Source organism: Burkholderia pyrrocinia (assembly GCF_018417535.1).
Classification (GTDB): domain Bacteria; phylum Pseudomonadota; class Gammaproteobacteria; order Burkholderiales; family Burkholderiaceae; genus Burkholderia; species Burkholderia pyrrocinia_E.
The window spans coordinates 342,790-396,650 of the sequence record NZ_CP070978.1 but is presented as its reverse complement, the minus strand read 5'-3'; the positions used below and the strand labels follow the sequence as shown (position 1 = coordinate 396,650).

62 protein-coding genes (2 of these 62 only partly in view) are annotated in these 53,861 nt (G+C 67.1%); 22 read left to right on the top strand and 40 right to left on the bottom strand.

Annotated features, from left to right (window positions below; translation table 11 throughout):
* The 4 genes from JYG32_RS19945 to JYG32_RS19930 form a co-directional block, all read left to right on the top strand.
* Nucleotides 1–554 carry the 3' portion of an SDR family NAD(P)-dependent oxidoreductase gene (locus tag JYG32_RS19945; protein ID WP_213266664.1) on the top strand. The gene continues 304 nt to the left of window position 1, outside the view, so the window shows 554 of its 858 coding nt (coding positions 305–858); the start codon falls outside the window, past its left edge; the stop codon is at nt 552–554.
* 40 nt (nt 555–594) lie between these two features.
* A complete protein-coding gene (locus JYG32_RS19940) occupies nt 595–1,353 on the top strand; it encodes an SDR family oxidoreductase (protein ID WP_047903207.1) in 759 nt (252 codons plus the stop codon).
* Between the two features lie 37 nt (nt 1,354–1,390).
* Nucleotides 1,391–2,227, top strand: a complete 837-nt coding sequence (locus JYG32_RS19935) for an SDR family NAD(P)-dependent oxidoreductase (RefSeq protein ID WP_249744824.1) — start codon at nt 1,391–1,393, stop codon at nt 2,225–2,227.
* Nucleotides 2,228–2,301: 74 nt separating this feature from the next.
* A complete protein-coding gene (locus JYG32_RS19930) occupies nt 2,302–3,210 on the top strand; it encodes an NAD-dependent epimerase/dehydratase family protein (protein WP_213266663.1) in 909 nt (302 codons plus the stop codon).
* A gap of 90 nt (nt 3,211–3,300) precedes the next feature.
* Here JYG32_RS19930 and JYG32_RS19925 read toward each other — a convergent pair whose 3' ends face one another.
* The 5 genes from JYG32_RS19925 to JYG32_RS19905 all read right to left on the bottom strand — a co-directional run bounded on the left by JYG32_RS19925 (nt 3,301) and on the right by JYG32_RS19905 (nt 8,744).
* The gene (locus JYG32_RS19925; RefSeq protein WP_213266662.1) at nt 3,301–5,166 is read right to left on the bottom strand and encodes a phosphoenolpyruvate carboxykinase (GTP); all 1,866 of its coding nucleotides are present in this window, start codon (nt 5,164–5,166) and stop codon (nt 3,301–3,303) included.
* A 527-nt stretch (nt 5,167–5,693) separates the two neighbouring features.
* Nucleotides 5,694–6,470, bottom strand: coding sequence for a glucose 1-dehydrogenase (locus tag JYG32_RS19920; protein ID WP_213266661.1), 777 nt, complete (start codon nt 6,468–6,470; stop codon nt 5,694–5,696).
* 91 nt (nt 6,471–6,561) lie between these two features.
* On the bottom strand, nt 6,562–7,317 hold the full coding sequence (locus JYG32_RS19915) for an SDR family NAD(P)-dependent oxidoreductase (protein WP_213266660.1): 756 nt from the start codon (nt 7,315–7,317) through the stop codon (nt 6,562–6,564).
* Between the two features lie 9 nt (nt 7,318–7,326).
* Entirely contained in the window at nt 7,327–8,193 is an 867-nt protein-coding gene (locus JYG32_RS19910; protein WP_174380410.1) for an SDR family NAD(P)-dependent oxidoreductase, read from the bottom strand.
* Between the two features lie 50 nt (nt 8,194–8,243).
* Nucleotides 8,244–8,744 (bottom strand): nuclear transport factor 2 family protein, encoded by a 501-nt coding sequence (locus JYG32_RS19905; RefSeq protein WP_213266659.1) that lies wholly within the window; start codon nt 8,742–8,744, stop codon nt 8,244–8,246.
* Between the two features lie 212 nt (nt 8,745–8,956).
* On the opposite strand from JYG32_RS19905, the gene JYG32_RS19900 reads away from it, so the two are divergent.
* Complete coding sequence (locus JYG32_RS19900; RefSeq protein WP_213266658.1) at nt 8,957–9,478, top strand: nuclear transport factor 2 family protein; 522 nt, start codon at nt 8,957–8,959, stop codon at nt 9,476–9,478.
* Nucleotides 9,479–9,529: 51 nt separating this feature from the next.
* Nucleotides 9,530–10,246 carry an EthD domain-containing protein gene (locus tag JYG32_RS19895; protein WP_213266657.1) on the top strand — a complete coding sequence of 239 codons (717 nt, stop codon included), beginning with the start codon at nt 9,530–9,532 and terminating at the stop codon, nt 10,244–10,246.
* A gap of 374 nt (nt 10,247–10,620) precedes the next feature.
* On the opposite strand, the gene JYG32_RS19890 is transcribed toward JYG32_RS19895, so the two are convergent.
* The 6 genes from JYG32_RS19890 to JYG32_RS19865 all read right to left on the bottom strand — a co-directional run bounded on the left by JYG32_RS19890 (nt 10,621) and on the right by JYG32_RS19865 (nt 15,034).
* A complete protein-coding gene (locus tag JYG32_RS19890) occupies nt 10,621–10,833 on the bottom strand; it encodes a DUF1059 domain-containing protein (RefSeq protein WP_213266656.1) in 213 nt (70 codons plus the stop codon).
* 402 nt (nt 10,834–11,235) lie between these two features.
* The gene (locus JYG32_RS19885) at nt 11,236–12,681 is read right to left on the bottom strand and encodes a DEAD/DEAH box helicase (protein WP_213266655.1); all 1,446 of its coding nucleotides are present in this window, start codon (nt 12,679–12,681) and stop codon (nt 11,236–11,238) included.
* 588 nt (nt 12,682–13,269) lie between these two features.
* Entirely contained in the window at nt 13,270–13,458 is a 189-nt protein-coding gene (locus JYG32_RS19880) for a hypothetical protein (RefSeq protein ID WP_174380404.1), read from the bottom strand.
* Nucleotides 13,459–13,887: 429 nt separating this feature from the next.
* A complete protein-coding gene (locus JYG32_RS19875) occupies nt 13,888–14,268 on the bottom strand; it encodes a hypothetical protein (RefSeq protein ID WP_174380403.1) in 381 nt (126 codons plus the stop codon).
* 10 nt (nt 14,269–14,278) lie between these two features.
* A complete protein-coding gene (locus tag JYG32_RS19870) occupies nt 14,279–14,680 on the bottom strand; it encodes a DsrE/DsrF/TusD sulfur relay family protein (RefSeq protein ID WP_249744823.1) in 402 nt (133 codons plus the stop codon).
* 27 nt (nt 14,681–14,707) lie between these two features.
* Nucleotides 14,708–15,034, bottom strand: a complete 327-nt coding sequence (locus JYG32_RS19865; RefSeq protein WP_174380401.1) for a DsrE family protein — start codon at nt 15,032–15,034, stop codon at nt 14,708–14,710.
* Between the two features lie 529 nt (nt 15,035–15,563).
* Here JYG32_RS19865 and JYG32_RS19860 point away from each other — a divergent pair.
* From JYG32_RS19860 to JYG32_RS19845, 4 genes are all read left to right on the top strand, one after another.
* Nucleotides 15,564–16,079, top strand: coding sequence for a YbaK/prolyl-tRNA synthetase associated domain-containing protein (locus tag JYG32_RS19860; protein ID WP_213266653.1), 516 nt, complete (start codon nt 15,564–15,566; stop codon nt 16,077–16,079).
* Nucleotides 16,080–16,122: 43 nt separating this feature from the next.
* On the top strand, nt 16,123–16,761 hold the full coding sequence (locus JYG32_RS19855; protein WP_213266652.1) for a helix-turn-helix transcriptional regulator: 639 nt from the start codon (nt 16,123–16,125) through the stop codon (nt 16,759–16,761).
* Between the two features lie 51 nt (nt 16,762–16,812).
* Nucleotides 16,813–17,787 carry a threo-3-hydroxy-L-aspartate ammonia-lyase gene (locus JYG32_RS19850; RefSeq protein WP_213266651.1) on the top strand — a complete coding sequence of 325 codons (975 nt, stop codon included), beginning with the start codon at nt 16,813–16,815 and terminating at the stop codon, nt 17,785–17,787.
* Between the two features lie 117 nt (nt 17,788–17,904).
* The gene (locus JYG32_RS19845) at nt 17,905–18,153 is read left to right on the top strand and encodes a hypothetical protein (protein ID WP_213266650.1); all 249 of its coding nucleotides are present in this window, start codon (nt 17,905–17,907) and stop codon (nt 18,151–18,153) included.
* Between the two features lie 33 nt (nt 18,154–18,186).
* Here JYG32_RS19845 and JYG32_RS19840 read toward each other — a convergent pair whose 3' ends face one another.
* The 5 genes from JYG32_RS19840 to JYG32_RS19820 form a co-directional block, all read right to left on the bottom strand.
* Entirely contained in the window at nt 18,187–19,017 is an 831-nt protein-coding gene (locus tag JYG32_RS19840; RefSeq protein ID WP_213266649.1) for an SDR family NAD(P)-dependent oxidoreductase, read from the bottom strand.
* A gap of 1 nt (nt 19,018) precedes the next feature.
* Nucleotides 19,019–19,894 (bottom strand): SDR family NAD(P)-dependent oxidoreductase, encoded by an 876-nt coding sequence (locus JYG32_RS19835; RefSeq protein ID WP_213266648.1) that lies wholly within the window; start codon nt 19,892–19,894, stop codon nt 19,019–19,021.
* A gap of 30 nt (nt 19,895–19,924) precedes the next feature.
* Nucleotides 19,925–20,917 carry an NADP-dependent oxidoreductase gene (locus JYG32_RS19830; protein WP_213266647.1) on the bottom strand — a complete coding sequence of 331 codons (993 nt, stop codon included), beginning with the start codon at nt 20,915–20,917 and terminating at the stop codon, nt 19,925–19,927.
* A 69-nt stretch (nt 20,918–20,986) separates the two neighbouring features.
* On the bottom strand, nt 20,987–21,619 hold the full coding sequence (locus JYG32_RS19825; protein WP_213266646.1) for a Dabb family protein: 633 nt from the start codon (nt 21,617–21,619) through the stop codon (nt 20,987–20,989).
* Nucleotides 21,609–21,953 (bottom strand): hypothetical protein, encoded by a 345-nt coding sequence (locus JYG32_RS19820; RefSeq protein WP_213266645.1) that lies wholly within the window; start codon nt 21,951–21,953, stop codon nt 21,609–21,611. Before JYG32_RS19820 ends, JYG32_RS19825 begins: the two co-directional genes overlap by 11 nt.
* Nucleotides 21,954–22,121: 168 nt before the next feature.
* Here JYG32_RS19820 and JYG32_RS19815 point away from each other — a divergent pair, with 168 nt between their 5' ends.
* Together JYG32_RS19815 and JYG32_RS19810 are read left to right on the top strand one after the other, a co-directional pair.
* Nucleotides 22,122–23,141 (top strand): helix-turn-helix domain-containing protein, encoded by a 1,020-nt coding sequence (locus JYG32_RS19815; protein ID WP_213266644.1) that lies wholly within the window; start codon nt 22,122–22,124, stop codon nt 23,139–23,141.
* A gap of 4 nt (nt 23,142–23,145) precedes the next feature.
* Nucleotides 23,146–23,304 (top strand): hypothetical protein, encoded by a 159-nt coding sequence (locus tag JYG32_RS19810; RefSeq protein WP_213266643.1) that lies wholly within the window; start codon nt 23,146–23,148, stop codon nt 23,302–23,304.
* 47 nt (nt 23,305–23,351) lie between these two features.
* Here JYG32_RS19810 and JYG32_RS19805 read toward each other — a convergent pair whose 3' ends face one another.
* The 3 genes from JYG32_RS19805 to JYG32_RS19795 form a co-directional block, all read right to left on the bottom strand.
* Nucleotides 23,352–23,690: a type II toxin-antitoxin system PemK/MazF family toxin gene (locus JYG32_RS19805; protein ID WP_213266642.1), complete on the bottom strand. Its 339-nt coding sequence runs from the start codon at nt 23,688–23,690 to the stop codon at nt 23,352–23,354.
* Nucleotides 23,691–23,716: 26 nt separating this feature from the next.
* Nucleotides 23,717–23,989: an AbrB/MazE/SpoVT family DNA-binding domain-containing protein gene (locus tag JYG32_RS19800; RefSeq protein ID WP_174380389.1), complete on the bottom strand. Its 273-nt coding sequence runs from the start codon at nt 23,987–23,989 to the stop codon at nt 23,717–23,719.
* Between the two features lie 253 nt (nt 23,990–24,242).
* Nucleotides 24,243–24,875 carry a LysE family translocator gene (locus JYG32_RS19795; protein ID WP_174380388.1) on the bottom strand — a complete coding sequence of 211 codons (633 nt, stop codon included), beginning with the start codon at nt 24,873–24,875 and terminating at the stop codon, nt 24,243–24,245.
* 115 nt (nt 24,876–24,990) lie between these two features.
* Here JYG32_RS19795 and JYG32_RS19790 point away from each other — a divergent pair, with 115 nt between their 5' ends.
* A complete protein-coding gene (locus tag JYG32_RS19790) occupies nt 24,991–25,452 on the top strand; it encodes an Lrp/AsnC family transcriptional regulator (protein ID WP_174380387.1) in 462 nt (153 codons plus the stop codon).
* 116 nt (nt 25,453–25,568) lie between these two features.
* Here JYG32_RS19790 and JYG32_RS19785 read toward each other — a convergent pair whose 3' ends face one another.
* Complete coding sequence (locus JYG32_RS19785; RefSeq protein WP_213266641.1) at nt 25,569–26,852, bottom strand: collagen-like triple helix repeat-containing protein; 1,284 nt, start codon at nt 26,850–26,852, stop codon at nt 25,569–25,571.
* A gap of 349 nt (nt 26,853–27,201) precedes the next feature.
* On the opposite strand from JYG32_RS19785, the gene JYG32_RS19780 reads away from it, so the two are divergent.
* Nucleotides 27,202–27,687: a cupin domain-containing protein gene (locus JYG32_RS19780; protein ID WP_213266640.1), complete on the top strand. Its 486-nt coding sequence runs from the start codon at nt 27,202–27,204 to the stop codon at nt 27,685–27,687.
* Between the two features lie 6 nt (nt 27,688–27,693).
* On the opposite strand, the gene JYG32_RS19775 is transcribed toward JYG32_RS19780, so the two are convergent.
* The 3 genes from JYG32_RS19775 to JYG32_RS19765 all read right to left on the bottom strand — a co-directional run bounded on the left by JYG32_RS19775 (nt 27,694) and on the right by JYG32_RS19765 (nt 29,639).
* Entirely contained in the window at nt 27,694–28,485 is a 792-nt protein-coding gene (locus JYG32_RS19775; protein WP_213266639.1) for a DUF2182 domain-containing protein, read from the bottom strand.
* Nucleotides 28,482–29,126, bottom strand: coding sequence for a DUF1326 domain-containing protein (locus JYG32_RS19770; protein ID WP_174380383.1), 645 nt, complete (start codon nt 29,124–29,126; stop codon nt 28,482–28,484). Before JYG32_RS19770 ends, JYG32_RS19775 begins: the two co-directional genes overlap by 4 nt.
* A gap of 264 nt (nt 29,127–29,390) precedes the next feature.
* Nucleotides 29,391–29,639 carry a hypothetical protein gene (locus JYG32_RS19765; RefSeq protein ID WP_213266638.1) on the bottom strand — a complete coding sequence of 83 codons (249 nt, stop codon included), beginning with the start codon at nt 29,637–29,639 and terminating at the stop codon, nt 29,391–29,393.
* A 136-nt stretch (nt 29,640–29,775) separates the two neighbouring features.
* Between JYG32_RS19765 and JYG32_RS19760 the strand changes: the two genes are divergently transcribed.
* Nucleotides 29,776–30,183, top strand: coding sequence for a hypothetical protein (locus JYG32_RS19760; protein WP_213266637.1), 408 nt, complete (start codon nt 29,776–29,778; stop codon nt 30,181–30,183).
* A gap of 50 nt (nt 30,184–30,233) precedes the next feature.
* On the opposite strand, the gene JYG32_RS19755 is transcribed toward JYG32_RS19760, so the two are convergent.
* The 5 genes from JYG32_RS19755 to JYG32_RS19735 form a co-directional block, all read right to left on the bottom strand.
* Entirely contained in the window at nt 30,234–30,761 is a 528-nt protein-coding gene (locus JYG32_RS19755) for a transferase hexapeptide repeat family protein (protein ID WP_213266636.1), read from the bottom strand.
* A 2-nt stretch (nt 30,762–30,763) separates the two neighbouring features.
* Nucleotides 30,764–31,708 (bottom strand): electron transfer flavoprotein subunit alpha/FixB family protein, encoded by a 945-nt coding sequence (locus JYG32_RS19750; RefSeq protein ID WP_213266635.1) that lies wholly within the window; start codon nt 31,706–31,708, stop codon nt 30,764–30,766.
* Nucleotides 31,709–31,724: 16 nt separating this feature from the next.
* On the bottom strand, nt 31,725–32,474 hold the full coding sequence (locus JYG32_RS19745) for an electron transfer flavoprotein subunit beta/FixA family protein (protein ID WP_213266634.1): 750 nt from the start codon (nt 32,472–32,474) through the stop codon (nt 31,725–31,727).
* A gap of 38 nt (nt 32,475–32,512) precedes the next feature.
* Nucleotides 32,513–33,301 carry an SDR family NAD(P)-dependent oxidoreductase gene (locus JYG32_RS19740; protein WP_174380377.1) on the bottom strand — a complete coding sequence of 263 codons (789 nt, stop codon included), beginning with the start codon at nt 33,299–33,301 and terminating at the stop codon, nt 32,513–32,515.
* 77 nt (nt 33,302–33,378) lie between these two features.
* On the bottom strand, nt 33,379–34,215 hold the full coding sequence (locus tag JYG32_RS19735) for an alpha/beta fold hydrolase (RefSeq protein WP_213266633.1): 837 nt from the start codon (nt 34,213–34,215) through the stop codon (nt 33,379–33,381).
* Between the two features lie 139 nt (nt 34,216–34,354).
* On the opposite strand from JYG32_RS19735, the gene JYG32_RS19730 reads away from it, so the two are divergent.
* From JYG32_RS19730 to dmpG, 6 genes are all read left to right on the top strand, one after another.
* The gene (locus tag JYG32_RS19730; protein ID WP_213266632.1) at nt 34,355–35,134 is read left to right on the top strand and encodes an SDR family oxidoreductase; all 780 of its coding nucleotides are present in this window, start codon (nt 34,355–34,357) and stop codon (nt 35,132–35,134) included.
* 155 nt (nt 35,135–35,289) lie between these two features.
* A complete protein-coding gene (locus JYG32_RS19725; RefSeq protein ID WP_213266631.1) occupies nt 35,290–36,855 on the top strand; it encodes a DUF1302 domain-containing protein in 1,566 nt (521 codons plus the stop codon).
* A gap of 41 nt (nt 36,856–36,896) precedes the next feature.
* The gene (locus JYG32_RS19720; protein ID WP_213266630.1) at nt 36,897–38,279 is read left to right on the top strand and encodes a DUF1329 domain-containing protein; all 1,383 of its coding nucleotides are present in this window, start codon (nt 36,897–36,899) and stop codon (nt 38,277–38,279) included.
* Nucleotides 38,280–38,373: 94 nt separating this feature from the next.
* Nucleotides 38,374–39,156 (top strand): 2-oxopent-4-enoate hydratase, encoded by a 783-nt coding sequence (gene dmpE, locus JYG32_RS19715; protein WP_213266629.1) that lies wholly within the window; start codon nt 38,374–38,376, stop codon nt 39,154–39,156.
* A 13-nt stretch (nt 39,157–39,169) separates the two neighbouring features.
* Entirely contained in the window at nt 39,170–40,069 is a 900-nt protein-coding gene (locus JYG32_RS19710) for an acetaldehyde dehydrogenase (acetylating) (RefSeq protein ID WP_213266628.1), read from the top strand.
* 16 nt (nt 40,070–40,085) lie between these two features.
* Nucleotides 40,086–41,117, top strand: coding sequence for a 4-hydroxy-2-oxovalerate aldolase (gene dmpG / locus JYG32_RS19705; protein WP_213266627.1), 1,032 nt, complete (start codon nt 40,086–40,088; stop codon nt 41,115–41,117).
* 168 nt (nt 41,118–41,285) lie between these two features.
* On the opposite strand, the gene JYG32_RS19700 is transcribed toward dmpG, so the two are convergent.
* Together JYG32_RS19700 and JYG32_RS19695 are read right to left on the bottom strand one after the other, a co-directional pair.
* Nucleotides 41,286–41,570 (bottom strand): hypothetical protein, encoded by a 285-nt coding sequence (locus JYG32_RS19700; RefSeq protein WP_213266626.1) that lies wholly within the window; start codon nt 41,568–41,570, stop codon nt 41,286–41,288.
* Entirely contained in the window at nt 41,567–42,817 is a 1,251-nt protein-coding gene (locus tag JYG32_RS19695; RefSeq protein ID WP_213266625.1) for an alkaline phosphatase family protein, read from the bottom strand. Before JYG32_RS19695 ends, JYG32_RS19700 begins: the two co-directional genes overlap by 4 nt.
* Nucleotides 42,818–42,889: 72 nt before the next feature.
* Between JYG32_RS19695 and JYG32_RS38960 the strand changes: the two genes are divergently transcribed.
* Nucleotides 42,890–43,441, top strand: a complete 552-nt coding sequence (locus JYG32_RS38960) for a hypothetical protein (protein ID WP_249744822.1) — start codon at nt 42,890–42,892, stop codon at nt 43,439–43,441.
* Between the two features lie 111 nt (nt 43,442–43,552).
* Here the strand turns inward: JYG32_RS38960 and infA are convergent, their stop codons facing one another.
* From infA to JYG32_RS19640, 10 genes are all read right to left on the bottom strand, one after another.
* The gene (infA, locus tag JYG32_RS19685) at nt 43,553–43,816 is read right to left on the bottom strand and encodes a translation initiation factor IF-1 (RefSeq protein ID WP_114179779.1); all 264 of its coding nucleotides are present in this window, start codon (nt 43,814–43,816) and stop codon (nt 43,553–43,555) included.
* A gap of 471 nt (nt 43,817–44,287) precedes the next feature.
* A complete protein-coding gene (locus JYG32_RS19680; RefSeq protein ID WP_006483056.1) occupies nt 44,288–44,491 on the bottom strand; it encodes a cold-shock protein in 204 nt (67 codons plus the stop codon).
* Between the two features lie 283 nt (nt 44,492–44,774).
* On the bottom strand, nt 44,775–45,854 hold the full coding sequence (locus tag JYG32_RS19675; RefSeq protein ID WP_213266624.1) for a Rieske 2Fe-2S domain-containing protein: 1,080 nt from the start codon (nt 45,852–45,854) through the stop codon (nt 44,775–44,777).
* A 68-nt stretch (nt 45,855–45,922) separates the two neighbouring features.
* Nucleotides 45,923–48,379: an efflux RND transporter permease subunit gene (locus tag JYG32_RS19670; RefSeq protein WP_213266623.1), complete on the bottom strand. Its 2,457-nt coding sequence runs from the start codon at nt 48,377–48,379 to the stop codon at nt 45,923–45,925.
* Nucleotides 48,380–48,467: 88 nt separating this feature from the next.
* Complete coding sequence (locus JYG32_RS19665; RefSeq protein WP_213266622.1) at nt 48,468–49,427, bottom strand: WD40/YVTN/BNR-like repeat-containing protein; 960 nt, start codon at nt 49,425–49,427, stop codon at nt 48,468–48,470.
* A gap of 149 nt (nt 49,428–49,576) precedes the next feature.
* On the bottom strand, nt 49,577–50,782 hold the full coding sequence (locus tag JYG32_RS19660) for an acetyl-CoA C-acyltransferase (protein WP_213266621.1): 1,206 nt from the start codon (nt 50,780–50,782) through the stop codon (nt 49,577–49,579).
* A gap of 17 nt (nt 50,783–50,799) precedes the next feature.
* Nucleotides 50,800–51,285 carry a MaoC family dehydratase gene (locus JYG32_RS19655; protein ID WP_174380419.1) on the bottom strand — a complete coding sequence of 162 codons (486 nt, stop codon included), beginning with the start codon at nt 51,283–51,285 and terminating at the stop codon, nt 50,800–50,802.
* Nucleotides 51,285–52,085 (bottom strand): SDR family oxidoreductase, encoded by an 801-nt coding sequence (locus JYG32_RS19650; protein ID WP_213266620.1) that lies wholly within the window; start codon nt 52,083–52,085, stop codon nt 51,285–51,287. The genes JYG32_RS19655 and JYG32_RS19650 overlap by 1 nt, the downstream gene beginning before the upstream one ends.
* The gene (locus JYG32_RS19645) at nt 52,082–53,284 is read right to left on the bottom strand and encodes an acyl-CoA dehydrogenase family protein (RefSeq protein WP_213266619.1); all 1,203 of its coding nucleotides are present in this window, start codon (nt 53,282–53,284) and stop codon (nt 52,082–52,084) included. The genes JYG32_RS19650 and JYG32_RS19645 overlap by 4 nt, the downstream gene beginning before the upstream one ends.
* Nucleotides 53,281–53,861: the end of an acyl-CoA dehydrogenase family protein gene (locus tag JYG32_RS19640; RefSeq protein WP_213266618.1), read on the bottom strand. The gene runs 754 nt beyond the window's last position; the window shows 581 of its 1,335 coding nt (coding positions 755–1,335); its start codon lies off the right edge, out of view; it ends in the stop codon at nt 53,281–53,283. Before JYG32_RS19640 ends, JYG32_RS19645 begins: the two co-directional genes overlap by 4 nt.

Sequence of the window (53,861 nt, the reverse complement as noted above, 5' to 3'; positions counted from 1 at the left end):
GGCCGCTGCTGCTGCACGACGCCGACAGCTTCCGCGCGGAAATCGACCTGAACCTGCACAGCGCGTTCGCCGCGATCCGTCATGCGGCGCCGCGGCTGGCCGACAGCGGCGGCGGCGCGATCGTCTGCATCTCGTCGACCGCCGCGCGGATCAATTTCCGCTGGCTGTCCGCGTACTGCACCGCGAAGGCCGCGCTCGAAGCGCTCGTGCGCGGCGCGGCCGAGGAGCTGGCCGGCGCGAAGATCCGCGTAAACGCGGTACGCCCGGGCCTCACGCGCTCCGAAGCGACCGCGCCGATGTTCGACAACCGCGCGCTCGTCGACGGCTTTCTCGAACAGATCCCGCTCGGCACGCTCGGCGAACCGGAAGCGATCGCGCATGCGGTGCGCTACCTCGCAGGCCCCGAGTCGGGCTGGGTGACCGGCCAGAGCTTCGCGGTCGACGGCGGCCACGAACTGCGCACGAACCCGCGCGTCGACGACACGATCGCGCAGATCTACGGCACGGCCGCGCTCGACGCGGTCAAGGCCGGCCGCGCACCGGGCGCCGCATGAGCGCCCACCTTCTTTCCACCTCACAGGACATCGACCGACCATGAATCGAGTCGCAAACAAGGTCGCGCTGGTCACCGGCGCGGCAAGCGGCGTCGGCCGCGCGGATGCGCTGCTGCTCGCCGCCGAAGGCGCGCGCGTCGTGCTGACCGACATCGACGAGGATGCGGGCCGCGCGCTCGCCCGCGAGATCGGCGACGCGGCGCTGTTCGTGCGCCACGACATTGCCGACGAAGACGGCTGGCGGCACGCGATCGCGTCGACGCTCGACCGCTTCGGCCGTCTCGACGTACTGGTCAACAACGCGGCGATCTGCCCGGTCGGCTCGATCGAGGACACGAGCCTCGACACGTGGCGGCGCGTGATGCGCACCAACGCGGACGGCTATTTCCTCGGCTGCAAGTACGCGATCGGCGCGATGAAGGGCAACGACACGCCAGGCTCGATCGTGATGATGTCGTCGGTCGCCGCGCTCGGCGGGCTGCCGATGATGTGCGCGTACACCGGGTCGAAAGGCGCGGTAACGGCACTCGCACGCAGCGTCGCCGTGCACTGCAAGCGCAGCGGCTACCGGATCCGCTGCAACTCGATCCATCCGGACGGGATCTGGACGCCGATGACGCAGGCGCTGATGCCCGATCTCGATCCGGCCGCGCTCGGCATCGGCAGCGATCCGATGGCGCGCATGTGCGACCCGCAGGACGTCGCGAATCTCGTGCTGTTCCTTGCGTCCGACGAATCGCGCTTCGTGAACGGCGCGGAACTGCGGATCGACAACGCACAACTGGTGTCGTCGCTGTGACGCGGCTTGACGCTCTCCCATCCAAAGGAGTCCATCGATGATTTCATTCACCGGCAAGACCGTGCTGGTCACCGGCGGCGGCGCAGGCATCGGCCGCGCCTGTGCGGAAGCGTTCGGCACGGCGGGCGCTCGCGTGGCCGTGGCGGAAATCGACGCGGCGCGCGCGCAGGACGTGCGACAAGTGCTCGAAGCCGCCGGCGTCGACGCGCTCGTCGGCACCGTCGACGTCACGCGCCGCGACGAGGTCGACGCGTTCGCGCGGACGGTCGACGCACGCTTCGGCGGCCTCGACGTGCTCGTCAACAACGTCGGCGATTTCCTGCAGATCGCGAAGCCGTTCGACGACTGCACCGACGACGACATCGCGCGGCTGTTCGACGTGAACCTGCGCCAGGTGTTCACCGTCACGCGTGCGATGCTGCCGTTGCTGCGCAAGCGCGGCGCGGGCAGCAGCATCGTCGGCGTGTCGTCGATCGAGGGCTTCCGCGCGATTCCGAACTGCACCGTGTACGCGTCGTTCAAGGCCGCGCTGACCGGCTTCACGAAAAGCCTCGCGCTCGAACTCGGGCCGGCCGGCATCCGCGTGAACCAGATCGCGCCCGAAACCACCGAGACGCCGCAGGTGCCCGTCAGCGCGATGGTCGCGGCCGAGCACCACGCGCACATCCCGCGCTGGATTCCGCTCGGACGCTTCGGCGCTGCCGGCGACATCGCGGGCGCCGCGCTGTTCCTTGCGAGCCCGCTCGCCGCATGGGTCACCGGCACGACGCTGCACGTCGACGGCGGCGCACTCGCGGCGGCCGGCTGGTATCGCGACCCGAACGGCTTCTGGACCAACATGCCCGTCGTCACGGGCAACGGCTTCAATTTCTGAACGACGCAGCGCACGCGCTTGCGGCTTCCCCCGTTCATTTCACGCGGCGCGCCAGCGCCGCCATCGGAGACACCATGAAGATCCTGATCATCGGCGGCACCGGCCTCATCGGCGGCCATGCCGCGCTGCACCTGCGCGCGCAGGGCAACCATGTCACGCTCGCCGCGCGCAAGCCGCCCGCGGCCGGCAGCGCGCTCGCGCAGTTCGACGTGCTGCTGCGCGACTACGTGGCCGGCAACTTCACGCGCGACGATCTCGCGCCGTTCGACGCGGTCGTGTTCGCGGCCGGCAACGACATCCGCCACCTGCCGCCCGGCACCGACGAAGCCGCGCACTGGGAACGCGCGAACGTCGACGCGGTGCCGCGCTTCTTCGCGCTCGCGCGCGACGCGGGCGTGAAGCGCGCGGTGCTGGTCGGCAGTTTCTATCCGCAGGTCGCGCCCGCGCTCGTCGATACGGTGCCGTACGTGCGCTCGCGCCATCTCGCCGACGAACGCGTGCGCGCGCTCGCGACGCCGTCGTTCTCGGTGTGCAGCGTCAATGCGCCGTTCGTGGTCGGGTCGGTGCCGGGGCTGCGCAACGAGATGTTCGCCGCGTACACGGGCTATGCGGAGGGCCGGCTCGCGGGGCTGCCCGTGTACGGGCCGGCCGGCGGCAGCAACTTCATCTCGACGCAATCGCTGTCGGAAGCGATCTGGGGCGCACTGCAGCGCGGCGAAGCGGGCAAGGCCTACCTCGTCGGCGACGAGAACCTCAGCTTCGCCGACTACTTCGCAGCGTTCTTCCGCGCGGCCGGCAACCCGCGGGATGTGCCGTCGCTCGACCAGGAGCATCCGCTGCTGCCCGACATCGCGATCTACACGGGGCGCGGCAACGTCGTGTCGTACGAACCCGATCCGGCCGACATCGCGCTGCTGCGCTACCGGCGCGGCGACGTGCAGCGCGCGGTCGACGAAGTCGTCGCGCATTGCAGCGCGCAGTAAGCGGCATCGATGCGAAAACGTCCCGCCGCCGGCGATGGATGCCGGCGGCGGGACGTCGGGGTCGATGCGCCGATGCGCCGATGCGGATCGTCAGGCGCCGAGGCGCTGTTCGATCTTCTTCATCGTGTCGGTCATTTCAGCCGGCAAACGCAGCTTCAGCATGTCGAACAGCGCCGCGTGCAGCTTCAGTTCCTCGCGCCATTCGTCGGCGTTCATCGACGTCACCGCGTCGAACTGTTCGCGCGTGAAATCGAGCCCGTCCCAGTGCAGGTCTTCATACGCGGGCGACACGCCGAACGCATGTTCGCCGCCACCGCCGGTGCCTTCGAGACGGTCGAGCATCCACTTCAGCACCCGCATGTTCTCGCCGAAGCCCGGCCACACGAACTTGCCGTTCGCGTCCTTGCGGAACCAGTTCACGCAGTAGATCTTCGGCAACGTCGCGCCCGCGCCTTCGAGCTGCTTGCCGAGTTTCAGCCAGTGCGCGAAATAATCGCTGACGTTGTAGCCGCAGAACGGCAGCATCGCGAACGGGTCGCGGCGCACGATGCCCTGCTGGCCGACTGCCGCGGCCGTCGTCTCCGAGCCCATCGTCGCGGCCATGTACACGCCTTCGACCCAGTCGCGCGCCTCGGTCACGAGCGGCACGGTCGTCGAGCGGCGGCCGCCGAAGATGAACGCGTCGATCGCCACGCCGGCCGGGTTCTCCCAATCCGCGTCGATCGACGGGCACTGCGCGGCCGGCGCCGTGAAGCGCGAATTCGGGTGCGCGGCCTTGCGGCCCGTTTCCTTGTCAATCTCGGGCGTCCACGGGTTGCCCTGCCAGTCGGTCAGCTTCGCGGGCGGCGTGTCGGTCAGCCCTTCCCACCACACGTCGCCGTCTTCCGTCAGCGCGACGTTCGTGAAGATCACGTTTTCCGTCAGCGTCGAGATCGCGTTCGGGTTGGTCTTCACGCCGGTGCCCGGCGCGACGCCGAAGAAGCCGGCTTCCGGGTTGATCGCGTACAGGCGACCGTCGCGGCCCGGTTTCAGCCACGCGATGTCGTCGCCGATCGTCGTGACCTTCCAGCCGTTGAAGCCCTGCGGCGGAATCAGCATCGCGAAGTTGGTCTTGCCGCACGCGGACGGGAACGCGGCGGCGACGTGATACTTCTTGCCGGCCGGCGACGTCACGCCGAGGATCAGCATGTGTTCGGCGAGCCAGCCCTGGTCGCGGCCCATCGTCGACGCGATGCGCAGCGCGAAGCACTTCTTGCCGAGCAGCGCGTTGCCGCCGTAGCCCGAGCCGAAGCTCCAGATCTCGCGCGTCTCGGGGAAATGCACGATGTACTTGACCGGGTTGCACGGCCACGGCACGTCCTGCTGGCCCGCTTCGAGCGGATGGCCGACGCTGTGCACGCACGGCACGAACTCGCCGTCCTCGCCGAGCACGTCGTACACGTCGCGACCCATGCGCGTCATGATCCGCATGTTCACCGCAACGTACGGGCTGTCGGACAGCTCGACGCCGACGTGCGCGATCGGCGAGCCGAGCGGGCCCATCGAGAACGGCACCACGTACAGCGTGCGGCCGCGCATCGAACCGCGGAACAGGCCGTTGAGCGTCTCGCGCATTTCGGCGGGCTCGACCCAGTTGTTGGTCGGGCCGACGTCGTCGCGCGATGCCGCGCAGATGAACGTGCGATCTTCGACGCGTGCAACGTCGGACGGATCGGATTGCGCGAGATACGAGTTCGGGCGCTTCGCCGGATTCAGGCGCTTGAGCGTGCCCTGGTCGACCATCACCTGGCACAGCGCATCGTTTTCTTCCTGCGAACCGTCGCACCACACGATATGCTCGGGCTCGGTAAGCGCCGCGATACGCGACACCCAGTCGATCAGCTTGCGATGTTTGACGAAGGCCGGGGGAGCGATCAGCGGGCCGTGTGTTGCTTCGGCCAGATTGTTTTGCGACATGGGAATGTCTCCAGATTATTGGGCGGGGATGGGGGTTGCGGGGTGAGCCCGCCAGATGGGGAATGCGATCGGAATGCAGGACGCAGCAACGCGCAACGCGGGGCACGCGAACTGTGCGCGTGTCGATGCCGCGGTGCGGGCGAGAGGATGTGATGTCTCGTTAGAAGATGCGAACGCGAGTTTCGCCATGCATGCAACCTGCCTTACAACTTCCATGCCGGCCAGCATACCATCGCCGTTATTGAGCGGGCGTTGCGTTGCAACAAGAAACAACTGTGACGGCGTGCAGGCACATGCGTTGCCGGCAAGCCAATTTGACTGCGTCGATGCGATCGCTGTCGGGGACGAAACGCGCGGAACGTCCGTCGGACAAGGGTTTGGCGAAACCGCCAAGTTCGGCCCGCCGGCTGCGCGCATGAAAATTGCACATGCGCGCCCGGCGAATTCGCGTTTTCGCTACTCAGGCAAACCCTGAATTAGGTTGCGTACACAAACATCTGGCTAGAACGCGTGATGTACGCCACTGCTCAAAACGGCGCGCCCGGCAATCCGGGGTAATACGCGCCCGCCGCCATCCCGCCGTCGACGGCCAGTTCGGCACCGTTGCAGTACGACGCTTCGTCGCTCGCGAGGAACAGCGTCGCGCGTGCGATCTCGTCGGGCAGGCCGACGCGCTGCAGCGGCACGTTCGCATAGTGCTTGTTGATTTCCTCGAGCGGCGCGCCGGTCGGGTTCGACATCACCGTGTTCACGCCGCCGGGATGGATCGAATTCACGCGCACGCCCTGGTGGCCGAGTTCGAGCGCCGCGACCTTCGTCAGCCCGCGCACGCCCCACTTGCTCGACACGTACGCGGCAAGCGCATTCACGCCGCGCAGCCCGTCCACCGACGAGATGTTGACGATCGATCCGCTCTTCTGCGCGATCATGCGCGTCGCAACCGTGCGGATGCCAACGAACGTGCCGACGAGATTGATCGATACCGCGCGCTCGAAATCGCGTTTCGACAGCTCGGTGATGCCGCCGAACGTCAGCACGGCCGCGTTGTTGACGAGCACGTCGATGCAGCCGAACTGCTCGACCGTCGCTTCGGCCACGCGCGCCCAGTTCGCTTCGTCGGCGACATCGAGCCGCATGAAGCGCGCCGTGTCGCCTAGTTCGCGCGCGAGCGCTTCGCCTTCCGCATCGAGCACGTCGCCGATCACGACGCGCGCGCCCTCTTCGACGAACAGCCTGCATGTCGCCGCGCCCATTCCGCGCGCGCCGCCCGTGACGATCGCTACTTTTCCTTCCAGTCGACCCATGTCGTCCTCTCTTCGATTCCGGTTTGCCGGCCGCCGCGCGCAAGCGTGAATGCCGGACCCATGATTGGTGCGTAGCTCGCGCCGCGCGCCGTCAGCCCCAGTAAGCCTGCCCGCCGTCGAGCGGCAGCGTCGCGCCCGTCAGATACGCGGCGTCGCGGCTCGCGAGAAACACGATCGCGCGCCCGATGTCCTGCTCGCAGTCGCCGACGCGGCCGAGCGGGATCGTGCGGAAGAACGCGGCGGCTTCCTGCGGATTCGCATCGACCCAGCCCTTCAGGCCTGGCGACAACGCATGCGGCGCGACCGCGTTCACGCGGATGCCGTCCGCACCCCATTCGCATGCGGCCGCGCGCGTCAGCGCTCGAATCGCCTCCTTGGTCGCCGCATACGCGCCGTAACCGGACGCATCCCAGCGCACCGCGGCCGACGACGCAAAATTGACGATCACGCCGTCGCCCTTCAAGTGCGGATGACACGCGCGCATCATCCGCAGCGTCGCGATCGGCCCCGATTCGAGCCCCGCCAGAAAATCCGCATCGGTCACGTCGAGCAGGCGGCCGAGCGGCACGACCTGCGCGTTGTTGATCAGGATCTGCACGCCGCCGAACCGCTCGACGACCGCGTCGACGCAAGCCGCGATCTGCGCGGCGGCCATCACGTCGCACACGAACGGCTCCGCGATACCGCCGCGTGCGCGGATCGCGTCGCAGGTGGCTACCAGCTTGTCGCGCGTGCGACCGACCACCGCGACGTGCGCACCTTCGGCCGCGAGCGCATGCGCGACGCCCTGGCCGACGCCCTGCCCCGCGCCCGTCACGAGCGCGACCTTGCCTTTCAGGATGCCCATGCGCACTCCTTAAGCGACGATCGCCGGGTGGGCCTGCACGGGCCCGCCGAGCAGTTCGCGGTACGACGGCGGCTGCTTGCCGTCGAGATCGGCGATGCCGTACTGCAGCGCGGCTTCCGCGCCCACCAGCACCTGCCCCGACAGCGCCATGCGCTGCGGATCGCCGTGGATCGCGTGAATCACGCGGCCCGTGAATTCCGGGCTTTCGGCGACGAGCGAGAATTCCTTGTAGAGATCCGGATGCTCGTCCCACACGCGCGTCGTCCGTTCGGTGCGCAGCGGGCCCATCCAGATCGACACGGCCGCGACGTCGAACGGTTTCAGGTCGACGGCCATGTCCTTCGCGAATTTGTCGACGCCGGATTTCTGCGCGCCGTAGGCCGCACCGTGCATGTAGCAGCTCGCGCCGAACGACGACGTGAACGCGATCAGCCCGCTGCGGCGCTTCGCCATCAGCGGCGCCGCGTGCCAGCTCGCGACGTAGGCCGAGCGCAGCCCGACGTCGAGGATGTTCACGAGGTCGAGCGACTTTTCCCAGAACGGGCCCGGCAGGATCAGCTGGTCGTGCAGGTAGGTCGCGTTGTTGACGAGGATGTCGAGCCGCCCGCTGTCGCGTTCGACGCGCTCGAACAGCGCCTTCACCTGCGCGTCGTCCGCGTGGTCGCAGGCCACCGCGATCCCGCGGCCGCCGAGCGCGTCGATCTCGCGCGCGGTCTCGTGAATCGTGCCGGGCAGCGGCGCATCGCCTTCGTTCTGCGAGCGGCCCGTCACGTAGACGGTCATGCCGGCCGCGCCGAGCGCGCGCGCGATGCCCTTGCCCGCGCCGCGCGATGCGCCCGTCACGACGGCAACCGGCGCATCGTGGTTCTGTGTCATGTTCGATGTCTCCTGTGGAATGTCCGCCACGTGCGTGGCGATGGCGTGCGTCAGGCAGCCGGCGGCGGCGCGCCGGCGAACAGCACGCCCGGCGCATCGCCTTCGTAGCGGGCCGACAGCGTCGACGTGACGACGCAGCGCGTGCCCGCGATCTTCCATTCGCCGTCGACCTTCCGGTATTCGTCGTCGTAGTACGCGCCGAGCTGCGTGAGCGTGCGCGCGTTCGTGTCGATCATCTGGTAGTGCAGGCCCCATGTGCCGCGCGCATGCGTGTCGTCGAGCACGGTGATATCGGGATTCACGCCGTGGTGCATCTCGACGATGTTGGGATGGCAGCCGAGCCGTTCGAACACGTCGACCAGCGCGTCGCGCGTATCGAACGTCCCGATCCGGCCGTAGTCGATGCGCACGCGGCCGGGCGCGAAGCAGTCGCGCATCCCTTGCGGATCCTTGCGGTCGCAACAGGTGAAGTAGCGCGCCTTCAGCCGGCGGATCGCATCGGCATCCTCCAGCCTGCGCACGCGCGTTTCCAGCGATTCGATGAGGGTCATCCCGTCTCCTTGTTCGGTGCCGGCGCGGATCGGATGCCGCGTCGATGCCACGTTACCGCCGCGCGACGCGCCGGCCATCACCCGTTCGGATTAATCCGGCGGTTCATCGCGGCAGCGCCGGCCGCATGCGTAGGCGGCTTTCGTCCGAACAGACGATGTGATGCAGGCGGCTTCGTTCCTACCATCGAACGACACCACCACGAGATACGGCGATGGACGACACGACCCGCACGCTCCATGAATACGAGCAGATCCGACAGTTGAAGTACCGGTATTTCCGCGCGGTCGATACGCACGACTGGCCGCTGCTCGCCGATTGCCTGACCGAGGATTGCGAGGCGCGGCTGTATGGCGGCCGTTATGCGTACGACGGCCGCGACGCGTTCGTGTCGAGCCTGCGCGCGCTGATCGGCAAGCCGACCTTCCTGACGATGCATCATGGCCATCACCCCGAACTCACGCTGGTGTCCGCCGATCACGCGTGCGGCGTGTGGTTTCTCGAGGATCACGCGATCAATCTCGAGGATAACTACCTGCTGCACGGCACCGCGTTCTACGACGACCAGTACGTGAAACGCGACGGCGTGTGGCGCATTCACGCGACGCGCCACGAGCGGCTGTTCGAATCCGTCACGTCGCCGATCCCGACGTCGTTCACGCTGACCGCGAACCGGTTCGCGCCGGGTGCGCATGACGCACATGGCGCACATGGCGCGGCCGTCACCGCTTCCTGAACCCCGGCGACAACGCCGCCGATCCCGTCATTCCCCTCTGGAGCCGAAGCAATGGAGAAAGTCATTTACGTGTTGTGGCGCGACGCGCAGGCCGCGCCCGATCAGTGGCACCGCACGGTGCGCACGCAGCTCGCCGACAAGCTGCTGTCGCTCGGCGCGCACGGCGTGCAGGTGAACGTCGCCGATGCCGATGTCGCGCCGGCCGCGGGCCTGAAGCAGACCAACACGCATCCGTGCATCGACGGGATCGTCGCGATGTGGGTCGACAGCGCGAACGCGATGTTCCGCCAGCCGTTCGACGATGCGGTGCGCGCGATCGTCCCGCACATGGCCGCGTATCTGGTCACCGAGTCGCAGCCGATTCCGAACACGCGCTTCCCGGCGCGGCCGGGCGAACGCACGACCGGCTTTTCGCAACTCGCGTTCCTGAAGCGGCCGCCGCGCCTCACGCACGAAGCGTGGCTCGACGTATGGCACGGCCATCACACGCGCGTCGCGATCGATACGCAGGACAATTTCGTGTATGTGCAGAACGTCGTCGTGCGCGCGCTCACGCATGCGGCGCCCGGTTACGACGCGATCGTCGAGGAATGCTTCCCGGCCGCCGCGATGACCGATCCGCATGCGTTCTTCGATGCGGTCGGCGACGACGAGAAGTTTCAGCGTAATGTGGCCGAGATGATGGATAGCTGTGGGCGCTTCATCGATTTCGACAAGATCGATGTGGTGCCGACGAGTCAGTATGTGGTGAAGGCCGTGCGGGGGTAGATTGACGCGATCGCGGGCCGCGCGGGGGTGGCCGCGCGGCTCGATGAACGTCCGCGAAAGACATTAGGCTTCGATACACCGGCTGAGCGCTTTCATCGATTCGTTGCATCGACGGGTTGAATCCGCAGCGTGGCGCAGCCGTCCGAATGACAGCTTTGTGCGATGGGCCAGCGGCAACTATTGGCCGAACGCGGAAGTACGAGTTCGGCCCGGCAGCAAAGTATTCGCACGATGGCCGAACTTCCGTAGCCGCCCCACTGGACCACACGCAGAAGAAGATTTCGGCAGGATGTGCAGCTACGGTCAACGCAAATACGTTGTTGGCAGATGGCCGTCGCGAGGCGGTCGCTGCTCTTCAGTTTGTCGCGCCAGCGTTACGCGTGACGCGGTGTTTCAACGGGTGGCGTGCCGTCATGAAACAGCGTTTTCAGCTGTGAACGCAGCTCCGGCGAATCGGCATGCTTGTGAACCGCGACCGCATGCTGTACGGCCGCCTCGAGCAACTCGTTTTCGGAATCCGCGGATAGCGCAATGGAACAATTCATTTCGCTCGGGAATTCCCGGCAATCGATGTATTTGCGCGTCATGATGTCTTCCTCTTACGACAGTAGTCATGGGTCTTGCGTGAATGGCCGCGCGGGATGCCGCGCGAAGTACGTCGAGCACGATTGCGCCTCCTTGTCGCGGGCGAAATGATTTTGAAAGTATAGGTCGCGTGCAATGAATTCGCGGTAACGCATCGAAATTCACGGCGTTCCGCGTGCGTCGCCCGCACGGCGTGCCGCAGGTGCCGCCTGCGGCCAGGAATGAAACAGGGATGTAATCAACGGCCGGCTACATGACTGACGAAATCCGCGCACGAAGGTCCATTGCCTGGGCGGAAGCGACGTTTGAATGGCAGTTCGAAAGTGCGGGTCGATGTCGGTAGATGGCCGAACCGAGACAACGCGCCAGCCTGTTCAAGGGCTGGCGTTACACATCCCCACGGATCAGGGTTGACGTTTGCCGCGGCCACCAGCGGGTTTGCCAGCCGGCTTGCGTGACCCCGCCGCCGGCTTGCTGGCCGGTTTGCTGCGTGGCTTTTGTACGCTGAATGGGTTACCGCTGGACAAACTTGAGCCTTTACCCGCGGCCACAGCGCGCTGCGCCCCAGGCTTGCGCTTGCTTTCGCCATTTTGCGCGCGCGGTTTTTTGCCGGGCACCTGCATGACGCCCGACGCAGCTTGCGGCACTTTGGGCTTCTTGGGCTTTTTGGGTTTCTTGATAATCTGGCCCGTTGCGCTGGTTTCCGGCACGCGGTGTTCGGCTTCGAAACCCGGCTCTTCTTCACGGGGCAGCGTTTGCCGGATCAGCGCTTCGATCGCGGCCAGTTGCGGCGCTTCATCGGCACACACAAGGGACACCGCCACGCCGCTGGCGCCCGCGCGGCCGGTACGGCCAATACGGTGCACATAGTCTTGCGCCACGATCGGCAAATCAACGTTGATCACCAGCGGCAGGTCGTCGATATCCAGCCCGCGCGCAGCCACATCGGTGGCTACCAGCATCTGTATTTCGCCCGTCTTGAAGCGCTCCAGCGCACGCAGGCGCGCGGGTTGCGGTTTGTCGCCGTGGATGGTGTCGATCGCATAGCCCGCTTCATCCAGCATGGCCGCCAGGTAATCCACGCCTTTGCGGGTTTTGACGAATACCAGCGCGTGCTCCCAGCTGTTCTCGGCCACAAGGTGCATGAAGAGGTCAGGCTTGTTCCTCTTATCCACCGGCACCACCCACTGCTTGATCTTGCTGGCCGTGGCATTGGGCGGGCTGACGCTGATATTGACCGGGCCGCGCAGAATGCCCGCCGCCATGGCGCGGATATCATCGGTAAACGTGGCCGAGAACAGCAGAGTCTGGCGCCGAGCGGGCAACGCGGCGAAAACGGCGTCGAGTTCGCGCGCGAAGCCCAGATCCAGCATGCGGTCGGCCTCATCCAGCACCAGCGTTTGTACTTGGTCGAACTGCACTGCGTTCTGGCGGTTGAGATCCAGCAAACGGCCCGGCGTGGCAACGAGCACATCCACGCCCTTGCGCAACTTCATCATCTGCGGGTTGATGCTCACACCGCCGTACGCGGCCAGAAATCGCAAGTCGAGGCCTTTGCCGTAATCGATAAAGCTTTGCAGCACCTGTTCAGCCAGTTCACGCGTGGGCACCAGCACCAGAACACGCGCGCGGTTGCTGGACACCGCCGGGCCGTGTTGCACCAGCCGTTGCAACAGCGGAAGCGCAAAACCCGCCGTTTTGCCGGTGCCGGTCTGTGCCGCAGCCATGACGTCCTTGCCACTGAGCACGGCAGGAATCGCCTTGGCCTGCACCGGCGTAGGTGTCTGGTAATTGCGGTCCTGCACATTGCGCAGCAAGGGATCGATCAGGCCAAGCGAGGCAAAAGACATGGGGGGTATTCCGGGCTAAAACCGCAATTCTAGCGGTTGCCGCGCTGATTGCACCGCGCACATCGATGGTCAAAAGGATCGACGTCGATCGCCACTGAAAAACGTAGCGGCGCCGGGCGCCCCACACCGCGCCGGCAAGCTGTACTACGGGACACCGATGAGCAGCACTGCCGCCAGCGCCAGCCCCGATTGCATCAACAGCAAACGCGCCAGTGGCCGCGCAACCCGCCACGCGCGCACCTGCATCGCCGCCAACTGCCCGAAACAAGGCCCGAGTCCTGCCAGGCCATCCATGATCCAGCGCGCGACCAATGGGTCCTGTCGACCCGAAACAATCGCTCGACTTGGTATTTTCGAGTGGCCGCTTCTGGCCGAACCGAGACAACGCCCCACCGTGCTCGCGACGCGCGCGAGGCCGTGACGCCCGCACCGTGGCGGCATTCGGTTGGCCGCATCGTGCGAATCTCGATGCGCGACCTTGCCTGTTCGCAGATGATTTGGGACGCAGCCAACCGGACACCGTATCGCATGGACCGAGCAAAATTGCGAGTACCCTCCGTCACCGAGCGCCCGGCAACGAACGCCGCGTCAGCGGCCGGTGATGTTGACGGCCACGATTTCGTATCCGGGGTCGGCGTTCTCGTTCGCGGCTTTTTTCGCTTCCTCATACGACAGAAAGGACATGGCGTCTTCAATCACCGGTGCCATGCCGATGTCGCCATCCTCACCGGTGCAGAGGAACTGCTCACCGGTCTTCACGACATAGATGGTCGTCATGTCTCCCTCCATGGTATGCATGGGGAATTTCCAGTCTAGCTTCCACGATTTCGTATGCAACCCCGGCAGTCGAATCGATCCGCCGTCAAGCCTGCGACGAACGTCAGGCAACTGCCGAGTAAACCGTATTGGCGAATCCGGCTCTCGACGATTCGTCATCCTCCGTGATCGCAGTTGCGCCAAAGGTCATTCGGCGCGCGCCAAAGGACACGCTCGGCGATAGCCGCTTGACAACCCATTGGAGCCGCTCGGTCAAAGCTCGCGACCGTTCGCTCCCCGGCCTGCACGCGACTATCGGGAATCGCTGCAACGCTCCGCTCGGCGACCGTTGCGTATGGCCGGGGCGCCCCCTGACGGCATGCCGCAACGGTTGCGAGCGAAACGCAAGCGTTCCCTCCGGTCAGCAGAATGCGGTGCAGCCTCGAGCCGTTACCAGTGCCAGACCTGATCGAAGCGGTCGAACAGGGCGGGGATCTCGGCACGCGCGAGCAGCGTCAGGCCGCCGATGACATCTTCCTGTGCCAGTCCACAGTCACGCATGTCCTCGTCGACCGCATACACGGCAACGCCGACGCCGATCATTTTGTCGAGATCCTTGTCGAGCGCCGGCGGATGGACCTGCCGGCGCGTGCCGAAGGCAAGGCCGGTGGCGTCCTGCCCGCGCGCTGCATAGTTCACGGCGCTTCCGCACAGCAGCAGGCTGATGTCCGCGCCGGCGTTTTTCAGCACATGGTTCAGCCACAGGATGGTGTCGTCCTGTTCTTCCAGGGTAGCCCGGTACGCTGTCTCGACAATGCTCAGGATTTTCATGGCGCGACTCCTATTTCGTCGGGATTACCAGCACAGCGTTGCTCTGGATCGTGGAGTCGAGAAAATCCTTCGGACTGCCTCGGCGGGGACCCTCGATCCAGTCGCCTGCGCCGCGTTCGTCCACACACAGGCCGCAGTTGATCCAATCGAGCTTGACACCCTGCTGGGCAGCGAGTTGAAACAAGGCTGCCACCCAGTCCCTGGTTGTCGGGTGATCCTCCTCCTCCACGGATGTGCCCTTGACCGGATTGGCATGCGGGGCTTGCGCCTTCATGGTCAGATTGACGGCACCTTCGTAGGCGAACACCGTTACGTCGTGCCCCCGTCGCAGTGCGGCATCCACAATGCGCAGCGCCGTCGTGCTCGCTGCCTTCTCATATGGAGGATCCATCAGTGCCAGGGTCAGTTTCATACCAATAGCCATCACGTTCTCCTTGATTCAGTGCCAAATGGCCTTGGTCCCAGCCACAAAGAGAAGATCCACGAGTTGCCCGATGTCCGCCTTCTGGACACCTTCCGCCAGCCGTTCGATCGCCCGCTCGCGCAGGGAGAATTCATCGGCAAGAACGGTGACGCCGCTGCGCGTCAGCGCCGCATATCGCTCGCTGAATTTTGCGCCCGGGCGAGTGGAAAGCACGCCGTTCTGAACCAGGAACAGTGTGACCGTGTTGCCCCTCTGGCGTACGCCCCTGACCAGTTCCTCGACGTGCTCGGGATCCCCCGCACCATATGGACCGCGCGATTCTACGAACAGGTAATTTGCCATGTCAGCCTCCTGCCAGCCTCCAGCCCGAAGAAGCAGTTCCCACCGACGTGTTGCCCATGTGTCGCGCCAGTCGCAACGGGCACTCGACTCGCCGTGCGGCGCGTGGGCCGCGCACAGCTCATGAATTGGGTATAGCAGAACGGACAGATAGTCCAAGCAACTCTACGTGTCACAGCTCGGGAAGGCTTATGCGTGTGGTCACGCCGTTGTTGAAGCACGGCGCAAGCAGACAGCTTCTCCGGAGAGTGACGGCCGGTACGGGCCGAGCAGCGGACCTTCCCCGGCAGGCGCGAACGTCCCTTCCTGGCCGAACGCCGACAGTTCTCTCCATGTTCCGCACCATTCCGCGAGGAGTCATTCTTTCGCCCCCCCCCCGTTTCCCATGACAACGGCCGCCGCTCCGCGGCGACACACGTTTTTGCCATGCTCACGACAAAACGTCTACAATTGGACAATCCATCGACCAGCCCGCAGCCACCCTTCATTGCGTGCACGCCGCGATTCCTCGGCCCAACCCACCCGGAGCGACATGAACGACTACCCCGTTTTCGACACGCTTTGCGAACTGCTGAACACATCCGGCGCCCGTTTCCGCGTGCTGGAGCATCCGGCGGAAGGTAAATCCGACGTAATCGCCGCGATCCGCGGCACGCGCCCCGAACAAGGCGCGAAGGCGATGCTGTGCACGTTCAAGGACGGCGGCGACACAACCGCGCTCGCCGTGATTCCCGGCCACCTGAAGATCGATTTCCGCAAAGTCGCCGATGCCGTCGGCCGCCGCAAGGCGACGCTCGCGCCGCCCGAGCTCGCGGCCGCCGTCACCCGCTGCGTGATGGGCGCCGTGCCGCCGTTCGTGTTCGACGGCAACGTGACGCTCGTCGTCGATCCCGCGCTGGTCGAACGCAACGACGAGATCGCGTTCAACGCGGGCCGCCTCGACCGTTCGGTCGTGCTCGATGCGGCCGACTACGTACGGATCGCGCGCCCGTTGCTGGCCGACATCACGCGGCCGGAAACGACCGACGGCCCCGAATACACCGGTTGACCGAAACCATCGCATCGATCCGCAACCCGAACGTGAACACACCATGACCACCACCCGGAACAAAGCGCTATCGGAGCAGGCATCGCTGATCGAGCAGGTGCGGCGCATCGCCGAAGGGCTCGGCGAGATGTTCGCGCCGTTCACCGAGGTCGTGGTCCATGACCTGCGCACGCCGAAGCACGCGATCCTCGCGATCCACAACAACCTGTCCGGACGCGCGGTCGGCGATCCCGCGACCGAGCTCGGCCTTGCCCGCATCGCGGACGACGATTTCCCGCAAGTGCTCGCGAACTACCCGAACCGCTTCGCCGACGGCCGCACCGCGAAAAGCACGTCGATCGGCGTCAAGGATTCGACCGGCCGCTATGTGGCCGCGCTGTGCCTGAATGCCGACGTCACGCTGTTTCGCGGCTTCCAGGGCATGCTGAACCAGTTCTGCAGCACCGACGGCGAAACCATCGCCGAAACGCTCGACCCGGCCGGCGCGGACGCGATCCGGCAACGCATCGACGCGTTCGCGACGCGCCTCGCGACGACGCCGCGCGAACTGAAGACCGACCAGCGCCGCGAGCTGATGCAGACGCTGAAGGCCGACGGCTTCCTCGAGGTGCGCCGCGCGATGGAGATCGTGTCGCAGCATCTCGGCGTATCGCGCGCGACCGTGTACAACGATGCGAAATGACGCAAGCGCTCTGCTTTCATGTTGACTGAACTTTCCGACCCTCGAGCAACCATGAACTCTCCGACTCTCCCCACGTACGACGACGTTGCCGCCGCGGCGGCGCGGCTCGAAGGCCACGCGCACCGCACGCCGGTGATGACGTCGCGGACGATCGACGAAGCGCTCGGCGCGCAGGTGTTCTTCAAGTGCGAGAACCTGCAGCGCATGGGCGCATTCAAGTTCCGCGGCGCCTTCAACGCGCTGTCGCGCTTCGATGCCGAGCAGCGCCGCCACGGCGGCGTCGCGTTCTCGTCCGGCAACCATGCGCAGGCGATCGCGCTGGCGGCGCGCATCCTCGGCATCCCGGCGACGATCGTGATGCCGCAGGATGCGCCGGCCGCGAAGATGGCCGCGACGCGCGGCTACGGCGGCAACGTGGTGACCTACGACCGCTACACCGAGGATCGCGAGCAGATCGGGCGCGATCTCGCGGAGAAGCACGGGCTCACGCTGATCCCGCCCTACGACCATCCGGACGTGATCGCCGGCCAGGGCACGGCGGCGAAGGAACTGTTCGACGAAGTCGGGCCGCTCGACGCGGTCTTCACGCCGCTCGGCGGCGGCGGGCTGCTGTCGGGCACCGCGCTGGCCACCCGTGCGCTGGCGCCGCACGCGCAGTTGTACGGCGTCGAGCCTGAAGCCGGCAACGACGGTCAGCAATCGTTCCAGTCCGGCGCGATCGTGCATATCGATACGCCGCGCACGATCGCCGACGGCGCGCAGACGCAGCACCTCGGCAACCTGACGTTCCCGATCATCCGCCGCGACGTCGACGACATCCTGACCGCGACGGACGCGGAACTCGTCGACTGCATGCGCTTCTTCGCGACTCGTATGAAGATTGTCGTCGAGCCGACCGGCTGCCTGTCGTTCGCCGCGGTGCGACGGATGAAGGACGCATTGCAGGGCAAGCGCGTCGGCGTCGTGATCAGCGGCGGCAACGTCGACCTGGAGAACTTCTGCGCGCTGGTGTCGGCGTCGGCCTGACCATCGCGGCGCGCGGAAAGATTCCGTCATCCGCGCGCCGCCGCTCCTTCACGCCGCGTTAAGTTTCGCGCCCTAGACTGATTACGTTGTCCCGAAGTCAGTCGTGAAGGAGCCACCATGAACACGCACGCGATCGTCGCCGCCGCCCTGGCGGCCGCTTCCCTTTCGGCGTTCGCTCAACCGGGCGTTACGTCATCCGGTTTCCCCGCCGCATCGCCGCACGACGCCGTCGCGCAGGCGACCCACCGTTCGCCCGGCGCGTTGCCACCTGCCGGCTTCGTGCTCGCGAAGATCGATCAGAACAATACGCCGCCCGACCGCGGCGGCGACCCGAGCGGTCGCACGCACACCGGCACCCGCATGTAACGGCGCGCCGGTCGCCGCTGCCGCGCCCGGTCGTCATTGTCGGAACGACGGCAGCGACGGATCGCGTGCGGCGAGGATGTCGTCGGTGCGCCGCTGCAGCGCGCCGTCGATCATCTCCGGTTGCGGAATCAACCAGTAGCGCCCTGCGCGGATGCCGTCGAACGCCCGCTCGGCGAATGCGTCGGGCGTGAGCCCGTGCGCGTTCAGCATCGCGCGCATCGTGTCGACGAAGCCGCGCACCTCGGGCCGGTCGTGCGCGGCGCCGAACGGATCGTTGAAGATGCCCGACTGCACGGGGCCCGGCGCGAGCAGCGACACGCCGACCGGCGCGCCGAGCATCTTCAGTTCTCCGTACAGCGATTCGGTCAGCGCAACCACCGCGAATTTCGTCGCCGAATAAGGCGACATCAACGGGCTCGGCAGGAAGCCGCCGATCGACGCGGTGTTCACGACCCGCGCCGGCACGTTGCGTTCCAGCATCCGCGGCACGAAGCTGCGGATCCCGTTCAGCACGCCGTGCACGTTGATCGCGAAGCTGCGCTCGAAGCGTTCCGGCGTGATTTCCCAGCTAAAGCCGGTCGCCATCACGCCCGCGTTGTTGAACAGCAGGTCGACGCCGCCGAAGCGCCGCCATGCGGCTTCCGCGAGCGCGTCGACGGCTTCGGGGCGGCTGACGTCGGTCGGCACGCACAGCACGTCAGTGTCGAGCGTCGCGGCGAACGCGTCGAGCTTCGCCGGATCGAGATCGGCCAGCACGACGCGCATGCCGAGCGCGGCCGCGTGGCGCGCGAGCCCGCTGCCGATGCCGCTGGCCGCGCCGGTGATCACGGCGGTACCGCCGTCGAAGCGAATCGAATTCGTCATGTCAGCGTCCTGTCGGGTCGATGTGGGGATGCGCGTACGCGGGAATCGCCGGCGGCGGCAGCAGCGTGCGGCCGTCGAGCGAACGCACCGCAAGGTGCTGCGCGAGCGGGAAATGCAGGCTGTGCGTGACGAGCCCCGTGCGTTCGCGCGCCGGCAGGCTGCACAGCGCGAGCGCGGTTTCGGCGAGATACGCAACATCTTCGGTCGGATAGCCTTCGGGGATGTAGCGCGCCGCGCCCGGCGTGCGGATCGCCGTGCTCGGCGCGACGAGATTCACCGCGATGCCGTCGGCTTCCAGTTCGGCCGCGAGCCCCTGCGTGAAGCGCGACAGCGCGGCCTTCACCGCCGCGTAGACGGTCGCGCCGCCCGCGCGCGCGAAATCGTCGAACGGCCGCAGCGGCGGCAGCGCCGTCACCGAGCCGACGTTCACGATCCAGCCCGCGCCGCGCGCGCGCATCAGCGGAATCGCGGCCTGCGCGAGCGCGAACGGAATCCTCAGATAGTGTTCGATCGTCGTGTCGAACATCGCCATCGGCATCGCGTCGACGCACGCGTAGTCGGCCACGCCCGCGTTGTTGACGAGGATGTCGAGGCCGCCGGCCGCGTCGGCCGCACGCGCGACGAGCGCGTCGCGCTCGGCCGCGTTCGACAGGTCGGCCGCGAGTGCGATCGCACGGCCGCCGGCCTGTTCGATCAGCGCGACGGTTTCGGCCAGCGTGCCGGCGGTCGTGGCCGATTGCGTGAGGCTGCGCGCCGTCACGACGACGGTCGCGCCTTCGGATGCGAGGCGCTGCGCGATCGCGCGGCCGATGCCGCGGCTCGCGCCGGTCACGAGTGCGCACTTGCCCGCGAGGATCGCGGTTCGGGTGTCGGTCATGATGTCTCCAGTGATTTGAGTGCGAGCCGTTCAGGCCACGATATCCGCAACGTGCAGCACGAGCTTGGTTTTCGCCTCGCCCGTTTGAACGAGATCGAGCGCCCGCGCGGCCTGTTCGAGCGGGAAACTGTCGAAGCGCGGCACCCGCAACGCACGTCGGCCGAGCCGTTCGGCGATCGATGCGAGCGTGTTGCCGCTCGGCATCCGGCTGTACGTCATCGCGGTGCGCAGCCCGCGCTGCGCGGCGTCGGCACCCGTCGCGGCCAGCCGCTCGGCGTCGCCGGCCGCGAGCGTCATGATGTTCACGAGCGTGCCGCCCGGCGCAAGCAGGTCGAGCGCGGCGGGCAGCGAGTCGCCGCCGACCGCGTCGAGCACGAGGTCGACGCCGCCCGGCGCCCATGCGCGCACCGCTGCGGCGATGTCCTGCGCGCGATAGTCGATGCCGACCTCCGCGCCCAACGATTCGACCGTGTCGCGGTTGCGCGCCGAACACGTCGCCGCAACGCGCGCGCCGGCCTGTGCCGCGAGCTGGATCGCGAACGTGCCGACCGCGCCCGCGCCGCCGTGCACCAGCACGGTCTGCCCCGAGCACAGCCCGCCGTCGTCGAACAGGCCGGCCCATGCGGCCAGCGCGGGCGTCGGCGTCGCGGCCGCTTCCGCGAAGCCCACCGCGTCGGGCAGGCGCACGACCGAGTCGTGGCGCACCGCGACGAATTCCGCATACGCGCCCCAGCGCCCCGCGCCGACGTCGGTCTGCGCGAACACGCGCATGCCGGGCGCGAAACCCGCGACGCCGTCGCCGACCGCTTCGACAACGCCCGCCGCATCGAAACCGATCACGAACGGAAACGTGTATTGCATGAACGCGCCGAGATAGCCTTCGCGGCATTTCCAGTCGGCGGGATTGACGCCCGCGTATGCGACGCGGATCAGCACGTCGCCGGGGCCCGGTTTCGGTACGGGAACGTCGGCCAGCCGTAACGCGTCGGAATGCCCGACGCGGTCGATCAAAAGGGCTCGCATCTTCGTGTCTCCAGGGTTTTTGTAGGCTTGGTGTGCGGTGCGCTGCGCTGCGGTGCGGTGCGCTACGTGTCACGCCGCCGTATCGGCCAGCAGGCTCGACGCGAGCGGACAGAACGCATGCGAAATCGCATCGACCGTCCAGTCGGGGCTTTCGGCGTCGAACCGGCGGTCGACCCAGCCCCAGTGATACGGATGCATCAGGTATTCGCCGAGCAGATCGCCGACTTGCGCGAACTCCTGTTGCCATACGTGCGTCCAGGCGCCCGGCGCCTCGATCCGGCTCAGGCGCCAGTTGCGGATGCCTGGCATGAACGCGGGCATGTGCAGCAACTCGCGCTCCAGCGCGACAACCTGTGCTTCGCTTGCCTGCGGCCGTACGCGCAGCATCAACGTGCGCCACACGCCATCGCGCAACTTCGGCTCGCGCAGGCCGCCTCCGATCGCGCGGCACGCGGCGCCGTCGATGCGTGTGATTCCCGGCAGTTGCGCCAGCGCCGCGAAATCCGTTGCGCGATCAGCCGATCGTTCGTCGCGCAGCACGTCGAGCGTGTAGTCGCCGGCGCCCCAGCAACCTTCATGATTGCGGGCCAGCGCGACACGGGTTGCACCTGGCAGCGCGTGCGCGGCCTCGCGCAATGCACGCTCGATTGCGTCTGCGCCGCGATCTGCCGAAACGAACACCTGGGCCGTGTCATGCCGCATGGTCGACCTCCGTCAGTGCGGGTAGCGGCGTGTCGGCGTCCGTCATCACATGACGACTACGCGCGTCGCACATTCCGTCGACTGCCCTCCAGAGCGCGACCACGTCGCCATCGGTCAGCCCACGCATCCGGTAGTAGGCCGGCGCATCGGCGACGTGCCACGTCAGCCACAGCGTGCTCGGCTGCCCCGGCACCGCGACGGGCGGCGACACCCAGCGGCCGGCCACCGTCAGCCCGCGCGCCGCGTGGCCCGGCAGGTAACGGTCGTGCAGCAGCGCCAGCACGTCGGGAATGCGCTCGGGCGCGAGCGTGATTTCGTCTACGATCTGGATCATTCGCGTGTCGTCCGTGGTCGTTCGTGGCGGGATGCGTTGTGCCGGCCTACGCCGTTCCGGCGAGGCCGAAGGCGGCCGGCGTGGATAGCATTCTTGCGTGGCGACGGTTCGCGAACCCCTACCGGCGCGCTCACCGCCCCCTGTCGCAACGATCAGAACGGGAGACATATGAAACAGCGCGCCATGCCGACGAGCGGCCGCATCCTGCCGGGCTTCGGTGCGCGTCTGCTGAGCGAACTCGCGCGCAGCGGCGCGCCGCCGGCCAATCGCGACGTACAGCCGCCGCAAGACGCGACGACGGCGGGCGATTTCGTCGCGCTGTACCGCGACGCGATCGAGCGGCTCGAGGCGCAGGTCGCACGCGGCGACGGCCATCCGCCGATGCGCAAGCAGGAAGTCGACCTGATGTGCCGCTGCCTGCTGAGCTGCGCGACGCTCGCCGACGCGATCCGCTGCGCGCGCGACTTCTGCGAGATGCTGACGCCGCGCGCCGGCGCGCTGTCGCTTGCGGTGCGCGACGCTCGCGCGATGTTCCGGATGGACTCGCTGCGCCGCACGCGCAGCCCGGCCGCGTGCCTCGTCGACCTGACGGGGCTGTTCTGCTATCTGCAACTGTTCGGCTGGCTGATCGGTCAGCCGCTGCGGCCGACCGACGTGTGGCTGGGCCATCCGCGCCGCGACGACGCGGTGCCGCTGCTCGGGCTGTTCAACGCGCCGGTCGACATCGACCGGAAGACTTACGGCTTCGCGTTCGATGCGGCACGGCTCGATTGCCGCGTGATCCGGCAGCCGGGCGAACTCGACGCATTCCTCGTCGATTTCCCGTTTCGTCTGATCGATGCGGCATCGGTCGTCGTGTCATGGGCGCAGCAGGTGCGCGGCTTTCTCGATGCGGCGCTCGCGCACGAACAGACGCTGCCGGCGCTCGCGGAGCTGGCCGCGTGGCTTGGCGTCAGCGAGGCGACATTGCGGCGGCGGCTCGCTACCGAAGGCAGCGGATATCACGCGCTGCGCGAGCAATGCCTGGCCGACGCCGCGCGGCGATGCCTGCACGAGACGGACTGGCCGGTCGCGCGGGTAGCCGCGTATCTCGGGTTCGGCGGCGAGGAGGCGTTCCGGCGCGCGTTCGTGCGCTGGACGGGCGTGGCGCCGAGCCGGTTCAGGCGAACGGCCAGCATCGACGCGTGACGCGATGTGGAACGCCCGCAGCACGCGGGAAATTGAGCGCGAAGCGTGGCTCTTGCGCGAGCGCCGGCAAAATCTCGACCAGCAGCCGTACGCGGTCGGTGTAGCGCCGATGTCCATCATCGACGCCGCGCAGCACTCCCCCAAACATTGCAACAACTTCTGATACACAAACCACAAAGAAAAACGGTGCCACCTGGCACCGTTGTTATGTTACAGATCCAGGTACATCCGGACCGCGTATTTGATCGCCTCCATCTCCTCGTCCGTTGCGCGCTCACCCTTGAATTGAAACTGACGCGCCTTGAACGAAAGATTCACGATCTGATCGACGAGCGCCACACCCGGCCGCGCGAGACTCGAAATCGGAATCTCCGATTCCCAGCCCCGCACTGTCGATGTGACCGGTAGCCCGACGAACCGCCCAGTCAGTTCGTTGATATCTGCTGGCGTGATCACCACGACTGCGCGATATCCGTCCTGCTCGTTACCCTTGCTCGGCCCGATATACGGCCGAACTACATCCCCTGCTTCCGGAATCCCGTTGAGCATCTTTTTCCCGTCCTTCTGGTTCCGCGTCAGGCTTGCTCGTCCGGTCCCCCGAACTCACTGCCCTGCGGTTCGCCGAAGTCGATGATCGGATGCGGCTCAAGCTTCGCTTCGCGAAGCTGTTGCAAATAGCGTTCGCGAGAAAAGCGCTTGATCGCGCCGTGGGGACGAATCTCCACCTTGCCATCAACCACATGAACATCAACTTCTTGCCCCTCGGCAAACGCCACCTCTTGCGCAACGTTCGCCGGGATGCGCACCGCAAGGCTATTTCCCCAACGCTTGAGCGTTTGAATAGCCATCGTTGTTTCCCCAATTTTGTTGTTTGAGGTCTATCAACCTCCGGGTAGCTACCCCGTAGTATCAACGTCGTTGATACGTAGATTCATAATAGTCGACGGCTCCATACGTGTCAACTCCGTTGATACATATGGACAAGGCGTTAGGAAAACAATTTATATTTGATATCTTTCGGGCAGCCGTGATGCTCGAACTGCTGGCCCATCTGCGGACGGTTGTCGACGACATCCGGTCGAACGGTGCCGCCTTGCGCGCCTAGATGACGCCGCGCAGGCCCGCGACCAACTGGATCGCGCCGAAGGCCGCGATAACGACTGCCGACACGCGCGACAGCCCGTGCATGAACGCGAACGACATCTTCGTGCGCAGCGCGGCGGTCGCGCTGCTCAGGCACAGCCACCAGGTCGCGGAACCGATGAACACGCCGGCGACCATCAGCGCCACGGCCGGCCACATCGCCCCTTCCCGCGCGCCGGATAGCGGGCCGAGCGCAGCAAAAATCCCGACGAACGACAGGATCGTCATCGGGTTCGACAGCGTCAGGCCGAACGTCGTCAGGAAATCGCGCAGGACCGTCGTGCGCGGCAGGTCACGTTGCATCGCCGATGCGGCCGGCGCCTGGCGCACGATCGTCCACGCGAGCCACACGAGGAACGCACCGCCGCCGATCTTCAGGCCGACGGTCAGCATCGGGAATGCGGTGACGATGCCCGCGATGCCCAACGCGCCGAGCAGGCCGTAGATCGCATCGGCGCACGCGGCACCGACACCCGTCGCGAACCCTGCCTGAAAACCGCGGCTCAGGCTGCGCTGAATGCACAGCATGCCGATCGGGCCGACCGGCACCGCGATCGACAGCCCCATCACGACGGACTTGATGAACAGCATCGCCTGCTCCTTGCACATGCAACGGGTTGAACAGGCATCGTAGGGAAAATCCGGCCACCGCTGAATGCGGTTTTTAAGGAAAAATGGCCATTCTTCCTTAAAAAATCCCGCCGCGATGGACGATCTGGACTGGAAGGTACTGGCGCTGCTGCAGGCCAACGCCCGCATCAGCTATACGGAGCTGGCCCGTCAGGTTCACCTGTCGGTGCCGGCGGTGACGGAACGCGTGAAGCGTCTTGAAACGGCCGGCGTCGTCGAGGGCTACACGGCCCGGATCAATCCGGCCGCGGCCGGTTATCCGGTGAGCGCGCTGATCGGCATCACGGTGCCGCAGCCGGCGAAAGCGAAATTCCTCAAGTTGCTGGAGACGATTCCCGAAGTCGTCGAATGCCATCACGTGACGGGCGCCGACTCGTATGTCATGCGGTTCGTCGCCACCAGCATGACCCATCTCGAACAGTTGATCGAACGCATCAACCTGTACGGCGAAACGCGCACGTCGATCGTGATGTCGACGCCGCTGCCGGCGCGCGGGCTGGCGCGGCCGCCGTCGAAGTTCGATGACGGCCGCAAGTAGCGGGCCGGGTTTTCATGGCCGGCCGACACATCCCGGCCTGAACCTCGGGCGGCCGTACCTGCCGGCCGCCCAAGGCCATTCGGCCGTTTGCCTGTGTGACGTTCGGCGCCGATCGGCTATTTGCCGACCGCGCCGCCGAGCAGGCCGCCCACCAGCGACGTAACCGGCGCGAGCGGATTGGCGAGACCGCCCGCCGGCGTGCCTCCGCCCGTGCCGGCAGCGGAACCGTCGTGCACGACCCACGGCATGCCGCCGACCACGCTCGTCACCAGACCGGCTATCGGCACTGCGCCGTTCGCGCCGCTCGGGTTCACGAGCCCGCCCACATTGGTCACCGTATTGCCGACCGCACGGACGAGGTCACCGGCACCACCGACGACCGGCTGCGGCGACGTAGACGTCACCTTCCATCCGGCGGATGTGATTGCCCCGCCGACTTGCCCGAGCAGGCCGGCGACCGGCTGACCGAGGCCGGTCGCCGTGCCGACCTGCTGCGTGAGCTGGCCGGCCGTCGTCACGAGCGGCGTGATCGCCGTGCTGAGTGCCTGCGTCGCCTGCTGGACCGGGCCCGACGACAGGGCCGAGCCGAGCATGGTGCCGCCCGATGTCAGACCGCCGGCCACCGTGTCGAGCAGGCCGCCGACCGGCGTCGTGATCGGCGCCAGCGGCGACAGCGGGCCGGAGCCGAGCGCCTTCACCGTTTCGCCGAGACCGGTAACCGGGTTGCTGGTCGAGCCGACGATGGTGCCGAGGCCGGCGACCGTCGTGCCGACCGGGTTCGCCGTGAAGCCGATCTGGCCGATGCCGCTGCTCACGGCGTTCGACGTATCGCGGACGATCGTGCCGACGCCGGTGACCGTGTCGGCCGACCCGGCGGTCACGCCCTTGCTGACGCCGCCTGGCAGGCTTGCGCCGCCGACCGTGACGCCCGCGTCCGTGACGACCGCGCCGACGGAGCTGATGATGCCGTTCGTGCCGGGCGTACCGCTGGTTCCGCTCGTGCCGCCGATTCCGCTGGTGCCGCTGGTGCCGCTTGTGCCGCTTGTGCCGCTTGTGCCGCTTGTGCCGCTTGTGCCGCTTGTGCCGCTTGTCCCGCTTGTCCCGCTTGTCCCGCTTGTCCCGCTTGTCCCGCTTGTCCCGCTTGTCCCGCTTGTCCCGCTTGTCCCGCTTGTCCCGCTGGTGCCACTAGTGCCACTGGTCCCGCTGCTGGTCCCGCTCGTACCACTGGTTCCACTCGTCCCGCTGGTTCCACTCGTACCACTGGTTCCACTCGTACTCGTTCCGATCTTGTTACCGGCCAGCGGCGGTGCCGTAACGTCACCGCCGCCGCACGCTGCCAGCGCACACGCCGCGGCAATGGCGGCGAGCGCAACGTTCGCCTTGATGAAACGATTTTGCATGGAAGCCCCCGTTAGTTATTCAGCGCGATCATTCCAGCAAGCATCTATCGTGCCATCGTCGTCGATATCGACGACGCCCCCGCAATCGCCTCTGATCGTGCCGTGCCGACAGGCATCGCCGGCCCGACGCGCGGCATCCGGGTTCAACCCCGAGGTGCAATCCGGCCCGACGTCCCGGTAACACCTGCGTAACGTCGCCCCTGCGTTACGTAGCATCGCGCAACGAGACGCGAAGTCCTGCCGCGTATTGCCGTTCGGGAGCGTGCAACGATGCTATCGTCGGTACCAGCCCGCGGAATTCGCCCTCCTCGCGCGCCGCCGGCGCCCCGATCCTCGGAAACGACAGACGATGACGACCCTGAGCAACCCGCGTGAAATCCTGAAAGCCGCCGACATCGCGGCGATGGAACCGGAGCGATCCGTCCATCCGTTGAACGAGAACGCAATCCGCCAGAAAAGGTCGCTTGGCGACGCAACGGGGCTCACGCAACTCGGCTTTCACCTGATGACGTTGATGCCGGGACACGAATCAACGGAATATCACCGGCACCTCTACGCGGAAGAATGCGTCTACATCCTCTCCGGCATCGGCGAGGCAATCATCGATGGCCACGCCTATCCGGTCAGTGCGGGCGACTTCATGGGATTCGCGCGTGGCGGCAGCGCGCATACGATGCTCAATACGGGCAACCGGCCCCTGGTTTATCTCGTTGCCGGCGATCGTCCGGAACACGACGTGTGCGACTATCCGAAGCTCGGCAAGCGACTGTACAAGGCGGGCGCCGACAAAGTCATCGTGGATCACGACTCGGGGGCGGCCGCCGGACGCGAGTGATCCGGGTCACACGATCAACGTCACACCGGCCCAGACGATCAGCACAACACCCAGCACGCGCCCGACAAGATCGCCGCCGGGCAGGATTTTTTCCGCGAACACGAACAGCGACAGCGCGGCAATCCAGACGACATTCATCACGCCGCCGACGAACAGCAGCGTCATCAGCAACCAGCAGCAGCCCACGCAAACCATGCCGTGGCGTGCGCCGAGCAGGAAACTGCCGACGACGCCCGGACGCCAGTGCGCGACAAGAAAACCGGCCGGCGCGCGGCATTGCCGAAGGCACGCGCGTTTCAGCGGCGAGAATTGATAGAGCCCGGCCAGCGCGAGAACGACCGCGGAAAGCACAGCGCTCTTCGACCACAGCATCATCGCGGAGATCAGCCCGGCCGGCTGCAGCAGCACCTGAAGCAACGCCGCGCCGATCGAGAACGCGAGCCATGCGGCCAGATAACCGGCCAGCAGCGACATCGACGTGAATGCGGCACCCGAACCGTCCGCGCCGCGATGCCGCAGCACGCGCCGGTACAGCATCACGAGCGGCGCCGCGCTGGGCGTCATCATCGCGATCATCATCACCCACCACATCACGATCACGGTCGGCAGCGACGGATCCATACTGCCCATGTCGGCCGCCAGTCGATGCGGAAAGAGCGCGACCGTCGTCATCTCCAGCGCCGACATGCCGGTTCCCGCGCCCGTCCACAGATAGAACCAGCACACGCCGACGAGCGCGGCCATGCCGAGCAGCGTGATGACGCGCTCGCGCCCGAGCCAGGTGTCGAACGGCGTCATGCCGCGGCGCGATGCCGGATCAGCCCGTGGTTGTTCAGGTGCAGCCGCGCGAACTGCACATAGGTTCCGTCGAACTTCAACGCGATGTTGCCTTGCGAGCGCCCCGTGCCCGAACCGATCTCGGCCAGCTCGTATTCGAAGCCGTACGGCAGGTCGATCCGCACGCGATGCTCGGCGCCCGTCACCGGGTTGCGAATCGGCTCGCCCGCGACGTCAAACACGCCGTCGACGTGAATCCGGCCGCGCCGCGCATCGACATCGACGTCGAAATCGATCTTCGTGAAGATCGGCTCGAACGCCTGCTCGAGCGTCGACGCGAATACCGAGAACATCGTCGCAAACGGATCGGTATCCTGACCGGTCATGATCTTCAGCACCGCTTCGCGCTGTGCCGGACTGGCGCGCTCGTCGACGATCGGCTGGCACTTGCCCTTGCCTTCGTGGATCGGCCCCGGCCACTGGAACACGACCGCGATCCTGACGCCGTCGAGCACCACGTCGCCGTAGTGGCCGCTGTCGATCGAAATCGCGCCCATCGCTTCGCAATTGCCGTTGGTCGGCAGCGCATTGAACTGGCAAGGGCAACCGTATGAGCAATTGCAATTGATCATTTCGGTGCCCTGAATCTCCCACGGAGTCATGGCTCTACCTCGCGCTCTGTGACACATGAACGCTTCGAATCTAGTGCACGGCATCGGCGAAATCAAAGCCGGCTCACCGGCTTTTGCCGCCGAGGATCGTCATGATCGCTTCCGCCGACAGCCGCTCGCGAGTTCATTCCCCGTTCGAATGGATTCGGAACAGCTTCGCTGCCAACCAGCGAATACGCGTTGTCACCGATTGACAGCGTCGATTCGATCGAGCGCGATGTCGCGGCCGTTTCGTCGAACCCGGGCGTCGCCCCGCTAACCCGGCTTCCTCGCCGCCTGTGCGACGGACACCCAGCCCACCACGGCGGCGGCGACCCAGCAACACGTGATCATCAGGTCGAGATCCATCCAGCCTTCGAAATTCGCGCTGTTTTCGAAACTGCAGCGGTGATGGCCCCTGACCCATACGCAGCCGCTGATGAACTGCTGAATGTGCATGTAGACGTTGAAGACCGCAAAGGCGGAGGTAATGACGGCGACCCGCAGGCGTATGCTCGTTTTCATTGTCGCTGAAGGCGTGGGATGAATTCCCGCCGATCTTAAGCCAACGGCGATGTGTGACGCAATCGATCCGGTATCGTCCCGATCGACCGGCGGGCGCAATCGACTCGCAACCTCGCAAGAACAACGGAGAACGCCCATGAAGAAGCAGGACACCATCGCACTGATCGTCGATCCCGGAAGTGGCGAGCGGATTCGCGATATCGCCGCCATCGCATCGCATACGTGGGTCGTGACGAGTCCCGTGAACGATGCCGTGGTCACACGGATCCGGAATGCGTCACCGGCCCTGCCCGGGCAAGTCGTCGAAGGTGGCGTGACCACATTCCTGCGATATGGCAGCGATCGCGAAAGCTGGTGTGCCGGAATACTGGACGCGGTGGACGATCACCACAACAAGGAGATGCATCGAGACGGCTATTCGATTCTGGACGTCTACGGCACGCCGTTTTCGGATCACCTCCAGCAAGCATTGTCCGCACTCGGATTTGCAGGCTTTACGTCGACGGCGGAAGGTTTTCGCGCGATCAAGCACGAGCCGACATGAGTGACGGGCGGCCCGCGCGTTCGTCGAAACCCCGTCCGCCGGCACTCCGCTCACCCGTCAATCCGCCTGATCGTCTTCAAACAATCCGCCGCCAACTGCTGATAAATCCGCGTGCCGTTCGCCTTCGCGTCGATCTCCGCGTCGCTCAGCCGCCGCACGACGCGCGCCGGCACGCCCGCGAGCAGCACGCCGCGCGGCACGTCGTACCCGGCCTTCACGAACGCGCACGCGGCGACGATCGTCGTCTTGCCGATCGTCGCGCCGTCCATCACGACCGCGTTCATCCCGATCATCGTGTCCGGTTCGAGCGTCGCGCCATGCACGATCGCACCATGGCCGATGTGGCTGTTGACGCCGAGCCGGCACGTCTCGCCGATCCCGACATGCAGCACGCAACCGTCCTGCACGTTGCTGCCGTCGTCGACGACGATCGCGCCGAAGTCGCCGCGCAGGCTCGCATGCGGGCCGATATAGCAGCGCGCGCCGATCGTCACGTCGCCGATCACGACCGCGCTCGGGTCGACATACGTGGACGGATCGACGCGCGGCCGCATCCCGTTGAATTCGAACAGCGGCATCGTCAGAGCGCCGCGACCGCTTCCGGCACGAGCGCGAACAGATCGCCGACGAGGCCGTAGTCGGCCACGCTGAAGATCGGCGCTTCCGGATCCTTGTTGATCGCGACGATCACCTTCGAATCCTTCATGCCGGCGAGATGCTGGATCGCCCCGGAGATACCGACCGCGATGTACAACTGCGGCGCAACGATCTTGCCGGTCTGGCCGACCTGGTAATCGTTCGGCACGTAGCCCGCGTCGACCGCCGCGCGCGATGCGCCGAGCGCGGCCTGCAGCTTGTCGGCCAACGGCTCCAGCACCAACGCGAAGTTCTCGCCGCTGCCCAGACCGCGGCCGCCCGACACGATGATCTTCGCGCTGGTAAGTTCCGGACGGTCCAGCTTCGTCACTTCACGGCTCACGAACTGCGACATGCCTGCGTCGGCCGCCGCTTCGATCTTCTCGACCGCTGCCGTGCCGCCTTCGGCCGCAACCGGGTCGAAACCCGTCGCACGCACCGTGATGACCTTGACCGGATCGCCCGACTGCACCGTCGCGATCGCGTTGCCGGCGTAGATTGGCCGCTCGAACGTATCGGCCGAAACGACCGCCGTGATGTCCGAAATCTGCGCGACGTCCAGCTTCGCGGCGATACGCGGCGCGATGTTCTTGCCGTACGCGGTGGCCGGCGCGAGGATGTGCGAGTAGTCCTTCGCGATGTTCAGCGCGGTCGCTTCGACGTTCTCGGCCAGACCATCGGCCAAGTGCGGCGCGTCGGCCAGCAGCACCTTCGAAACACCGGCGATCTTTGCCGCGGCATCGGCTGCCGCCTGCGCGCCGTGTCCCGCGATCAACACGTGAATATCGCCACCACCGGCCGCGCCGAGCGCCTGCGCTGCTGCCACGGCATTCAACGTCGCGGCCTTGACCGACGCATTGTCGTGTTCCGCAATTACCAGAATCGTCATTTCGTTGCGTTCCCTGTTACAGCACCCTGGCTTCGGTCTTCAGCTTCCCGACCAGCGTCTGCACGTCCGGCACCTTCACGCCGGCCGCGCGCTTCGGCGGCTCGTTCACCTTGAGCACCTTCACGCGCGGCATCACATCCACGCCAAGGTCATCGGGTTTCACGACTTCCAGCGGCTTCTTCTTCGCCTTCATGATGTTCGGCAGCGTCACGTAGCGCGGCTCGTTCAAACGCAGGTCCGTGGTCACCACGGCCGGCAGTTGAAGCGACAGCGTTTCCGCGCCGCCGTCGACTTCGCGCGCAACCGTCGCGCGGCCGTCGGCGATCACCACCTTCGATGCGAACGTCGCCTGCGGCAGGCCCGCGAGCGCAGCCAGCATCTGGCCGGTCTGGTTCGAATCGTCGTCGATCGCCTGCTTGCCGAGGATCACGAGCGAAGGCTGCTCCCGGTCGACCAGCGCCTTCAGCACCTTCGCGACACCAAGCGGCTCGACGCCTTCATTCGATTCGACGAGGATCGCGCGATCCGCGCCGATCGCGAGCGCCGTACGCAGCGTTTCCTGCGCCTGCGCGACGCCCACCGACACGGCGATCACTTCGGTCGCGACACCGGCCTCCTTCAACCGCACGGCCTCTTCCACCGCGATCTCGTCGAACGGGTTCATCGACATCTTCACGTTCGCGATGTCGACGCCGGTCCGGTCGGATTTCACGCCGACCTTCACGTTCGCGTCGACCACGCGTTTCACTGCCACGAGCACTTTCAACTGCCTGTCTCCTGTTCCGTTGCGTGTATCGCGTTGCGTCAGCGCGCGGTGTAGCCGCCGTCGATCACGAGCTCCGCGCCGGTCACGTAACGGCCCGCCGGCGACACGAGATACAGGATGCCGGCCGCGATGTCGCGCGGGCTGCCGATCTTCGCCATCGGCACGTTTGTCTGCATGTACTCGAATGCGCGATCGGGGTCCTGCCCCATCTGGCGGAACGCCTCCTCGAGCATCGGCGTGCGGATATAGCCGGGGTGTACCGAGTTCGCGCGGATGTTCTTCGTCGCGTACAGCATCGCGTCGACCTTCGCCATCATCCGCACCGCGGCCTTCGACGCGTGATACGCGGGCACGTCGGGGCCGCCGACGATCCCGTACATCGACGACAGGTTCACGATCGACCCGCCGCCGGCCGCGTCGATATGCGGAATCGCCGCGCGCGTGCACAGGAACACGCCGTTGACGTTCACGTCCTGCACGCGCTGCCAGTGCGCGAGCGTGAGTTCGTGCGTCGGCACGTTGTGCCCTTCGATGCCCGCGTTGTTCACGAGCACGTCGAGGCGCCCGAAGCGCGCGACGATCTCGCCGAACACGCGCGCCACGTCGGCCTCGTGCGTCACGTCGAGCGACCAGAACGCGGCCTGCCCGCCCTGCGCGCGGATTTCCTCGACCAGCGCTTCCGCCGGCTGCGACAGCACGTCGAGGATCGCGACGCTCGCGCCGGCCGCCGCCAGCGTGCGCGCCGTCTCCGCGCCGATGCCGCGCGCGCCGCCGGTGATCGCGGCCACCTTGCCGCGCAGGTCGAACAGTTCTTCGATGAGTTTCATGGTGTCTCCGTGTATTCAGATGAGCGGCCCATGCCGGGGCCGCCCGCGTGCGGGGCGGCCTTCAAGGGGATCCGGCGTTATCGCGCAATCCGCGTCGCAAGAAAATCGAGGCATTCCCGATTGAAATAATCGGCGTGTTCCACCATCACCCAGTGGCCGCACCGGTTCATCAGCACGAAGCGCGCGTCGCGGCAGCGTTCGAGGAACTTCAGCGCGCCGCCGACCGGATTGAAGCGGTCGTCCGTGCCCCAGAAACCGAGCACGGGGCTGCGCAAGTCGCCGAGCGCATCGGTCAGGTTCGGCACGCTCATCGTCGACAGCACTTCGGTCGGCTGTTCGACGCACACCTTCATCCGCTCGGCCACCAGCGCGTCGGTGACGATCGCCGGGTCGTGCACGAGCAGCGTCAGCAGCTCGCGCATCGTGTCGTCATTCATCTGGCGATTGGTGAACAGCTTCACCATCCGCTGAATCCCTTCCATCCGGAAATAGGTGTCGCGATCCTCGACGCCGCCCGGCGCCATCATGATCAGCCCGTCGACCTCATCGGGATAGTCGAGTGCATATTTCAGCGCGATCGCGCCGCCGAGCGAGTTGCCGAGCAGCACGGCCGGCCCGATGCCGAGCGCGGCCAACTGCGCATGCAGCGCGCCGACGAAGAAATCGAGCGTGTAGGCGACGTCGGACGGTTTCGACGACTGCCCGTAGCCGGGCAGGTCGACGACGATCGCGCGATAGCCGGCCGCCGCGAACGCCGGGACGTTGTGCTTGAAGTTGCTGAAACCGCTGGCGCCCGGGCCGCTGCCGTGGATGAACACCACCGGCCGGCCCTCGCCCGCCTCGTAATGGTGCAGGCGCAAGCCGCCCGGTACGTCGGTGAAGATGCCGGCCGGCGGCGTCGTGGGGATCGTCATCGCGGGTTGTCTCCTTCGTCGTTCGATGGATGCCTGGCCACGATGATTGCGCCGCCGGCGCCGGCCGGCATCATCCTTTCAGACTACGAAGCCGCGCGCGCTTCTTCCTATCATCGGCCCACCGAAACGGAGGCTGACGATGAACGGATTCGACTACAGCGGCAAGACGGTGCTCGTGACGGGCGGCACCAAGGGCATCGGGCGGCGCATCGCCGAGCGGTTTCTCGCGGCAGGGGCACGCGTGTTCGTCTGCGGACGCAGCGCGCCCGACACGCCGCCTTCGGCCGGCGGCCGCACGGCGGCGTTCGTCGCGGCCGACCTGCGCGACATCGAGCAGGTCGACGCGATGCTCGCGGCGATCCGCGACGCGGCGGGCGGCCTCGACGTGCTCGTCAACAACGCGGGCGGCTCGCCGTTCGCGCTCGCGGCCGACGCGTCGCCGCGCTTCACCGAATCGATCGTGCGGCTGAACCTGATCGCGCCGCTGCAGCTCGCGCAGCGCGTGAACGCGATCATGCAGCCGCAGCCGGAAGGCGGCGTGATGCTGTTCATCGCGAGCGTCAGCGCATCGCGGCCGTCGCCCGGCACGGCCGCGTACGGCGCCGCGAAAGCAGGCCTCGTCAATGCCGTCACGTCGCTCGCGGTCGAGTGGGCGCCGCGCGTGCGCGTGTGCGCGATCAGCCCGAGCCTCGTGCAGACGGAATCGGCCACCGAAGGCCACTATGGCGACGACGAAGCGCTCGACGCGATCCGCACGACGATTCCCGCCGGACGGCTCGCGACGCCCGACGACGTCGCATCCGCATGCCTGTTCCTCGCGTCGCCCGACGCGTCGTACACATCGGGCGCGAATCTGCGGCTCGACGGCGGCGGCGAGCGGCCGGCGTTCCTGACCGCCGCGCAGGCGGCCGCACGTTGATGCACGCAATGCATGCGGTGCGGGCCAATCGTTTCCAGTCCTAGGGAAGTCATCTAGTTCATTTCGACGATTCCCTGCTACCGCGATCTCCCTACTCTGCCTCTCACGACAACACACAAAGTCGACCGTCGTCGATACCCCCAAGAGGAGACACCATGCATCAACGGATTTCGCGCCGTACCGACAAGCGGGCAACCGCCACGCTGTCGACGCTGGCCGCCGCGCTGCTGACGTGCGCCGTTCCGAACGCGCACGCAGGCAGCACGATCGAGCTTGGCGCCGACACGACGCTGGACTATACGTTCACGCTCAGTTACGGCCTCGGCATGCGCACGCGCGCACCGAGCGGCAATCTGCTGACGCCGGCGAACATCAACGGCGACGACGGCGACCGCAACTTCGCGAAGAACAAGCTGATCGAGAACCAGGTCAGCCTGCTCGGCGAAGTGAACCTGAAGCACGACGACTGGGGTGTGTTCGTCCGCGCGGACACGTTCTACGACCAGGCGTACCACCGCCCGAACTACAACGACGCGCCGGGCACCGTGAACCACTCGGGCCAGTACAACAACTTCACGAGCGACGCGCGCTACTGGTCGGGCGGCCACACGACGCTGCTGGCCGCGTATGCATACAACACGTTCCACATCGGCTCGACGAGCCTGAACGTGAAGGTCGGCGACCAGGTCGTCGCGTGGGGCGAAAGCCTGTTCTTCCCGAACATCGCGGGTGCGCAGGGGCCCGCCGACGCAACCAAGTCGTATATGGCAGGCGCGGAGGTGAAGGACATCCTGCTGCCGGTGCCGCAGATCTCGACGCAGTGGCAGATCACGCCGAACTTCAGCCTGCTCGCGTATTACCAGTTCGCGTTCAAGGAGAACCGCCTCACCGCGCCGGGCACCTACTGGAGCTATTCGGACGTGGTTGGCCCCGGCGCGCAGTACATCATCGGCCCGGGCGGGATGCTGATTCCGCGCGGCCCCGACGACAAGCCGAGCGCACGCAACCAGTGGGGGATCGGCGCGCGCTTCCGCGTGCTCGGCGACACCGAGCTCGGCCTGTACTACCTGCACTACAACGACATGAACCCGAGCGTCGTCACGACGTTCTTCCCGACGCTCCAGTACCAGCAGACCTACTTCAACAACATCAAGCTGACCGGCGCGAGCTTCTCGACGCAGGTCGGCCCCGTGAACGTCGCGGGCGAAGTGTCGTACCGCCAGGGCGCGGCCGTGCTCGTCAATACGGCGACGGGCCCGCAGTCGACGCGCGCGAACGTGCTGCAGACCAACCTGTCCGGCATCTACTCGATCGGGCCGAGCTTCCTCGCGAACTCGCAGTCGCTGGTCGGCGAACTCACGTACGTGCACGCGGGCAGCATCTCGGCGCTCGGCGGCTCGACGACGCTCGCGAACACGCGCAACGCGCTCGCGCTGGAAATCGCCTGGACGCTCAGCTACAAGAACGTGTTCAACGGCTGGGATCTCGACGTGCCGCTGACCTATACGCACGACCTGGCGGGCACGTCGCCGCTGGCCGGCGCGCTCGGCTCGCTGACGGGCCAGGGCGACCACCGCGTGACCGCCGGCGTGACCTTCACGCGCCTGAGCAACCTGTCGCTGTCGCTCGTCTACGCAAAGTTCCTCGGTTCGCCGAACCCGGTCACGCGGCCGCTCGCCGATCGCGACTACGTGCTGGCGACGGCAACCTACCACTTCTGAGCGGCCCGGCCGCTCGTCACTCAGCAAGAAGAGGATTAGTCATGAAGCGAATTCGTCTCCCCCTCATGCGCGCGTCGGTGATGGCCGCGTGCGCGCTCGTCGCGACGGCGTCGTACCCGAAGGTCACGCCGGACGACCTGAAGGCGCTCGACGGCCAGTTGACCCCGATGGGCGCGATGCGCGCCGCGAGCAAGGACAGCAGTGTGCCCGAGTGGTCGGGCAAGTGGCTCGGCACGCCGGCGGACGTGCAATACAAGCGCGGCAGCCGTTACCCCGATCCGTTCGCGAACGAGAAGCCGGTCGCGACGATCACCGCGGAAAACATGGCGCAGTACGCCGAGCACCTGACCGACGGCCAGAAGGCGATGTTCAAGCGCTATCCGGCCAGCTTCAAGATCATCGTCTACCCGAGCCACCGCGACTTCCGCTACCCGGATGCCGTCTACAAGGACATCCGCGCGTATGCGCCGGATTCGACGATGACGTCCGACGCGAACGGCCTCACGAATGCGCCGCCGACGGTGCCCTACCCGATCCCGAAGACCGCCGCCGAACTGCTGTGGAACCAGCGTTTCTCGTCGTCGATCGGCACCGAGCAGGCCACCTATGACCAGGCGGTCGTGTACTCCGACGGCAACATCGCGTGGGGCAAGGTGCGCTACGACATCTACTCGCCGCGCAACGTCGGCAAGTACGACGTGAAGAGCGACCTGAACAACCGCACGTACTACCGCAACGCGACGGAGCTGCCGCTGTCCGACCGCGGCTCGCTGATCGTCGGCTTCACGAACTGGGACAAGGCCGGCGCGGACAACTCGTCGCGCACGTGGATGTACAACCCCGGCACGCGGCGCGTGCGCCAGGCGCCCGAATACGGCTATGACCAGCCGCAGGGCCCGGGCGGCTTCCGCACGGTCGATGATGATCGCCTGTACAACGGCCCCGGCGACCGCTACGACTGGAAGATCGTCGGCAAGCGCGAGATCTACGTGCCCTACGACAACTACAAGGTGATGGACAGCTCGCTGAAGTACGGCGACCTGCTGACCAAGGGCCACGAGAACCCGGCGTATATCCGCTACGAGCTGCATCGCGTGTGGGTGCTGCAGGCGACGCTGAAGAGCGGCTATCGCCACCAGTACGCGAAGCGCGTGCTGTACATCGACGAGGATTCGTGGCAATCGCTGCTCGCGGACAATTACGACGCGCGCGGCCAGCTCTGGCGCACCAACGTCGCGACGTCGCTGTACGCGTATGACGCGAAGGTGTTCTACCCGAGCGCGGTGTTCTTCCACGACCTGATCTCGGGCGCGTACATGGCCGACCGCCTGACGAACGAAGGCCCGATGCCGAAGCTCGACAACAGCCCGCAGTTCAACGAGGCGTACTTCTCGCCGGACGCGATCCGCAGTTCGGGTAACTGACCGACGCGGCATGCCCGCGCCCCACGCGCCGGAGCCCCGCTCCGGCGCACGACGCCGCCCGCGACGGCGGCCTGTTCCATTCGAGGGCCCTTTCATGTCTTCCAGCCTGCATACGACGCTCGGCGACGAGCTGTACGCCGCGTGGCACGCGCGCGTACCGGTCGCGCCGCTGTCGAGCCGCCCGCGCCGGTTGTCGCTCCACGACGCCTACCGCATCCAGCAGCGCTTCATCGAACGCCGCGTCGAACAGGGCGAAACGGTCGTCGGCAAGAAGATCGGCGTGACGAGCCAGGCCGTGCAGGACATGCTGAACGTACGCCAGCCCGATTTCGGCATCCTGCTGTCCGGCATGCATTACGCGGCCGGCGAGGCGATTGCCGCCGACTCGCTGATCGCGCCGCGCGCCGAAGGCGAGATCGCGTTCATCCTGTCGCACGACCTGCACGGCCCCGGCATCGACCGCACCGACGTGATCGCCGCAACGGCCGCCGTCGCGCCCTGCTTCGAGATCGTCGATTCGCGCATCCGCGACTGGGCGATCCGCATCGAGGACACCGTCGCCGACAACGCGTCGTGCGGCGTGTACGTGCTCGGCGAAGCGCGCGTCGACCCGCGCACGCTCGATCTCGCCGCGTGCGAGATGACGATCGAGAAAAACGGCGAGCCGGTCGCGCAAGGGCGCGGCGACGCGGCGCTCGGCCATCCCGCCGACGCGGTCGCGTGGCTCGCGAACACGCTCGCCGCGTACGACGTGCCGCTGCTGGCCGGCGAGATCGTGCTGTCCGGCTCGCTCGCGAAACTGATTCCGGTCACGGCGGGCGACGCACTGTCGATGCATATCTCCGGCATCGGTAGCTGTGACGTCCGCTTTATCTAAAGGAACAATCCCGATGAAGAAAATCAAATGCGCAGTGATCGGTCCCGGCAACATCGGCACCGACCTGCTGGTCAAGCTGCGCCGCTCGCCGGTGCTCGAACCCGTGTGGATGGTCGGCGTCGATCCGGCGTCCGACGGCCTCGCGCGAGCCCGCGAATTCGGCCTGAAGACCACCGACAAGGGCGTCGACGGGCTGCTGCCGCACGTGGCCGCCGACGACATCCGCATCGCGTTCGACGCGACGTCGGCGTACGTGCACCGCGACAACTCCGACAAGCTCACCGCGCTCGGCGTGAAGATGATCGACCTGACGCCCGCCGCGATCGGGCCATACTGCGTGCCGCCGGTGAACCTCGACGCGCATCTCGACAGCGCACAGATGAACGTGAACATGGTGACCTGCGGCGGCCAGGCGACGATCCCGATGGTGTACGCGGTGTCGCGCGTGCAGCCGGTCGCGTACGGCGAGATCGTCGCGACGGTGTCGTCGAAGTCGGTCGGCCCCGGCACGCGCAAGAACATCGACGAATTCACGCGCACGACGTCCGGCGCGATCGAACAGGTCGGCGGCGCGCGCCAGGGCAAGGCGATCATCGTGATCAACCCGGCCGAGCCGCCGCTGATCATGCGCGACACGATCCACTGCCTGACCGACGGGCCGCCCGACGTCGACGCGATCACCGCGTCCGTGCATGCGATGGTCAAGGAAGTGCAGCGCTACGTGCCCGGCTACACGCTGAAGAACGGCCCGGTATTCGACGGCAATCGCGTGTCGGTGTTCATGGAAGTCGAAGGGCTCGGCGACTACCTGCCGAAGTACGCGGGCAACCTCGACATCATGACCGCCGCCGCGGCCGCCACGGCCGAGCGTTTCGCCGAACAGATGCTGGCCGCGACGGCCGCCACCGCTTGAGTTGAGGAGCCACGCGATGTCACTTGCAGGCAAGAAGATCACCGTCCACGACATGTCGCTGCGCGACGGGATGCACCCGAAGCGCCACCAGATCACGCTGGACCAGATGCGCAACATCGCGCGCGGGCTCGATGCGGCCGGCGTACCGCTGATCGAGGTCACGCACGGCGACGGGCTCGGCGGCGCGTCGGTCAACTACGGTTTCCCCGCGCACACCGACGAGGCGTACCTGAGCGCCGTGATTCCGGAACTGAAGCAGGCCAAGGTGTCGGCGCTGCTGCTGCCCGGCATCGGCACCGTCGAGCACCTGCGGATGGCGCACGAACTCGGCGTCGGCACGATCCGCGTCGCGACGCACTGTACCGAGGCCGACGTGTCGGAGCAGCACATCGGCCTCGCGCGCACGCTCGGGCTCGACACCGTCGGCTTCCTGATGATGGCGCACATGTCGTCGCCCGAGCAGCTCGTCGTGCAGGCAAAGCTGATGGAGTCGTACGGCGCGAACTGCATCTACATCACCGATTCGGCCGGCCACATGCTGCCCGACGACGTGACCGCGCGGATCGGCCAGGTGCGCGCCGCGCTGAAGCCGGAGACGGAGCTCGGCTTCCACGGCCACCACAATCTCGCGATGGGCGTCGCGAACTCGGTCGCGGCGGTCGCCGCCGGCGCGAACCGGATCGACGCGGCCGCGGCCGGCCTCGGCGCCGGCGCGGGCAACACGCCGATGGAAGTGTTCGTCGCGGTATGCGACCGGATGGGGATCGAGACGGGCGTCGACGTGTTCGCGATCTCGGACGTCGCCGAGGATCTCGTCGTGCCGATCATGGATGCGCCGATCCGGCTCGACCGCGATGCGCTGACGCTCGGTTATGCGGGCGTCTACTCGTCGTTCCTGCTGTTCGCGAAGCGCGCGGAAGCGAAGTACGGGATTCCCGCGCGCGACATCCTCGTCGAACTGGGCCGGCAGCGGCTTGTAGGCGGCCAGGAGGACATGATCGAGGACGCGGCGCTGACGATGGTCCGGGCGCGGGCGGTGGCGGCGTAATCGAATACGGCCGTCATCCATCCGGAAGCGGTGCGGACGGGGCGCAAGCCCCGTTTTCTTTTGACGGGAGGAAACGTGCAGCGCGCACGGCAGCCCGCGTGACGCGTCGCGGCCTCTCTCACCAAGGCACCGCCTTCAAAACGCCCCAACCTCGCGCCGCCATATCCGTCAACGATGCTTCCCGCCATGCCGGCGCCGCCGATGCTCCGCACGCGCCTGCAGCAGCGCCGGCATCAGTTCCTCGATGTATTGCCGCGCCTGCCCGCGCGTGACGATCTCGGTGAAGCGCTGGTGGGCCTTGTCGTAGCCGACCAGCGCCGCATGCGCTTTCTTCAGGATGTGCAGATAGGCGATCAGGCTCGTGCCGTCGCGCACCGGTAGCGCATCGCGCGGGTCCGGGGTCGAGGTCGAGGTCGAGGTCGAGGTCGAGGTCGAGGTCGAGGTTGTACTCATGATGATCCGATCCTTTGCGGACAATCGGTGCGGCAGGTCGCCGTCACGAGCGCCAGCAGGTCGTTGGCGAGGCGGTCGCGGTCGGTCAGCGGCGCGAGTCCGAACAGCCGCTCGAGCGTCGCGGCGACCGACGCATGATCGTACGGCGTGTGGTCGACCTGTCCGGCCGCGATCCACGGCGAAATCACGATTGCCGGCACGCGCACGCCGTACACGTCGAAGCCGAACCCGCTCGCGTTCAGCGTCGCGGCCGCGCCGTCGTTCGGCGGCGGTGCGGCGCCCGGCCTGACCGAATCGTAGAAGCCGCCGTGCTCGTCGTAGACGATCACGAACAGGCTGCTGTTCCATACCGGTGAATTACGAATCGCGTTGTACACGCGCGCGGCGAGCTGGTCGCCGCCGGCCAGCCCGTCCATCGGGTGTTGCGAGCTGCCGTTCCGGTAGGTGCCGTGCACGATGTCGCCGTAGCCGGGCTCGATGAACGTGTAGCGCGCCGTATAGCCGGCCGCGAGATCGGCTTCGAAGTGCGCGAGATCCTCGACGTCGAAGAAGCTGATGCCCTTCAGCGACGCGACCTGCGGCACGTGGCCGAGCGGATCGCCGGTCTGGTCCTGGTAGATGCGCCAGTTGCCGTCGCCGAGCGCGCCGAAGATCGAACCCTTCGGATAAGGGAAGCCGTCGAACGCATCCCACCCGCCCATTTCTTCCTTGGTCGGCGAATGATCGAGCCCGGCCGACGACGCGCCGTGCAGGAAGAAACGGTTCGGCCAGGTCGGCCCCGGCATCGACGCATGCCACGCGTCGCACAACACGAACGCGTTCGCGAGCGCGTACAGCGACGGCGCGTGCGTCTGCACGTCGGCGCCCTGCATGATCCTGCCCGCGTCGGCCGGCGGCGGCGGCGTGCCTTCGGAATGCGACGTCGCGTAGTTCGACACGAACCCCGAATTATTGACTGGCGGATAGGCCTGCCCTTTCGCGAATGGCACGCCCGCGCCGCAGAGCTGTTCGAGCACGTCGGTGAATTCGTGGCATGGATCGGTCGGCATCCGGTCCGGCGCGCCGCCGCCGAACGGATAGACCGCGCCGCCGTACGCGTTGCTGTCGCCCGGCGACGCGGCGACGATATCGGCGACGCCCGACAGCGCGAACAGGTGATCGAACGAGCGGTTCTCGAGCATCAGCACGAACACGTGCCGGATGCGGTCCTGAACCGGCGGGGCTGCGGGGGCTGCGTCTGCACTCATGGCGCCTCCTGGCGTCGCGCGACGAATGTCCGGCTGGCACGGTCGTCGGCCCGCTGAAAGCGACTGAAGGGATTGAAAGCCACGCGCGCGCGGGCTGCGGCGAATTGCCGACGAGTGTACGACCGCGCCGGCCCGCGCGTAAAGCCGCATGCAAACCGCGACGACGCGCGTGCGTTCTTCGCAAGCACGACCGTCGATGACGATGCGTATCGCAGGCTCGTGCGGCTCGCGCGATTCGTAACTGGGGGATTGCCGGCGCGATGGGCCAACGTGAAGCTGCGGCAGAACCGCGCGCGCGTGGCGCCGGATTGCCGGCTCGCGTATATCGACATGCCGACCGGAACGGATTTCGTCGACGACATCCGCGGGATCGATACACGCTACCTGGTGATCGTCGGCGACAAGGATCCGGGGCTCAACGCCGCGGCGATGCAGGCAGCGTTCCTGGCCTGGCACCCGAGCGCGCGGGCTCGTGACGATGCCGAATTGCGGGCATTACCCCATGCAGGAATGTCCGCCGTATTTCACGACGATCGTCGAGGCTTTCCTGCGAGACGCGGCCGACTGAGCGTTACGCACGCGTGCCGGCCGGAGAAAGCGGTGCTGGCCGCCGCGGCGCGATGACGCCGCCGGCGACCAACGAACGGCACGACATGTGCCGTCTATCAGGTTCGTCCGGCCGCGTGGCCGGACGGGAGTCGATCGGCGCCGTACTGCACGCCCGATCGCGGCCGCTCAGCGGCGCGGCCCGCCGTTGCGCTGCGGACGCGGGGAATTCGCGTCCTTGTGCCGGAAGTTGATGCGGCCCTTGGTCAGGTCGTACATCGACAGTTCCAGCGTCACGCGGTCACCCGCGAGAATGCGGATGTGGTTCTTGCGCATGCGGCCCGACGCGTACGCGCCCACCACGACGCCGTTTTCCAGCGTGACACGGTATTTGCTGTCCGGCAGCACTTCGTCGACGATTCCGTCCAGTTCCAGCAGTTCTTCTTTTGCCAAACCAATTCCTCCAGACAAGGTGATTGACCGCGGCCGCGGCGATCTGCCCGGCGCCGTTTCCCGCAACGGGACGGCGGCCGGCAGGCTGCCGGGTATCGGTTCGTTCAGACGGGCCACGGGCCTGTCTTGTGATCGGAGCCCGGCACGTTGCGGCGTTCGGGCGGTCAGTGGCGGCGGCGCGATGAGCGCCGCGCAAGTCGGGACCGCGCCGGCTACTACGGCATGGCGGCGGTCTGCTCGGGTTGATGCGTTAAAGCGGTGATGCGCTGGCGAAGCGGCGGGCGCTTCGCGAGGGCGTTGTGTCGCACGCGGGTCACGCATGCGATGAGGGAGGCGTCACGACCGATGCATCGTGAATGTCGCGATGCATCGGTCGTGCGCATCGGAACGCGCAGGCCGCCGCAATAGCGGCGCCCCGCGCGAAACTCCGTCCGGCACCTGCCGCCGATTGGCGGCCGATGCCGATGCGGCTTACTGCGGCGTGATGTTCGACGCTTGCAGACCCTTCGGGCCGCGCTTCACTTCGAAGCTGACCTTCTGGCCTTCGGCCAGGGTCTTGAAGCCCGTGCCGCGAATTTCCGAGAAATGGGCGAACAGATCGTCGCCGCCGTTGTCCGGGGAGATGAAACCAAAGCCCTTGGTTTCGTTGAACCACTTGACGGTACCGGTATCCACAAATACTTCCTTAATACGAATAAATTGAACATGCGCCCGCGACGGGCACAGAAAGAATCAAAGAGGGAGAGACCAACGACCGCCGCACGGAGTGCGGCCAATGATGAGCAATCGAACTTCTTGAAGACTTCGGTCATGGACACTACGCGACAGCGGCCGCTCCGTCAAGCCCTTTCAGTGCGACGCGGGCGCACGGGCGCCACGCGCGCCTTATGCGGCGGGTGTTACCGGCCGACGGGACGCATTTCGATGTTCCCCCTATTTTCGGCCGGCCCGCCCGTTTTTACCGCGGCTCGAACACGTGATGCAGCGCCGGCGGTGCGTCGCCTTCGCGAATCCGTATTTCAAATTCCTTACGCGCGACGCTCGTCGGCCGCACGTCGGCCACGTCCAGATAGAACTGCGAATACCAGTCGCGCATCTGGTACAGCGGCCCGTCGCCTTCGCACAGCAGCGGGTTGTCGATCCGTGTCTTGCTGTGCCAGATGTCGACGTCCTCGTAGAACGCGCGCTGCGCTTCCTTCACGTACGCATTCGCGATCTCCAGGTTTTGCTCGTCGCTGAGCGCGGCCACCTTCTTCACGATCACGCCGTAACGCAGCTCGAAGCTGTTCATGTCGATCGGCACGTGGCAGTTCAGCAGCACCGAATGGATCGGCTGCCCGTTGCTCTGCCCCGTCATCTGCGTGATGTGCACGGCCGGCCCGAAATACGTCGACAGCGCGGTCAGGCTGTCGCCGCCGAGCTTCTCGCTGCGGCCGACCATCAGCTGCGTCGCCTTGTGATCCTCGAACAGGTTCGCGAAATAGTCGATCGGCGCGCGGTGCACGGTCGCGAAGTGCGCGACGTCCGAGATGTTGTCGACCAGCTCGCGGCAGTTGGCCTGGATCACCATCTTGTCGACGACCCAGTCCGACCACTCGTCGGAGAAGCACACGTCGAGGCGCGGAATCGCAACGTCCGCCGGCGGCGCGTTGCCTTCCGGGTCGTTCCACACGAACAGCAGGTTGTTTTCCTCGCAGGTCGGCCACGCGCCGATGCGCGCCTTCGGCGGAATCCGCTTGCAGTACGGGATCGATGCGCACTGCCCTTCGCCGCTCCAGGCCCAGCCGTGGAACGGGCACACGAGGTTGTCGCCCTGGACCGTGCCGAGGCTCAGGTCGGCGCCCATGTGCGGGCAGTACGCGTCGACGACGTTGACCTTGCCGGTCGAATCGGCGAACGCGGCAAGCTTGCGGCCGAACACGTTCAGCGTATGCGGCTTGCCGTCCTTGTAGTCGCGGGCGAGCCCGAGGCAGTGCCAACCGCGCGCATAGCGCTGCGCGAGCGGCTGGGCTTCGATCTTGTAAGGGCGTGCGGACATGTGGGTTGACTCCTCTTGTGGAGAGCGCGCGGCGGCCGGCCGCACGCGGGGGAAAGGGGGAGCGCCGTTCAGCGCATCGGATTGCCGGGTTCGAGCGCGCGCGCCGGCTTCAGCGACGGCGCGGCCACCGGCGAAGACTGCTGCTGCATGCGGCGCTCGGCACGCTCGACGCCGAGCCACGCGGCGAGCGCGGGCAGCAGGAACACCGCGCCGAACAGGTTCACGAGGAACATGAACGCGAGCAGCACGCCCATGTCGACCTGGAACTTCAGTGCGGAGAACGCCCACGTGCCGACGCCGATGAACATCGTGACGGCCGTGAACAGCGCCGCCGTGCCGCGCTGGCGCATCGCGTCGGCAAACGCGTCCGGCAGCGTCGCGCCGTGGCGGAGGTCGTGCTGCAGGCGCTCGTACAGGTAGATCCCGTAGTCGACGCCCACGCCGACGCCGAGCGTGATCACCGGCAGCGTCGCGACCTTCAGCCCGATGCCGAGGCGCGCCATCACCGCATTGCACAGGATCGACACGAGCGTGAGCGGCACGACGATGCACAGCACCGCGCGCCACGAGCGGAACGTGACCGCGCACAGCAGCGCGATCGCACCGAAGATCGACAGCAGCATCGCGATCTCCGCGTCGCCGACGGCCTCGTTGGTCGCGGCCATCACGCCGACGTTGCCGCCCGCGAGCCGGAACGCGACGTTCGGCGTCGGGTTCTCGGCCGCGAAACGCTTGATCTCGTCGACGATGTGCGCGATGGTCGTGCCTTCGTGGTTCTTCGTGTAGATCAGCACCTGGATCGCCTTGCAGTTCGCGGTGTTCATCCCGTTGTCGGGGTCGAACGCGTTGGCACCCTGCGTGAGCCCGTCGCCGGAACGCGGCAGCGCGGCCCAGCGCGGGTTGCCTTCGTTGAACGCGGCGATGAACACCTTGCCCTGCGACGACACGCTCGTCACCGACTGCACGCCGGCCACGCCGCGCATGTTCATCTCGAACTTCTCGATCGCGCTCATCACCGGGTAATGCAGGCACGCGTCGTCGAAGCCGGTCGCCTCGACGATCACCGACAGCACGTCCACGCCGATGTTGTACTGGTGCGTGATCGCCGCGTTGTCGATGTTGTAGCGCGAGTTCGTGCGCAGCTCCGGCGCGCCGGTGCCGATGTCGCCGATCTCCAGCTTGCGCGATTCGAGCGTGCCGTACGCGAGCAGCGCGAGCGCCACCGCGAACACGCCGAGCGCGGGCGCCGGCCGCGCGAATACCGCGAAGCGCGACCACATCCGGCTGCCGCCGGCCGCCGCCGTGCGCTGCGCACGCGCCAGCGTGCCGCGTTCGAGGCGCGTGTACGAAAGCAGGATCGGCAGGAACACCTTGTTCGTCACGATCATCAGCAGCACGCCGAGGCACGCGGTGATGCCGAGCTCGCGCACGATGTCGATCCTGATCCGCATGATCACCATGAAGCCGAGCGCGTTGGTCAGCAGCGCGACGGTGCCCGGCACGAACAGCTTGCGGAATGCGTCGCGCGCGGCGTCGACCGACGACGCGCCGCGCACCAGCGCCTGCTTCCATGCGTTGGTCATCTGCACCGCGTGCGACACGCCGATCGAGAAGATCAGGAACGGCACGAGGATCGACATCGGGTCGATGCCGAGCCCGAGCAGCGGCAGCGCGCCGAGCAGCCACACGACCGGCAGCAGCGCGACGACGAGCGCCAGCACCGTGGTCTTCAGCGAGCGCGTATAGGCGAACAGCAGCGCGGCCGTGACGAGGAACGCGAGCGCGAAGAACGCCATCACGCCCGCGATGCCGCTCTCGACGTCGCCCACCAGCTTCGCGAAGCCGATGATGTTCACGTCGATGCCCTGCTTCGCGTACCTCGCGCGGATCTCCTCGAGCTGACGCGCGACCGCGCTGTAGTCGAGCCGCTTGCCGGTCGCGGGATCGGTCTCGCGCAGCTCGGCGCGGATCAACGCGGACTTCAGGTCGTTGCCGACGAGGCGGCCGATCTGCCCGGAGCGCGCGACGTTGCGGCGCACCTTCGCGAGATCGTCCGGGTTCGCACTCGAGAACCGGCCCGGCACGACCACGTCGCCGCGAAAGCCGGCCTCGGTCACCTCGGAGTAGTGGACGTTCGGCGTGAACAGCGAGAACACACGCGAACGGTTCACGCCGGGGATGAAGAACACGTCGTCGGTCGCATGGCGCAGCGCATCCATGAACGTCTGGTTGTAGATGTCGCCGTCGCCCTTCCAGCGCAGGCTCACGAGGATCGTGTTCGCGCCCGGGAACGCGCCCGCATAGCGCTCGAACACCTGCATGTACGGGTGCTGCATCGGGATCATCTTGTTGAAGCCCGGATCGAGCTTCAGGCGCGTCGCGGAAAGCCCGAGCGCGAGCGTCACCGCGACGCAGAGCAGCATCAGCAGCCGGCGCCGGCGAATGATCGTGCTGGCGCAGCGCTCGACGAACGCCGCGAGGCGCGACGCGGGAACGGCTTCAGGGGGACGTGACAGGTCGTTCATGGATTTCTCGTGTCGGTACGGACTGGCGATGCGAAACGAACCAAAGCGGACGGAAACCGGCGGCTGCAGAAGCCGCCGTGGCCGCGCGTCAGGACGGCGACGCGGCGAGCGGCGCGACGCCGGCCTCGCCGCCGAGCAGCAGCGCGCCGTGGCCCATGTCGAGCACGGCCGCGAGGCTCTGCACGCCGCCGAGCTTGCGCACGTCGAAGGTCAGCCCGCCGTCGCGCGACGCGACGATCGCGCCGCCCTGGCCGACCAGCACGAGTTCGCCGTCGGCAAGCTGGGTCGCGCCGAAGTACGACACCGGCACGTGACTGTCGACATGCGTCCACGTCGCGCCGCGATCGGTGCTGCGCACCACGTTGCCGCGCATCCCGTATGCGACCCAGTCGCCGTTCGCGAGCATCAGCGCGCCGAACAGCGAGCCTGCGTACGGCGACGGCAGCTTGTCCCACGTGGCGCCGTTGTCGGTCGAGCGCAGCAGCGTGCCGCTCTCGCCCGCGATCAGCAGGTTGCCGTGACCGTCGCCGACGATCGCGTTCAGGTGACGGTCGCCGGCCGGCGTCTTCACGGTCTGCCAGTTGATGCCGGCATCGTCCGAGCGCAGCAACTGGCCGAAGCTGCCGGCCGCGAACAGCGGGCCGTCCGCGGTGCCCCACACGGACAGCAGCGGATCGGAATGCGCGTGGTCCATGTGCACCTCGCGCCAGTGCCCGCCCGCGTCGTCGCTACGGACGATCCGGCCGTCGTGGCCGACCGCGATCCCGAGCGTCGGCGTGACGAAGCGCACCTGCGTGAGCGTCGACGCGTCGTCGGGCGTGGCGGACGCCGGCCGCCAGTGGGCGCCCGCGTCGTCGCTCAGCAGGATCACGCCGCGTTCGCCGACCGCGACGATGCGCGTGCCGGCCCTCGCGAGCCCGTTGATCTGCAGCCGGTCCGCATGGATCGCGGTGACCGGGAACGCCGGCAGCGGGCGCGGCGAAAACGCGAACAGCGCGGCGCCGAGCACCAGCCCCGACATCGCGAGTCCGGGCAAAGTTCGTTTCATCGCTTGTCTCCTGTGTCTGCATTCGACGGCGCTTCGCGTTGAAGCGCCAGCAACCGTCGCCTGCGAGTCTCCGGGCCGTCGGTCATTGCCGCGGCCTCGAATCGTCCTGAATGGTGGCCGGCCGTTTCCGGCCGCCCATTCGCGTGCCGCTACGCGCCGACTTCGAACAGCGCGGCGGCACCCATCCCGCCGCCGATGCACATCGTCACGACAGCGTGCCGCACGCCGCGCCGCGCGCCCTCGAGCAGCGCGTGCATCGTCATCCGCGTGCCCGACATCCCGAACGGATGGCCGAGCGCGATCGCGCCGCCGTCCACGTTCAGCCGGTCGTCGGGGATGCCGAGCGTGTCGCGGCAGTACAGCGCCTGGCACGCGAACGCCTCGTTCAACTCCCACAGCCCGATGTCGGCCACGGTCATCCCGAAGCGCGCCAGCAGCTTCGGGATCGCGAACACCGGGCCGATGCCCATTTCGTCCGGCTCGCAGCCGGCCACCGAAAGGCCGCGGAATGCGCCGAGCGGCGTCAGCCCGCGGCGCTTCGCCTCGCTGCGCGACATCACGAGCACGGCGGCCGCGCCATCCGACAACTGCGACGCGTTGCCGGCCGTCACGAACTCGCCCTGCTCGACGACCTTGCCGCCGCTCCACGACGGCTTCAGCCCCGCGAGCCGTTCGGCCGTCGTGTCGGCGCGCACGCCTTCGTCGCGTGCCGCGCGAACGTCCTCGTGGCCGGCCGGGTTGCCTTCCTTGTCGACCAGCGCACGCCGCACGTCGAGCGGCGCGATCTCCGCATCGAAGCGGCCTGCTGCCTGCGCGTCGGCCGTGCGCTGGTGGCTCTGCAGCGCGAATGTGTCCTGCGCCGCGCGCGAGATGCCGTAGCGGCGCGACACGATCTCGGCCGTTTCCATCATCGCGATGTACGCGGCCGGCTGGTGGTCGAGCACGGCTTGCGAGCGAGCGCGATACGAGTTCTTGTGCTTGTTCTGCGTGAGCGAGATCGACTCGACGCCGCCCGCGACGACGATCCGCGCATCGCCCGCGCCGATGCTGCGTGCGGCGCTCGCGATCGACATCAGGCCCGACGAGCACATGCGGTCGATCGCCATGCCCGGCACCGACGCCGGCAGCCCGGCCGCCGCGGCCGACAGGCGGCCGATGTTGTAGCCCTGCGTGCCCTGCTGCGCGGCGCAGCCGATCAGCACGTCGTCGACGTCGGCCGGCGCGACGCCCGCGCGTTCGAGCGCCGCGCGCACGACGTGGCCGCCCAGCGCGGGCGCCTCGGTGTCGTTGAACATGCCGCGAAACGCCTTGCCGATCGGCGTGCGTGCGACGGAAACGATGACTGCGTCTTCCATGGGCTGGCTCTCTGGAACTAGAAGTAGTAACGGCTGATGGTGTCGGCGACGCAGCCGGGCTTGCCTTCGCCTTCGATCTCGACGGTCACGCGTATCCACGCCTGCACGCCGCCTTCGAGCGGCTCGACGCGCAGCAGCTCGCCGACGCCGCGCACGCGCGCGCCGACCTTCACCGGCGCCGGGAAACGGATCCTGTCGCAGCCGTAGTTGACGCCGAGCCGCGCACCGTCGATACGCACGATCTGCGGCAGGAAATGGTTGACGAGCGACAGCGTCAGGTAGCCGTGCGCGATGCACGCACCGAACGGGCCGTCCTTCGCGCGCACCGGATCGACGTGCACCCACTGGTGATCGCCCGTCGCGTCGGCGAAACCGTCGATGCGGATCTGGTCGATCGCGAGCCAGGCGCTCGCGCCGAGCGTCTCGCCGACGGCCGCGGCGAGTTCGCCGGGATGCGCGAACACGCGGGGCGTCGCGCGCACGGGGTCGAGGGTTGTGTCCATCATGCGTGCTGGCTGCTGACCGACAACACTTCGCCCGTCATGTACGACGCGTAATCGCTTGCAAGAAACACCATCACGTTCGCGACCTCCCAGACTTCGGCGGCGCGCCCGAAGGCTTCGCGCGACGCCAGTTGATTCAGCAAGTCGGCCGGGGCCGACTTCTTCAGAAAATCGTGCATCGCGATGCTCGGCGCGACCGCGTTGATGCGCACGCCGTACGGCGACGCTTCGAGCGCCGCGCAGCGCGTGAGCGCCATCACGCCCGCTTTCGCCGCCGCGTAGTGCGCCTGTTCCGCCTGCGCGCGCCAGCCGAGCACCGATGCGTTGTTGACGATCGCGCCGCGGCCTCGGGCCTGCATGTGCGGCAGCATCGCGCGCGTCATCCGGAACGTCCCGGTCAGGCTAATGTCGATCACGCGCGACCATTCGGCATCGTCCATATCGACGATGCGGGTCGACCCGCCGAGCCCGGCGTTGTTGATCAGCACGTCGACGCCGTCGAGCTTGTCCTGCGCTTCGGCGACGAGCGCCTGCACGTCCGCCTCGACCGCGACGTTGCACAGGCGGCCGTAGACCTGTTGCAGCCCCGTTTCGGCGCGCAGCGTCTGAACCGCCTGTTCGAGGCGCTTTTCGTGGATGTCGGAGATGAACAGCGCGCGGCAGCCTTCCTCCGCGCAGCGGCGCGCGGCCGCGAAGCCGATGCCGGCACCGGCGGCGGCCGTGATCAGCACCGACTTGCCGGCGAGCAGCTGGTGGCCCGGCACGTAGGGCGGCGCTTTTGCAATCTGGAGTTCGGTCATGCGTTACCTCGCGGTTCCCTGGGCATGCCGAGCCCGCGCTCGGCCATGATGTTGAGCTGGATTTCGTTGGTGCCGGCGTAGATCGTGTCCGCACGGGAGAACAGGAATACGCGCTGCAGATGGGTGAGCTTTTCGTCGGCCGGATCGATCACGTTCGCGCGCGGCCCCAGCGCGTCCATCGCGAGCTGGCCGAGGTCGCGGTGCCAGTTCGACCAGTAGTACTTGTAGATCAGCGCGTCGCGCCGCAACGGCGCGCCGGCGCCGCCGTCGGCGTCGTCCGCGCCGGACAGCATCCGCAGCGCGTTGAAGCGCATCACGCGCAGCCCGGCCCATGCGCGGCCGATCCGCTGGCGCAGCACGGGGTCGCGGTCCGCGCCCGATTCGCGCGCGGCGTCGATCACCCATTCGAGCTCGCGGACGAACTGCATCTGCTGGCCGAGCGTCGACATCCCGCGCTCGAAGCCGAGCAGCGTCATCGCGATCCGCCAGCCGTCGCCCGGCGCGCCGACGAGGTCGCGCGCTTGCGCACGCGCGCCGTCGAAGAACACTTCGTTGAATTCCGCGCCGCCGTTGAGCTGCCTGATCGGGCGGATCTCGATGCCTGGCTGGTCGAGCGGCATCAGCAGGAACGACAGCCCCTTGTTGCCCTTCGACGCGGGATCGGTACGCGCGAGCACGAAGATCCAGTCGGAATCGTGCGCGAGCGACGTCCATACCTTCTGGCCGGACACCCGCCACGTGCCGTCCGCATCCGGTTCGGCACGCGTGCGTACGTTCGCGAGATCGGAACCCGCGCCCGGCTCCGAATACCCCTGGCACCAGAACTGCGTGCCGGCCAGGATGCCGGGCAGGAAGCGCGCGCGCTGGTCGTCGGTGCCGCACGCGACGAGCGTCGGACCGAGCAGCCCTTCGCCGATATGGCCCATCCGCCCGGGGCCACCCGCACGCGCGTATTCTTCGTGGAAGATCACCTGCTCGGCGACCGAGAAGCCGCGCCCGCCGGCGCCGGTCGGCCAGCCGAGCCCGGTCCAGCCGCCCTGCGCCAGTTCCCGTTCCCACGCCTTGCGCAGCTCGGGCCACGCTTCCTCGTCGCCGGGGCCGCCGCGGTATTTCAGGCAGGCGAATTCGCCGCTCAGGTGCGACTGCACCCAGTCGGCCACTTCGTGCCGCAATTGCTGTTCGCGCGTTTCGCTGTTCATTGAAGTGCTCCTGAGCGCGCGGCCGACGGGCGGGCCGCCGCCACCGGCACAAGCGCGGCTGCGGGCGCATCGTCGCGGTCCGCCGCGCCGCCGTCGATCGCATGGGATGCGATCCATTCGAGCAGTTGCGGCGTGCTGCCGAACTGCGCGCCCGACGCCTGCGCGCGCTTGAAGTAGAGATGCGGGTCGTATTCCCACGTAAAACCGACGCCGCCGTGCAACTGGATCGCTTCCTGTGCGCAGAACGCATACGCGTCGTTCGCGGCGGCCTTTGCGGCTGCGATGTCCGCGCGCAGCGCGGCGCCCGGTGTCGCGCCGGCTTGCGCATCCCACGCATGCGCGGCGCCGAGCACGGCCGAGCGCGCCGATTCGATCAGCACCATCATCTGCGCGCAGCGGTGCTTGACAGCCTGGAACGACGCGATCGCGCGGCCGAACTGCACACGCTGGCTCGTGTAGTCGAGCGTCAGGTCGAGGCATTGCTGTGCGCCGCCGAGCTGTTCGGCGGCCAGCGCGAGCGCCGCGAACCATGCGGTGCGTTCGAGCACCCGGGCGGCGTCGCGGCCGGCCAGCAGCG

Coding starts and splice junctions, on each gene's coding strand:
- JYG32_RS19940 (WP_047903207.1), top strand. CDS start 595: ATGAATCGAGTCGCAAACAAGGTCGCGCTGGTCACCGGCGCGGCAAGC.
- JYG32_RS19935 (WP_249744824.1), top strand. CDS start 1,391: ATGATTTCATTCACCGGCAAGACCGTGCTGGTCACCGGCGGCGGCGCA.
- JYG32_RS19930 (WP_213266663.1), top strand. CDS start 2,302: ATGAAGATCCTGATCATCGGCGGCACCGGCCTCATCGGCGGCCATGCC.
- JYG32_RS19925 (WP_213266662.1), bottom strand. CDS start 5,166: ATGTCGCAAAACAATCTGGCCGAAGCAACACACGGCCCGCTGATCGCT.
- JYG32_RS19920 (WP_213266661.1), bottom strand. CDS start 6,470: ATGGGTCGACTGGAAGGAAAAGTAGCGATCGTCACGGGCGGCGCGCGC.
- JYG32_RS19915 (WP_213266660.1), bottom strand. CDS start 7,317: ATGGGCATCCTGAAAGGCAAGGTCGCGCTCGTGACGGGCGCGGGGCAG.
- JYG32_RS19910 (WP_174380410.1), bottom strand. CDS start 8,193: ATGACACAGAACCACGATGCGCCGGTTGCCGTCGTGACGGGCGCATCG.
- JYG32_RS19905 (WP_213266659.1), bottom strand. CDS start 8,744: ATGACCCTCATCGAATCGCTGGAAACGCGCGTGCGCAGGCTGGAGGAT.
- JYG32_RS19900 (WP_213266658.1), top strand. CDS start 8,957: ATGGACGACACGACCCGCACGCTCCATGAATACGAGCAGATCCGACAG.
- JYG32_RS19895 (WP_213266657.1), top strand. CDS start 9,530: ATGGAGAAAGTCATTTACGTGTTGTGGCGCGACGCGCAGGCCGCGCCC.
- JYG32_RS19890 (WP_213266656.1), bottom strand. CDS start 10,833: ATGACGCGCAAATACATCGATTGCCGGGAATTCCCGAGCGAAATGAAT.
- JYG32_RS19885 (WP_213266655.1), bottom strand. CDS start 12,681: ATGTCTTTTGCCTCGCTTGGCCTGATCGATCCCTTGCTGCGCAATGTG.
- JYG32_RS19880 (WP_174380404.1), bottom strand. CDS start 13,458: ATGACGACCATCTATGTCGTGAAGACCGGTGAGCAGTTCCTCTGCACC.
- JYG32_RS19875 (WP_174380403.1), bottom strand. CDS start 14,268: ATGAAAATCCTGAGCATTGTCGAGACAGCGTACCGGGCTACCCTGGAA.
- JYG32_RS19870 (WP_249744823.1), bottom strand. CDS start 14,680: ATGAAACTGACCCTGGCACTGATGGATCCTCCATATGAGAAGGCAGCG.
- JYG32_RS19865 (WP_174380401.1), bottom strand. CDS start 15,034: ATGGCAAATTACCTGTTCGTAGAATCGCGCGGTCCATATGGTGCGGGG.
- JYG32_RS19860 (WP_213266653.1), top strand. CDS start 15,564: ATGAACGACTACCCCGTTTTCGACACGCTTTGCGAACTGCTGAACACA.
- JYG32_RS19855 (WP_213266652.1), top strand. CDS start 16,123: ATGACCACCACCCGGAACAAAGCGCTATCGGAGCAGGCATCGCTGATC.
- JYG32_RS19850 (WP_213266651.1), top strand. CDS start 16,813: ATGAACTCTCCGACTCTCCCCACGTACGACGACGTTGCCGCCGCGGCG.
- JYG32_RS19845 (WP_213266650.1), top strand. CDS start 17,905: ATGAACACGCACGCGATCGTCGCCGCCGCCCTGGCGGCCGCTTCCCTT.
- JYG32_RS19840 (WP_213266649.1), bottom strand. CDS start 19,017: ATGACGAATTCGATTCGCTTCGACGGCGGTACCGCCGTGATCACCGGC.
- JYG32_RS19835 (WP_213266648.1), bottom strand. CDS start 19,894: ATGACCGACACCCGAACCGCGATCCTCGCGGGCAAGTGCGCACTCGTG.
- JYG32_RS19830 (WP_213266647.1), bottom strand. CDS start 20,917: ATGCGAGCCCTTTTGATCGACCGCGTCGGGCATTCCGACGCGTTACGG.
- JYG32_RS19825 (WP_213266646.1), bottom strand. CDS start 21,619: ATGCGGCATGACACGGCCCAGGTGTTCGTTTCGGCAGATCGCGGCGCA.
- JYG32_RS19820 (WP_213266645.1), bottom strand. CDS start 21,953: ATGATCCAGATCGTAGACGAAATCACGCTCGCGCCCGAGCGCATTCCC.
- JYG32_RS19815 (WP_213266644.1), top strand. CDS start 22,122: ATGAAACAGCGCGCCATGCCGACGAGCGGCCGCATCCTGCCGGGCTTC.
- JYG32_RS19810 (WP_213266643.1), top strand. CDS start 23,146: ATGTGGAACGCCCGCAGCACGCGGGAAATTGAGCGCGAAGCGTGGCTC.
- JYG32_RS19805 (WP_213266642.1), bottom strand. CDS start 23,690: ATGCTCAACGGGATTCCGGAAGCAGGGGATGTAGTTCGGCCGTATATC.
- JYG32_RS19800 (WP_174380389.1), bottom strand. CDS start 23,989: ATGGCTATTCAAACGCTCAAGCGTTGGGGAAATAGCCTTGCGGTGCGC.
- JYG32_RS19795 (WP_174380388.1), bottom strand. CDS start 24,875: ATGCTGTTCATCAAGTCCGTCGTGATGGGGCTGTCGATCGCGGTGCCG.
- JYG32_RS19790 (WP_174380387.1), top strand. CDS start 24,991: ATGGACGATCTGGACTGGAAGGTACTGGCGCTGCTGCAGGCCAACGCC.
- JYG32_RS19785 (WP_213266641.1), bottom strand. CDS start 26,852: ATGCAAAATCGTTTCATCAAGGCGAACGTTGCGCTCGCCGCCATTGCC.
- JYG32_RS19780 (WP_213266640.1), top strand. CDS start 27,202: ATGACGACCCTGAGCAACCCGCGTGAAATCCTGAAAGCCGCCGACATC.
- JYG32_RS19775 (WP_213266639.1), bottom strand. CDS start 28,485: ATGACGCCGTTCGACACCTGGCTCGGGCGCGAGCGCGTCATCACGCTG.
- JYG32_RS19770 (WP_174380383.1), bottom strand. CDS start 29,126: ATGACTCCGTGGGAGATTCAGGGCACCGAAATGATCAATTGCAATTGC.
- JYG32_RS19765 (WP_213266638.1), bottom strand. CDS start 29,639: ATGAAAACGAGCATACGCCTGCGGGTCGCCGTCATTACCTCCGCCTTT.
- JYG32_RS19760 (WP_213266637.1), top strand. CDS start 29,776: ATGAAGAAGCAGGACACCATCGCACTGATCGTCGATCCCGGAAGTGGC.
- JYG32_RS19755 (WP_213266636.1), bottom strand. CDS start 30,761: ATGCCGCTGTTCGAATTCAACGGGATGCGGCCGCGCGTCGATCCGTCC.
- JYG32_RS19750 (WP_213266635.1), bottom strand. CDS start 31,708: ATGACGATTCTGGTAATTGCGGAACACGACAATGCGTCGGTCAAGGCC.
- JYG32_RS19740 (WP_174380377.1), bottom strand. CDS start 33,301: ATGAAACTCATCGAAGAACTGTTCGACCTGCGCGGCAAGGTGGCCGCG.
- JYG32_RS19735 (WP_213266633.1), bottom strand. CDS start 34,215: ATGACGATCCCCACGACGCCGCCGGCCGGCATCTTCACCGACGTACCG.
- JYG32_RS19730 (WP_213266632.1), top strand. CDS start 34,355: ATGAACGGATTCGACTACAGCGGCAAGACGGTGCTCGTGACGGGCGGC.
- JYG32_RS19725 (WP_213266631.1), top strand. CDS start 35,290: ATGCATCAACGGATTTCGCGCCGTACCGACAAGCGGGCAACCGCCACG.
- JYG32_RS19720 (WP_213266630.1), top strand. CDS start 36,897: ATGAAGCGAATTCGTCTCCCCCTCATGCGCGCGTCGGTGATGGCCGCG.
- dmpE (WP_213266629.1), top strand. CDS start 38,374: ATGTCTTCCAGCCTGCATACGACGCTCGGCGACGAGCTGTACGCCGCG.
- JYG32_RS19710 (WP_213266628.1), top strand. CDS start 39,170: ATGAAGAAAATCAAATGCGCAGTGATCGGTCCCGGCAACATCGGCACC.
- dmpG (WP_213266627.1), top strand. CDS start 40,086: ATGTCACTTGCAGGCAAGAAGATCACCGTCCACGACATGTCGCTGCGC.
- JYG32_RS19700 (WP_213266626.1), bottom strand. CDS start 41,570: ATGAGTACAACCTCGACCTCGACCTCGACCTCGACCTCGACCTCGACC.
- JYG32_RS19695 (WP_213266625.1), bottom strand. CDS start 42,817: ATGAGTGCAGACGCAGCCCCCGCAGCCCCGCCGGTTCAGGACCGCATC.
- JYG32_RS19675 (WP_213266624.1), bottom strand. CDS start 45,854: ATGTCCGCACGCCCTTACAAGATCGAAGCCCAGCCGCTCGCGCAGCGC.
- JYG32_RS19670 (WP_213266623.1), bottom strand. CDS start 48,379: ATGAACGACCTGTCACGTCCCCCTGAAGCCGTTCCCGCGTCGCGCCTC.
- JYG32_RS19665 (WP_213266622.1), bottom strand. CDS start 49,427: ATGAAACGAACTTTGCCCGGACTCGCGATGTCGGGGCTGGTGCTCGGC.
- JYG32_RS19660 (WP_213266621.1), bottom strand. CDS start 50,782: ATGGAAGACGCAGTCATCGTTTCCGTCGCACGCACGCCGATCGGCAAG.
- JYG32_RS19655 (WP_174380419.1), bottom strand. CDS start 51,285: ATGGACACAACCCTCGACCCCGTGCGCGCGACGCCCCGCGTGTTCGCG.
- JYG32_RS19650 (WP_213266620.1), bottom strand. CDS start 52,085: ATGACCGAACTCCAGATTGCAAAAGCGCCGCCCTACGTGCCGGGCCAC.
- JYG32_RS19645 (WP_213266619.1), bottom strand. CDS start 53,284: ATGAACAGCGAAACGCGCGAACAGCAATTGCGGCACGAAGTGGCCGAC.